The organism is Roseovarius sp. MMSF_3281 (assembly GCF_030733685.1).
GTDB lineage: Bacteria > Pseudomonadota > Alphaproteobacteria > Rhodobacterales > Rhodobacteraceae > Roseovarius.
This window is the reverse complement of the sequence record NZ_JASHIM010000017.1, coordinates 56,879-103,940: the sequence shown is the minus strand read 5'-3', so window position 1 is coordinate 103,940 and position 47,062 is coordinate 56,879. Positions and strand designations below refer to the sequence as shown.

53 protein-coding genes and 2 pseudogenes (1 of these 55 only partly in view) are annotated in these 47,062 nt (G+C 59.6%); 40 read left to right on the top strand and 15 right to left on the bottom strand.

Annotation, left to right across the window (positions count from 1 at the left end):
* The 7 genes from RBB32_RS15665 to RBB32_RS15640 form a co-directional block, all read left to right on the top strand.
* Positions 1-219: hypothetical protein (locus tag RBB32_RS15665; protein ID WP_306154067.1), on the top strand; the 219-nt coding region annotated here is incomplete at its 5' end.
* A 140-nt stretch (positions 220-359) separates the two neighbouring features.
* Complete coding sequence (locus RBB32_RS15660; protein ID WP_236737094.1) at positions 360-938, top strand: DsbE family thiol:disulfide interchange protein; 579 nt, start codon at positions 360-362, stop codon at positions 936-938.
* Positions 935-1,234 carry a TlpA disulfide reductase family protein gene (locus RBB32_RS21370; protein WP_371931071.1) on the top strand — a complete coding sequence of 100 codons (300 nt, stop codon included), beginning with the start codon at positions 935-937 and terminating at the stop codon, positions 1,232-1,234. Before RBB32_RS15660 ends, RBB32_RS21370 begins: the two co-directional genes overlap by 4 nt.
* A gap of 3 nt (positions 1,235-1,237) precedes the next feature.
* Entirely contained in the window at positions 1,238-1,456 is a 219-nt protein-coding gene (locus tag RBB32_RS21365) for a hypothetical protein (RefSeq protein ID WP_338060406.1), read from the top strand.
* Positions 1,457-1,571: 115 nt separating this feature from the next.
* Complete coding sequence (locus RBB32_RS15650) at positions 1,572-2,273, top strand: cytochrome c biogenesis CcdA family protein (protein ID WP_369796074.1); 702 nt, start codon at positions 1,572-1,574, stop codon at positions 2,271-2,273.
* A gap of 4 nt (positions 2,274-2,277) precedes the next feature.
* Positions 2,278-2,892 (top strand): class I SAM-dependent methyltransferase, encoded by a 615-nt coding sequence (locus RBB32_RS15645; protein WP_064260188.1) that lies wholly within the window; start codon positions 2,278-2,280, stop codon positions 2,890-2,892.
* A 112-nt stretch (positions 2,893-3,004) separates the two neighbouring features.
* Entirely contained in the window at positions 3,005-3,664 is a 660-nt protein-coding gene (locus RBB32_RS15640) for a cation diffusion facilitator family transporter (RefSeq protein ID WP_082379096.1), read from the top strand.
* On the opposite strand, the gene RBB32_RS15635 is transcribed toward RBB32_RS15640, so the two are convergent.
* The 3 genes from RBB32_RS15635 to RBB32_RS15625 are packed head-to-tail and all read right to left on the bottom strand — an operon-like array spanning position 3,648 to position 6,250.
* Complete coding sequence (locus RBB32_RS15635) at positions 3,648-4,895, bottom strand: cytochrome P450 (RefSeq protein ID WP_047998166.1); 1,248 nt, start codon at positions 4,893-4,895, stop codon at positions 3,648-3,650. The genes RBB32_RS15640 and RBB32_RS15635 overlap by 17 nt on opposite strands.
* Positions 4,896-4,898: 3 nt before the next feature.
* The gene (lspA, locus tag RBB32_RS15630; RefSeq protein ID WP_009807499.1) at positions 4,899-5,399 is read right to left on the bottom strand and encodes a signal peptidase II; all 501 of its coding nucleotides are present in this window, start codon (positions 5,397-5,399) and stop codon (positions 4,899-4,901) included.
* The gene (locus RBB32_RS15625; RefSeq protein WP_064260189.1) at positions 5,396-6,250 is read right to left on the bottom strand and encodes a cation transporter; all 855 of its coding nucleotides are present in this window, start codon (positions 6,248-6,250) and stop codon (positions 5,396-5,398) included. Before RBB32_RS15625 ends, lspA begins: the two co-directional genes overlap by 4 nt.
* A gap of 56 nt (positions 6,251-6,306) precedes the next feature.
* On the opposite strand from RBB32_RS15625, the gene RBB32_RS15620 reads away from it, so the two are divergent.
* Together RBB32_RS15620 and RBB32_RS15615 are read left to right on the top strand one after the other, a co-directional pair.
* Complete coding sequence (locus RBB32_RS15620; RefSeq protein WP_036708219.1) at positions 6,307-6,651, top strand: helix-turn-helix transcriptional regulator; 345 nt, start codon at positions 6,307-6,309, stop codon at positions 6,649-6,651.
* Positions 6,648-6,836, top strand: a complete 189-nt coding sequence (locus RBB32_RS15615; RefSeq protein ID WP_035746442.1) for a multicopper oxidase domain-containing protein — start codon at positions 6,648-6,650, stop codon at positions 6,834-6,836. Before RBB32_RS15620 ends, RBB32_RS15615 begins: the two co-directional genes overlap by 4 nt.
* A 230-nt stretch (positions 6,837-7,066) precedes the next feature.
* On the opposite strand, the gene RBB32_RS15610 is transcribed toward RBB32_RS15615, so the two are convergent.
* The 3 genes from RBB32_RS15610 to RBB32_RS15600 form a co-directional block, all read right to left on the bottom strand.
* Complete coding sequence (locus tag RBB32_RS15610; protein ID WP_064260190.1) at positions 7,067-8,005, bottom strand: ArdC family protein; 939 nt, start codon at positions 8,003-8,005, stop codon at positions 7,067-7,069.
* Between the two features lie 40 nt (positions 8,006-8,045).
* Complete coding sequence (locus RBB32_RS15605) at positions 8,046-8,516, bottom strand: hypothetical protein (RefSeq protein ID WP_306154066.1); 471 nt, start codon at positions 8,514-8,516, stop codon at positions 8,046-8,048.
* Between the two features lie 77 nt (positions 8,517-8,593).
* Entirely contained in the window at positions 8,594-8,719 is a 126-nt protein-coding gene (locus RBB32_RS15600; protein WP_268793849.1) for a hypothetical protein, read from the bottom strand.
* An 89-nt stretch (positions 8,720-8,808) separates the two neighbouring features.
* On the opposite strand from RBB32_RS15600, the gene RBB32_RS15595 reads away from it, so the two are divergent.
* Complete coding sequence (locus RBB32_RS15595; protein ID WP_027263649.1) at positions 8,809-10,011, top strand: Fic family protein; 1,203 nt, start codon at positions 8,809-8,811, stop codon at positions 10,009-10,011.
* Positions 10,012-10,142: 131 nt separating this feature from the next.
* On the opposite strand, the gene repC is transcribed toward RBB32_RS15595, so the two are convergent.
* The 3 genes from repC to repA all read right to left on the bottom strand — a co-directional run bounded on the left by repC (position 10,143) and on the right by repA (position 13,756).
* Complete coding sequence (repC, locus tag RBB32_RS15590; protein ID WP_064260193.1) at positions 10,143-11,378, bottom strand: plasmid replication protein RepC; 1,236 nt, start codon at positions 11,376-11,378, stop codon at positions 10,143-10,145.
* A gap of 177 nt (positions 11,379-11,555) precedes the next feature.
* A complete protein-coding gene (gene repB / locus RBB32_RS15585; protein WP_057796633.1) occupies positions 11,556-12,572 on the bottom strand; it encodes a plasmid partitioning protein RepB in 1,017 nt (338 codons plus the stop codon).
* Positions 12,569-13,756 (bottom strand): plasmid partitioning protein RepA, encoded by a 1,188-nt coding sequence (repA, locus tag RBB32_RS15580; protein WP_027263652.1) that lies wholly within the window; start codon positions 13,754-13,756, stop codon positions 12,569-12,571. Before repA ends, repB begins: the two co-directional genes overlap by 4 nt.
* A 313-nt stretch (positions 13,757-14,069) precedes the next feature.
* Between repA and RBB32_RS15575 the strand changes: the two genes are divergently transcribed.
* Together RBB32_RS15575 and RBB32_RS15570 are read left to right on the top strand one after the other, a co-directional pair.
* Positions 14,070-14,297 carry an AbrB/MazE/SpoVT family DNA-binding domain-containing protein gene (locus RBB32_RS15575; protein ID WP_009815510.1) on the top strand — a complete coding sequence of 76 codons (228 nt, stop codon included), beginning with the start codon at positions 14,070-14,072 and terminating at the stop codon, positions 14,295-14,297.
* Positions 14,287-14,682, top strand: a complete 396-nt coding sequence (locus RBB32_RS15570; protein WP_017467198.1) for a PIN domain-containing protein — start codon at positions 14,287-14,289, stop codon at positions 14,680-14,682. Before RBB32_RS15575 ends, RBB32_RS15570 begins: the two co-directional genes overlap by 11 nt.
* On the opposite strand, the gene RBB32_RS15565 is transcribed toward RBB32_RS15570, so the two are convergent.
* Positions 14,666-15,562, bottom strand: a complete 897-nt coding sequence (locus RBB32_RS15565) for a recombinase family protein (RefSeq protein WP_027263653.1) — start codon at positions 15,560-15,562, stop codon at positions 14,666-14,668. The genes RBB32_RS15570 and RBB32_RS15565 overlap by 17 nt on opposite strands.
* A gap of 120 nt (positions 15,563-15,682) precedes the next feature.
* Here RBB32_RS15565 and RBB32_RS15560 point away from each other — a divergent pair, with 120 nt between their 5' ends.
* Positions 15,683-15,928 (top strand): type II toxin-antitoxin system ParD family antitoxin, encoded by a 246-nt coding sequence (locus RBB32_RS15560; protein WP_306154064.1) that lies wholly within the window; start codon positions 15,683-15,685, stop codon positions 15,926-15,928.
* The gene (locus RBB32_RS15555; RefSeq protein ID WP_306154062.1) at positions 15,915-16,223 is read left to right on the top strand and encodes a type II toxin-antitoxin system RelE/ParE family toxin; all 309 of its coding nucleotides are present in this window, start codon (positions 15,915-15,917) and stop codon (positions 16,221-16,223) included. The genes RBB32_RS15560 and RBB32_RS15555 overlap by 14 nt, the downstream gene beginning before the upstream one ends.
* A 3-nt stretch (positions 16,224-16,226) precedes the next feature.
* Here RBB32_RS15555 and RBB32_RS15550 read toward each other — a convergent pair whose 3' ends face one another.
* Complete coding sequence (locus tag RBB32_RS15550) at positions 16,227-17,324, bottom strand: tyrosine-type recombinase/integrase (protein WP_371931074.1); 1,098 nt, start codon at positions 17,322-17,324, stop codon at positions 16,227-16,229.
* 126 nt (positions 17,325-17,450) lie between these two features.
* Here RBB32_RS15550 and RBB32_RS15545 point away from each other — a divergent pair, with 126 nt between their 5' ends.
* Positions 17,451-18,335 (top strand): DUF1403 family protein, encoded by an 885-nt coding sequence (locus RBB32_RS15545; RefSeq protein ID WP_306154060.1) that lies wholly within the window; start codon positions 17,451-17,453, stop codon positions 18,333-18,335.
* 81 nt (positions 18,336-18,416) lie between these two features.
* Positions 18,417-18,932 carry an SMC-Scp complex subunit ScpB gene (locus RBB32_RS15540; protein ID WP_306154059.1) on the top strand — a complete coding sequence of 172 codons (516 nt, stop codon included), beginning with the start codon at positions 18,417-18,419 and terminating at the stop codon, positions 18,930-18,932.
* A 450-nt stretch (positions 18,933-19,382) separates the two neighbouring features.
* On the opposite strand, the gene istB is transcribed toward RBB32_RS15540, so the two are convergent.
* Together istB and RBB32_RS15530 are read right to left on the bottom strand one after the other, a co-directional pair.
* A complete protein-coding gene (gene istB, locus RBB32_RS15535; RefSeq protein WP_306154057.1) occupies positions 19,383-20,114 on the bottom strand; it encodes an IS21-like element helper ATPase IstB in 732 nt (243 codons plus the stop codon).
* Positions 20,111-20,602 carry a hypothetical protein gene (locus RBB32_RS15530; RefSeq protein ID WP_306154055.1) on the bottom strand — a complete coding sequence of 164 codons (492 nt, stop codon included), beginning with the start codon at positions 20,600-20,602 and terminating at the stop codon, positions 20,111-20,113. Before RBB32_RS15530 ends, istB begins: the two co-directional genes overlap by 4 nt.
* 50 nt (positions 20,603-20,652) lie before the next feature.
* On the opposite strand from RBB32_RS15530, the pseudogene RBB32_RS15525 reads away from it, so the two are divergent.
* From RBB32_RS15525 to RBB32_RS15445, 17 genes and pseudogenes are all read left to right on the top strand, one after another.
* Positions 20,653-22,194: pseudogene (locus tag RBB32_RS15525) on the top strand (efflux RND transporter permease subunit); the annotation flags it as partial.
* A 202-nt stretch (positions 22,195-22,396) separates the two neighbouring features.
* Positions 22,397-22,819 (top strand): annotated as a pseudogene (locus RBB32_RS15520) (transposase); the annotation flags it as partial.
* A gap of 123 nt (positions 22,820-22,942) precedes the next feature.
* Positions 22,943-24,154: a CaiB/BaiF CoA-transferase family protein gene (locus tag RBB32_RS15515; RefSeq protein WP_142494384.1), complete on the top strand. Its 1,212-nt coding sequence runs from the start codon at positions 22,943-22,945 to the stop codon at positions 24,152-24,154.
* The gene (locus tag RBB32_RS15510; protein ID WP_306154053.1) at positions 24,151-25,317 is read left to right on the top strand and encodes an acyl-CoA dehydrogenase family protein; all 1,167 of its coding nucleotides are present in this window, start codon (positions 24,151-24,153) and stop codon (positions 25,315-25,317) included. Before RBB32_RS15515 ends, RBB32_RS15510 begins: the two co-directional genes overlap by 4 nt.
* Before the next feature lie 198 nt (positions 25,318-25,515).
* Positions 25,516-26,277 carry an SDR family oxidoreductase gene (locus RBB32_RS15505; RefSeq protein ID WP_306154051.1) on the top strand — a complete coding sequence of 254 codons (762 nt, stop codon included), beginning with the start codon at positions 25,516-25,518 and terminating at the stop codon, positions 26,275-26,277.
* Positions 26,278-26,314: 37 nt separating this feature from the next.
* Positions 26,315-27,121, top strand: a complete 807-nt coding sequence (locus tag RBB32_RS15500) for an ABC transporter ATP-binding protein (RefSeq protein WP_043753103.1) — start codon at positions 26,315-26,317, stop codon at positions 27,119-27,121.
* The gene (locus tag RBB32_RS15495; RefSeq protein WP_306154048.1) at positions 27,114-29,033 is read left to right on the top strand and encodes a long-chain fatty acid--CoA ligase; all 1,920 of its coding nucleotides are present in this window, start codon (positions 27,114-27,116) and stop codon (positions 29,031-29,033) included. The genes RBB32_RS15500 and RBB32_RS15495 overlap by 8 nt, the downstream gene beginning before the upstream one ends.
* Complete coding sequence (locus tag RBB32_RS15490) at positions 29,034-29,921, top strand: branched-chain amino acid ABC transporter permease (protein WP_306154047.1); 888 nt, start codon at positions 29,034-29,036, stop codon at positions 29,919-29,921.
* 3 nt (positions 29,922-29,924) lie between these two features.
* Positions 29,925-30,998, top strand: a complete 1,074-nt coding sequence (locus tag RBB32_RS15485) for a branched-chain amino acid ABC transporter permease (RefSeq protein WP_306154045.1) — start codon at positions 29,925-29,927, stop codon at positions 30,996-30,998.
* 10 nt (positions 30,999-31,008) lie between these two features.
* Positions 31,009-31,818 (top strand): ABC transporter ATP-binding protein, encoded by an 810-nt coding sequence (locus tag RBB32_RS15480; RefSeq protein ID WP_043753147.1) that lies wholly within the window; start codon positions 31,009-31,011, stop codon positions 31,816-31,818.
* Between the two features lie 33 nt (positions 31,819-31,851).
* Positions 31,852-33,090 carry an ABC transporter substrate-binding protein gene (locus RBB32_RS15475; RefSeq protein ID WP_346348376.1) on the top strand — a complete coding sequence of 413 codons (1,239 nt, stop codon included), beginning with the start codon at positions 31,852-31,854 and terminating at the stop codon, positions 33,088-33,090.
* Between the two features lie 94 nt (positions 33,091-33,184).
* Positions 33,185-34,435: an ABC transporter substrate-binding protein gene (locus tag RBB32_RS15470; RefSeq protein WP_306154043.1), complete on the top strand. Its 1,251-nt coding sequence runs from the start codon at positions 33,185-33,187 to the stop codon at positions 34,433-34,435.
* Between the two features lie 79 nt (positions 34,436-34,514).
* A complete protein-coding gene (locus tag RBB32_RS15465) occupies positions 34,515-35,291 on the top strand; it encodes an enoyl-CoA hydratase/isomerase family protein (RefSeq protein WP_306154042.1) in 777 nt (258 codons plus the stop codon).
* 11 nt (positions 35,292-35,302) lie between these two features.
* Positions 35,303-36,085, top strand: coding sequence for an enoyl-CoA hydratase/isomerase family protein (locus RBB32_RS15460; RefSeq protein WP_276155044.1), 783 nt, complete (start codon positions 35,303-35,305; stop codon positions 36,083-36,085).
* A 42-nt stretch (positions 36,086-36,127) separates the two neighbouring features.
* Positions 36,128-36,886 (top strand): electron transfer flavoprotein subunit beta/FixA family protein, encoded by a 759-nt coding sequence (locus RBB32_RS15455; protein WP_090029138.1) that lies wholly within the window; start codon positions 36,128-36,130, stop codon positions 36,884-36,886.
* Entirely contained in the window at positions 36,886-37,812 is a 927-nt protein-coding gene (locus RBB32_RS15450) for an electron transfer flavoprotein subunit alpha/FixB family protein (RefSeq protein WP_306154038.1), read from the top strand. The genes RBB32_RS15455 and RBB32_RS15450 overlap by 1 nt, the downstream gene beginning before the upstream one ends.
* 205 nt (positions 37,813-38,017) lie before the next feature.
* Positions 38,018-39,175: an acyl-CoA dehydrogenase family protein gene (locus RBB32_RS15445; protein WP_306154033.1), complete on the top strand. Its 1,158-nt coding sequence runs from the start codon at positions 38,018-38,020 to the stop codon at positions 39,173-39,175.
* Positions 39,176-39,196: 21 nt separating this feature from the next.
* Here RBB32_RS15445 and RBB32_RS15440 read toward each other — a convergent pair whose 3' ends face one another.
* The gene (locus RBB32_RS15440; protein WP_306154031.1) at positions 39,197-40,363 is read right to left on the bottom strand and encodes a CaiB/BaiF CoA-transferase family protein; all 1,167 of its coding nucleotides are present in this window, start codon (positions 40,361-40,363) and stop codon (positions 39,197-39,199) included.
* A 33-nt stretch (positions 40,364-40,396) separates the two neighbouring features.
* Entirely contained in the window at positions 40,397-41,542 is a 1,146-nt protein-coding gene (locus RBB32_RS15435) for a CaiB/BaiF CoA-transferase family protein (protein WP_290575519.1), read from the bottom strand.
* 104 nt (positions 41,543-41,646) lie between these two features.
* On the opposite strand from RBB32_RS15435, the gene RBB32_RS15430 reads away from it, so the two are divergent.
* The 7 genes from RBB32_RS15430 to RBB32_RS15400 form a co-directional block, all read left to right on the top strand.
* Positions 41,647-42,024, top strand: a complete 378-nt coding sequence (locus tag RBB32_RS15430) for a Zn-ribbon domain-containing OB-fold protein (protein ID WP_057796766.1) — start codon at positions 41,647-41,649, stop codon at positions 42,022-42,024.
* Between the two features lie 3 nt (positions 42,025-42,027).
* On the top strand, positions 42,028-43,179 hold the full coding sequence (locus RBB32_RS15425; RefSeq protein ID WP_306154027.1) for a thiolase: 1,152 nt from the start codon (positions 42,028-42,030) through the stop codon (positions 43,177-43,179).
* Positions 43,180-43,202: 23 nt separating this feature from the next.
* Positions 43,203-44,060, top strand: a complete 858-nt coding sequence (locus RBB32_RS15420) for a MaoC/PaaZ C-terminal domain-containing protein (protein WP_185959052.1) — start codon at positions 43,203-43,205, stop codon at positions 44,058-44,060.
* 10 nt (positions 44,061-44,070) lie between these two features.
* Entirely contained in the window at positions 44,071-45,207 is a 1,137-nt protein-coding gene (locus tag RBB32_RS15415; protein WP_306154024.1) for a CaiB/BaiF CoA-transferase family protein, read from the top strand.
* A 63-nt stretch (positions 45,208-45,270) separates the two neighbouring features.
* On the top strand, positions 45,271-45,990 hold the full coding sequence (locus RBB32_RS15410; RefSeq protein WP_306154022.1) for a transglutaminase family protein: 720 nt from the start codon (positions 45,271-45,273) through the stop codon (positions 45,988-45,990).
* On the top strand, positions 45,987-46,436 hold the full coding sequence (locus RBB32_RS15405) for a MaoC family dehydratase (RefSeq protein ID WP_138424283.1): 450 nt from the start codon (positions 45,987-45,989) through the stop codon (positions 46,434-46,436). The genes RBB32_RS15410 and RBB32_RS15405 overlap by 4 nt, the downstream gene beginning before the upstream one ends.
* Positions 46,423-47,062: the 5' portion of an acyl-CoA dehydrogenase family protein gene (locus tag RBB32_RS15400; protein WP_306154019.1), read on the top strand. 485 nt of this gene lie beyond the right edge of the window; the window shows 640 of its 1,125 coding nt (coding positions 1-640); it begins with the start codon at positions 46,423-46,425; the stop codon falls past the right edge of the window. The genes RBB32_RS15405 and RBB32_RS15400 overlap by 14 nt, the downstream gene beginning before the upstream one ends.

The following is a 47,062-nucleotide window of genomic DNA, read 5'->3' as shown; positions in this document are numbered from 1 at the left end:
GCAACGGCACTTCAGATCATGCTGACAAACAAGCGAAACGTGCTCGATTCGCCGAAAGCCCCATTACGGCATCTTTTCCTTTTCCGCTTGGCGGAGGAACCCGGTCCAAACCTGCCCGAACCAAACAGTTCCAATAGTCCGCTCTGCGGGACGAAGGGGCCGTTCAGAGGTCTGAATTCAACGGCCTCTTCAGATACCGACCTTTCGCTGATTTCTTAAGAATCTAGACAGTAAGTATGGCTCGGGTCTGCGAAGCCGCGGCCAAGCCTCCCCCATCGTTCGGCATTGTGATCGGCGACGGTTTGCTTCATATCAGCGGTTGCTGATACCTTATTCCTTCCAAGCATTGATGGCAGGCTATGAGTTCGAAGGATAACCAAGAACAGCGGCGCCGGAGCGGACGGCCGCTCATGATTTTGCCTATTCTTCTGTTTGGGTTGCTGGGCGTAGTCTTCTACTGGGGCCTCTGGAACAACGACGACCGGTTGCCCTCGACGCTGATCGGAAGACCAATCCCGGAATTCGCGCTCCCGCCCATCGAAGGGCGGCAGGACGGCCTAGCCTCGGCGAACCTGCTAGACCAGGTTTCTCTCGTCAACGTCTGGGCGTCGTGGTGCGTCCCCTGCCGCACGGAGAACCCGCTTCTCGTCGATCTTGCCGAAGCGGGCACCGTTCCGATCTACGGTATCAACTACAAGGACAATGCCGAGGAGGCGCTGGGTTTCCTCGAAGAGCTCGGCGATCCCTTCACCCGCATCGGCGCGGACCGATCAGGCCGCGTTGCGATAGACTGGGGCGTCTATGGAGTGCCGGAAACATACATAATCGACGCCGAGGGGCGCATTGCATACAAGCATGTCGGCCCCTTTGATCAGGCCTCGCTTGAGGAGGACATTCTGCCGGTCGTGCGCCGGTTGCAGGCTGAGAGCGACCCGTGAGGCGACGTGACGTCTTTGCCGGAGTCTTGGCGCTTGCGGCAAGCCCTGCCTCCGCCCGACCACCGATCCCTAATCACGGGACTCCGCGTGATCTCCTGTCGCCGCCTTTCGTGGATGGAGATGGACGGAATCTGACGCTGGCGGACTTCGAGGGACGTGTCGTGCTTCTGAACATTTGGGCGACCTGGTGCCCGCCTTGTCGCGAGGAGATGCCGACGCTCGACGCGCTGCAAGCGCGCCTCGGCGGATCGGATTTTCATGTTCTGCCGCTGTCGATCGATCGGGCCGGTCTCTAACCTGTGCGCCGCTTCTACCGAGAGACCGGCATTCGCAACCTCGATCTCTATATCGCGGAGGATACGCGCGCGATGCTGGCCTTGGCCGTGGTGGGCCTGCCGACAACGATTCTGATCGACCGCATTGGGCGCGAGCGCGGGCGCCTCGCAGGCCCGGCCGAATGGAACAGCCCCGAAGCCGTTGCGCAGATAAGCGCTCTTATTGACGAACGTAAGCGATAGGACATGGAAAAGCACGACGACCGCGCCAGCCGTTCCGCTCCGTGCGCACACGTGGTGGCGGTCTACCGATCAGTTTGGAGATGTGGATTTGATTGAACTTTCCGCTCTTGGACTAATGGCGGCATTGCTGGCCGGTGCCGTTTCCTTTCTGTCGCCCTGCGTGCTGCCGCTCGTGCCCGGCTACGTATCCTACGTTGCCGGACGTACGGTCACCGGCAGTGCAGCGCCTTCGAAGGGGCGGGCCGTCTGGCTCAGCTTCTGTTTCGTCCTTGGCTTCTCCACGATATTTATCGCGCTTGGGGCCTCTGCCACCGCGCTCGGTCAGGCGCTGCTGCAGTGGCGCTACGAACTCAACCTCGTCGGCGGCGCGATCGTGATCCTGTTCGGTCTGTTCATGATCGGGGCAGCGCGCCTGTCGGCCATGGAGCGCGACCTGCGTTTTCATCTCGACCTGCCGGGCGGGCAACCGGTCGCCTCCTACGTGCTCGGACTCGCCTTCGGTTTCGGCTGGACACCGTGCATCGGGCCGATCCTCGGCGCCATCCTAACCGCCAGCGCGACAAGCGCGACGATTGGCGAGGGCGTCGCATTGCTTGCCTTCTACTCGGCCGGCCTTGGGATCCCGTTTCTGGTCGTCGCGGGGTTCACCGACAGTATTGCCGGCAGGCTGCGCGGCATCGGTCGTTGGGGTCGCCGCCTGCATCAGGCTGCGGGCGGCGTCATGATCCTGATGGGTTTGGCGATGATGACCGGGCGGTTGAGCGCACTGGCCTACTGGCTGCTGGACACCTTCCCTGTCCTTGCGCGGATCGGGTGAACAGATGCGACTGTACGAGAAACATATCCTCCCTCGGCTGACGCATCTGGCGATGGGCCAGGATCAACTTCTTCCCTACCGGCGCCGCGCCGCCTCCGGGCTGCATGGACGTGTGCTGGAGATCGGGATCGGCTCGGGCCTGAACCTTGCGCTCTACCCCGAGGCCGTGCGTCAGATCATCGGTGTTGACCCGTCGCCCGAACTCCTCTCTCGGGCCGCGCAAACCTCCCATGGCCTGATGCCCGCGGCCGAGATGATCGAGGGCGTGGCCGAAGCATTGCCGCTGGAGGATCGCAGCGTCGACTGCGTCGTCGCCACCTGGGCGCTCTGCAGCGTGTCGGAGCCGGAGAAGGCGCTCGCCGAGATCCGGCGCGTTCTCAAGCCGGACGGCATCTTCCGCTTCGTCGAGCATGGTTTGGCGCCGGAAGCCCGTGTCCGGCGCTGGCAGCGCTGGCTCACGCCTGCCTGGAAGCGTTGCGCCGGGAACTGTCACCTTGACCGCCCGACGAACGCCCTTGTCGAGAAGAGCGGGTTTCGGATCGAGCGGCTCTACACCGGCTACGCGACAGGTCCGAGGCCATTCGTATTCATGTATGAGGGGCAAGCTCGCCTCTACTAAGGAAGCTTGGAAAAAGAACAACATCGGCTTTCGATTCGTGGCGCAACACTAATGGCAAGGCAATCAATTCCCGCCTCGAACTTTTGCTGCAGGCTCCGCATTATGAGGTATTATGAGTAGTCAGAAAGATAACCGGCAGGCCAATCTGACGCGCGGCATCCGCGTCGAGATCGCCAGCCTCGTCTACAACATCATCGAGGTCGTCGTATCCGTCACCGTGGGACTTCTGACCGGCAGCGCGGCACTGGTAAGCTGGGGTCTCGACAGCACGGTCGAAGCCACCTCAGCCGCGACGCTGATCTGGCGCTTGAAGGGGGAGAAGGACGGTGCCGGCAAGCGCACGGTCCTGCACCGCAAGAAGGTCGCGCTCTACGTGGTTGCCTGTGCCTTCTGGATCGTCGTCGCGGCGATCCTCTACGAGGCGGTCTCCGCCTTCATTTCGCAGAAGGCGCCGGGCTTCAACTGGTGGGGTATCGCGATTCTGGGTGCTTCGCTCGTGGTCAACCCGTTCCTCGCCTGGGGCAAGTATCGCTATGGCAAACGGCTCGATGCGCCCGCCCTGAAGTACGATGCCAAGGACACCATGATCTGCCAGTATCAGACAATCGTGGTGTTGGCCGGGATCGGTCTGACGCAATGGATGGGCTGGTGGTGGGCCGACCCGGTCGCGGCGCTTCTGATCGTGCCCTACGTTGCGTGGGAAGCGTTTGAGGCCACCAAGGATGCGCGGTCGGTCGAGCCGGAGGAGGCCGACGCTACTGCCGACGCCTGACGTTGCGCATGATGAACCGGGATTTAGGCATGGGCGGCAGTTCTTCGGTTTCCAGATCCAGATCCTGATCTGGCACTTCGTAGTCGATGGCGTTCACGAAGAAACTGCAAAACGCCTTCATCTGGCTGATCGCGATCCACTCGCCCGGACAACGGTGGTTCCTGTGGTGATCACCACCGCCCTGCGGAATGAAGTCGTAGGGGGTGACCTCCCGATCGTGAAACCGCTCGGGCCGGAACTCTTGCGGCGCGTCCCACGAGCGAGCGTCGGTATTTGTGCCGTAGAGGTCGAGCAGAACCCTGTACCCTTTGGAAAAGCGATATCCGCGCCACTCGAAATCACTCTTCACCCGTGCCGCGACCGCGGGAAAGAACGGATACAGACGGCGGACCTCTTGCACGAAAGGTTCGAGCTGTCCCTCGTCGTCCTTCAGCTTTTGCCGCCACTCGGGATGCCGATGCAGGGCATGCGCCGCCTGGGCGATGAACGCAGAGACGGCGACGATCGGGCGTACTACGTTCAGAAGCTCCACGGCGGCAACCTTGGAGGTCAGCAGCTCCCCATTCAGATCGCGCCACGTCGCGACGACATGGGCGGCGCTTTCCTGTCCTGTCTGAAGGCTTCCGTCGCGCAGCCGTTCAATAATCCCGGCTGTCCAACGCTCTGCGCGATGCCGCGCCAGACGCGCACCCCAGTGCTTCCAGCCGACCGCCCCGGCGTCTTGGAAGAGCGCCGTCATCTGCGCCGTCCGCGTCTCGACCTCCGCTTCGGGAAGCGGCACGCCCGACCAGGCGCAGGCAGCTCTGGTGAGGATTTCGCGCACTTCGTCGTAGAGAACGACCTTCTCCGCCGCTTGCCAGTCCCGTGCGTAGCGGTCCAACAGGTCCCGCGTCGTGTTTTCGAGAGCTTCGATCCGCTCCGACGCCATGAGTGACATAAACATCCGCTTCCGATGACGGTGGGCCTCGCCATCGAGCCCCTGGATGCCCTTTTCGCCGAGCAGGGTTCTCTGGATACGCTTCGGCATCGAGCCTGCGCGCACGAGCCCATCCTCGGAATAGAAGACCTCCGCAGCTGCGGCACCAGTCATGCAGATCGTCTTTTGAAAGAGGATGCGGGTCTCGAACAGGTCGCCCTCAAGATCGCGGCATGTGTCCGGAATGAACTCATATGGGTTGCGCAGCAGGGCAAGCGTGCTGTCGATGCCCTTTGCGGATGGAATGCTGGACATCGATTATTTCCCCGTAACGTTTTCTTCTCGGTGGTTACGTTCGGGCTTGTTCTGCGCCGAGCGGAAGCTGTCCCAGAACAGCAGGGCCGCACCGCAGAAAATCGCCACATCCGCAAGATTGAAGGACGGCCAGTGGTATGTTCCGTAATGGAAATCCAGAAAATCCGGGACGGCCTGATAACGCAGCCGGTCGAGGACATTGCCGAGCGCGCCGCCGATGATCAGACCGAGAGCGGCAGCCGTCAGCCTGTCCGGCGCGCGCCACAACCAGATCAGCAGCCATGCCACGATCACGCCAGCAAGCGCGATGAGACCCCACCAAGGCACGATCCCGCCCAGCATACCGAAGCTGACTCCATCGTTCAGAACCCGAACGAGATTGAGAAAGGGTAGAACCTCGACGCCGCGCTCAAGCGCCGGTGTGTTCAGCGCAAGCGCCTTGGTACCCTGATCGAGGCCGAACGCCGCGATCGCGCAGAGCCCGCCCAGAACGCGGCTGTTCATGCCGCTGCCTTCAGATCGGCCCGCGCATCGCGGATGATTGCCCAAGACGAGTGCAGGAACAGTCCGGCGATGCCGAAGGCGACGATGAGGTCCGGCCAGGCGCTGCCCAGCCACGCCACGAGACCGGCGGCAACGACAACCGCCGCATTGCCGATGGCGTCGTTGCGCGAGAATAGCCAGACGGCCCGCATGTTCGCGTCGCCCTTGCGGAACCGCAGCAGCGGCAGAACGGAGATGACGTTGACGACAAGGGCGATCATGCCAAGCAGGCCCATTAGACCTGCATCCGGCGTCGTCCGTTCGAAGACTCGCACGATGGTCGTGCCGAGGACGCCAAGGCCGAGCAGGCCGAGGAAGATGCCTTGGATCAAGGCCGACCGTGCCCGCCAGGCGAGGCTCCAGCCGATGGCCAGCAGGCCAAGGAAGGTGATCGCGCCGTCGCCGATGAAATCGAGCGCATCGGCCTTCACGGCCTGTGACCCGGCGATGAACCCGCCGATCATTTCAACGACACCGTAACCCACGTTCAGGATCACGACGATCCAGAGCGCGCGTCGGTAGGCCGGGTCCTGATGGGCGGGATTCGGCGGAATGTCTCCATCGCCTTCGATCCGGTCGAAGCCGTAGCCGGTCACCGCAACGGCCTTTTCGATGTCCGGCAGGCGCGCTTCGGGGGCGCTCAGTGTCATGATGTGCGTCGCCGCCGACACCTTCACATCGTCAGCCGCGACTCCGGCCGACTGCGCCGCCCGCTCGATCTGCGCGGCATCCTTCGCGCAGTCCATACCGGAAACCCGGTAACGGACGGGCGGAACATCTGCCGTCGGTCCGGCACTTTCGGTGTTGGCCATGGTCGCGCTATTCCTGCTAGAATGAATTGAAGAACAACGTATCAGCGAGGAGTAATATGGCCCAAATCGTCGATGACCGCAAGAGCGCGACCATCGAGCGACGGGCGAAGCTGTTCCGCGGCTTCGCGGACCCGAGCCGCCTGGCCATCCTCGGTGCACTTTGCAACGAGCCATTGGCCGTTCACGAGATCGTCGAGCGGACCGAACTATCGCAACCCAACGTCTCCAACCATCTGAGGTGCCTGCTGGACTGCGGGCTTGTCGCCAGCGACCGCGAAGGGCGCTTCATCCGTTACCGTATCAGCAACCCGCGCATCACGGTCCTTCTGAACGATGTGGACGCACTTCTCGACGTGGTCGCAAAGGGTGTTGAGGCGTGTGACAATTATCGTGAGGCGTGAGTCAGAACGGACGGCCGGTCGACTCGGCGCAGATCGGTTGGAAAGATGTTGTCCGTGTGCAGGGTCCGACCGGAATCCTGCTGAGGTTCGACAAGCTGGCTTCGGAAGAGACACCATTCATGTATCACTGCCACATCCTCGAACACGAGGATGCGGGCATGATGGGGCAGTTTACGGTCACATAACAGGACCCCACCCGCTCGACACCGGGCGTCGTCAAGAGCTTACGTCTTCTTGCGGCGTTCTATCAGGTGCCGGTGTCGCCTTGTTGAAACGCATTACGGAGTATGTCTAGACCCGAACGGAGAACACCTCGCTAAGCTGCGGGTCCGCCGAAGCGGCCGTCCAGTCGCTCGGCAGCATTCGTCAAAAAGGGCTCGAAGCTGCCATTTTCTGCGTTGCGGAAGAGCATAGGTCATGCTGCCTCAGCGCCCTCCCCTGCCCTGCACGCCTCCGATCTGGCGATCAGATAGTCGCAGGCCCGCTGCGCGTCCGCGGCGTGCCGGAAGATTGCGCCCTTGTCCGACCGAAGAACGCGCAACCAGTTGTGGAGGTAGGCGGCATTCATCTCGAGCGTATGCGCGGTAAAGCCCAGCGTCTGACCCAGGAACACCGAGGTCAATTCCGCGACGATCTCCTCGCGAGCATAGGACGTGTTGCCAAACTTCGAGAACCCGAAATCGCGGTTCAGCCGATGGGGGGCTTTTGTGGCATGGGCCAGCTCATGGGCCCAGACCCCGTAGAAATTGCGCGGGTCCTGAAACCGCGTGATGGACGGCATGTAGACCTTGTCCACGGGGGGCAAATAGTACGCCTCCGTGCCCGTGAAGACGGTTGTGATGTCGATGGCATCGAAAAACGCTTGCATGTGCGGGATGGGCTCGGACGGCGGATGCTCGGGCACGGGCTCCGGGTCAGGGTAGAAACTGTCGGGCAAGCCCTCGATCTGGCAGGCATTGAACACGCGGTAGGATTTCTGGAAGCGGAAGATGCGGGCTTCCTCGGAGTGATCATCCCCGCTGCTACGGTCGTCCTCGCCATCGGCGTCTTTCCGGCTTTGGCCGTAGTAGACAACGACAGAGGACTTCTCGCCTTTGCGCACCTTCGCGTCCAAGGCATTGGCCTGAGGCAGCGTCATCCAGAAGGGCGAGCTGTGGCCCGCCATCACGGTGCGCATCGTCAGCAGGAAGTTGTTGACCCCCTGGTAGGGCTCACCCCCCACGCGCAGGGGGCGAGAGCTGCCGCCTGCGGTCCAGGGCTTTCGCCAGGGCAGGACGCCGCGCTCAATGATACGGATGATTTCGTTTGTGATGACCTCGGAGGCATCGAATTTGGGCGTGCGGGATCGGGCCATGGCTGGCCTCCTTTCGAGTTTTAATGAGAGGGAATGGTGATCAGGCTGACTGACGGGGCCGCGGATCGTTGAGGATCCTCGCGCCGAGCTCTTCAACCATGTCGATGTAGTCGGTCAGCGAGACGGACCTGCCAGGACCGCAAGGGTCAGGGTCGACCGATCCGTCCCGCGCCACGCACGGCAAGTTCGCGAAGGCGATGACATCGGTGACGAGTCGGATATCGATGAACGGCGTGCCACGTGCGACCGCAAGAGTGGCCAAGGGAAAGCGCTCGATCGGCGCGAAGGTCGACACGGTGGTCCAACCGAGATGGAGGAATGTCCCACCCTCCCCGCAGATCACATGCGCGTTTGGCAATGACGCCGCCTGCTTCAGATAGCCGAGATCACGCAGGACGGTCTGGCGTTCGAGCCGCTGTGCCAGCGCCCTCTGGCCAGTTCGGCGCAGCTCTCTATGCCGCCACCAGGAGGCGGCGGTTGCGCGGAGCACGCGCAAGACACCTGATTGCATAGGAATGCCCTTCATCCGGAACGGCAGACCGGAACCCGGCCCGGACCCATCTGAGGGACCCCAAAGGCCCTCATCCGTCAGTCACAAAACCCGAAGAACACTTTCTCTTTTTCCGGCCCCTTTGGGCACACAACAAAACCGAAAAGCCCGGCCCTTCTGCCGAAGCCATTGATTTCATGCAGCAATTCCAGATCGGCAGGCAAGATCGGCAACGCATATCGGCAAAACCTTGCTTGAAAGTACGAAATGTGTTTATTTTTCAAATACTTTGCAAACATGGAAGATCGGCAAAATGCTGGAAACACCCGCCAGGATCGAACCCTGCTTCTTCGAGGAGCATATTCCTACAGAACTGGCAGACCTTTCGGTCGACATCCAGAGGGAAGCCACCGGGCTGGGACAAGGGTTGCATCCTGACAGCGCAGCTGAGCTTGCCGATCTCGTCCGTGTGATGAACTGCTATTACTCCAACCTGATCGAAGGACACAACACGCGCCCCCGCGATATCGAAAGGGCGCTGGCTGGTGCCGAGCTTGAGGAAGAAACCCGTCCCCTCGCCCTTGAGGCCCGGGCGCACGTCATCGTTCAACGGGCCATCGACGAGATGCATCGCAAGGGCACCCTGCCCCGCCCCACATCCGTCGAATTCCTGACTTGGGTCCATAAGAGCTTCTACGACGAGATGCCGAATGAGTTTCGGGTCATCGAACATCCCGACGGCACACAAGAGCCCATCGTTCCGGGACGCATGCGCCAGGATGATGATCGGGAAGTTGCGGTCGGGCGCCACCTACCTCCTTCATCGTCGCGCGTCGCGGCATTCATGGACCACTTCGACAAACGATTTCAGATTGCGGCGCGGTCTTCGAGCGGACGGATCATTGCGATCGCCTCTGCGCATCACCGGCTCAACTACATCCACCCTTTCCCGGATGGTAACGGCCGTGTCAGCAGACTGATGTCTCATGCCATGGCCCTCACAGCGGGGATTGGTGGCCAAGGGCTCTGGTCCGTATCACGTGGGCTGGCCCGCGGGCTAACCGATCGGGGCGAGTACAAACGGATGATGGATCTGGCCGACAGTCCACGCCGCGGAGACCGCGACGGACGGGGGAACCTGTCAGAAGCGGCACTGAAGACGTTTAGTGAATGGTTCCTAAAGGTGACGCTCGACCAGATCAGCTTCTCAGCAAGATTGTTCGATCTCGGCGGATTGGACCAACGGTATCGTCGTCTTGTTGCAGATACCATCGATGACAAGCGAGCGCCGGAACTAATCTCGGCGGTTCTTCGTCATGGGGCACTGGAACGAGGCGATGCGCAGATTGTGCTCAAGACGTCCGAGCGTACTGCTCGCAACACGCTGAGTAAACTGACCGCCGCCGGATACATGACGTCCGTCTCGCCGAAGACGCCGGTTCGGTTGGCGTTTCCGTTGGATTATCGAGAGCGGCTCTTTCCAAACCTCTTTGGAGACGGTGACATGCCCGTGTGACTGGCAACCGAAGCACCCTGTTTCTGGCCAAGTCCGCGAGCGCTGCCTCTGACCGTGTTGGAAAGAAGTTCACAGCTGTGAACTATCCCGAGCTATCCTACTTGTCAGCCGAGTTCACAGCTGTGAACTCATCATGCAGCATCCCGCCGCATCAAGGCCATGATCATCGGACCGCAGGAGAACTCCCCAATTGCTGCCTTTGAAGATAGGGTTCTCAAGTAGCCTCCAGGTGATCGGATATCCGCAAACCGTTCAAGCATTGCAACGATCACAACAGACGCTTCTTCGGGACCCATATAGCGTTTCGCCTCGTCCCACGCGGACGGGGAAATACCCATCATGGGCCTGACCACATCAGCTACACGGACCAGATCGTGCCAGTGGCGAACAGGCTGCTCGGAATAAGCTTTGAATTCCTGACAGGAGGCGAGGACGAGACCAAGCGGTATATTCGGCATCAGTTGATCGTCAGTAATTGCCGTTGGGTTCGCCTCATCTTCAGAACACAGAGGGCTATCGGCAACTTCTGGAATATCGCGCGCAACGCCTCCGCCCCGCGCTTTTTCTAAGCGAGGTTCAAGATCATAAGAGTCTTTATTTGAATTCTGATAGTGCTGCTCAGAAACAGCATCATTGGTGCTCATATTTTCTGTTTCACAGCCATCCAGAAGGTTTCTGGCGTGATCTAAGGCTGACCCCAAAGAGTCTTCGATGCGCCTAAGGTCTTCCATTTCGAGTTTTCTGCGAAGATCTCGGGCCATTAGGGCCGCAAGATCAGAGAATTGGTCCCAGACGCCCTGATCCGGACGAAGTGAGCGCCCGTACTCGGCCAGCCCTGCGAGGTCACGCCGCATGAGGCTCACAGTGGCACGTAGGCGCTTGTACCGCTCTTCTGCGGCCCGGACGGTCTCAGCGGCCTCACAAACCTCCTGGAAGCGTCGAACGAGCGGAGAGAGGTCGAACCCAAACGCAACCTTTTCGTCGCCGTAGCGGCGGGCATAGCGCTTCCCATTGGGGCTATCGCGCCGGACAACAAAGCCAGTCTGCACAAGGTTGGAGAGGTGGCGCCGCATCGTCGAGCAGGGCATGCCGTTCAGGCGCTCGCAAATCGCCTTGTTGGACGGATGTACAATCAATTCGCTGTCATTGCCTCCGAGAATTGTCGCTTGGTGAAAGCTGACCAGCGCCTGAAGCACCGTCAAATCCCGATCGGACAAGCCGAACGCGACTCGAGCGGCAGCGAGCTCCCTCAGGACCTCCCACTTGTTGGCGCCGACTGGGGGCAGGTCTTCCTGGGTCGCTGCCTGATGTTTCAGGATGGCAGCATCTATCGTTCGCCGGAACGGCGTTACGGGCGTGTAGTCCATTTTGTCATTCACGAAGACAAAAATATCCCGGTCCGCGAATCACTTTGGACTTGCGGAAAATAGCTCCGGACACTACCTTGAAGGTGCTAGAAACAAGTTAGGGTCTCGTGGAGTGGTCGCTTTGCGGGACCTTTTCTTTTGCCTTTTCGTGCCTCCTTCTTTGATTTCTGCTCTTCCTCAGTCTTCCGACCGCTGCTTCCAGCGTTCGTGAAGGTCTTCAATCATGTCATGCACTTGCGTCTCGACCCAATCGGCGAAGTCTCCATCCGCCAACTCGATCGATAGGCCCTTGGCAGTGCGTTTGACCGTGCCGCCGCGTTTGCCGCCGATCTTCAGCGGGACGCTGGAAGGTGGGGCAGGGGAGGGCGACTTGGCCGGTTTAATCGCCTTGGTCACAGCCTTTTCTACGGCCAGGAACGTTTGGATGGACGGGTCATTGGTAGAGGCAATGTCATCCACCACCATGGAGGTCTCGGCATTTTCACGTGCCTCTTTCGCGATCCCGATAAGGTCCTCGCGGTCCAGACCATTCTCGTCGATGGCCCGACCAAGGGATTCCCATCGGGGTCGGCCAATGCCATGGGCGGCGCCAATGGCGCGTACCAGATCCGGCCCGACCATGTCCGCGATCGCGATCGCCATAGATATGGACGACTTCGTGACGGTAAGAATTTCTGCAACCTGAGATTGATTTCCGAAGCCGGACGACACAAGGTCCTTTGCGAACAGGGCCTTTTCAATAAAAGACAAATCGCGCCGACCCATGTTCTCCGAAATCTGAGCACGCAGAGCGCTGTCGTCATCCAGGTTGGTGACTAACGCGCGAACCTTGGTAACCTTATCGGACTGACGGATCGCCTCCAGCCTGCGTCGCCCATAGACCAAAAGGTAGCGATCATCTTCACCCGGCGCACGTCGCACGAGGATCGGAACAGTCTGACCGTTCGCCTCAATCGCATCGCGCAAATCCATTACATCGGCCGGGTCAAGCCGGTCCGCCATACGCCCGTCTTCGATGCTCGCCGGGTCCAGTTCCCAAACATGATGGGAATCGACCGCGTCGCGGGCGGACCGAAGGGCGCGATTCGAGGTCATCATCGGTGTCACAGCACCTGTCTGAGGGGCAGGGGAGGGGGCCCCAGCTGCCGCGAGACTGTCCAGCATTGACATGCGCTTCTTCTTGCCACTGGTCATGTGCGCCCCCAGGTTTTCTGGATTAGGTCGGCGATCTCGTCATTTAGCGTATTCAGGCTCTCAATCGCGCGATCATAGGTGGAACGCGTGAACGCGCTGCGTTCCACTTCATAAAGTGTCTGCTTGGTCAGGCCCGCATCTGAGATGGCTGTAGACTTCAACATGGGCGAATTCAGCACGGCTTCGCCGTACATTGTTCGCAGGAAAGCCACGATGCGGTTCTGCGGCGCATCCTGCGGCTCGTAGCGGGTCAAAACATAGCGCATCCAGTCATGAGACATGTCAGCGCCGCTCTCGGCAATCACGTCCATGAGGTCGGCTGTCATGCGGAGGAATTGCGACATGGACATCACATCGAGCATCTCTGGATGGATGGTCACCAGAACGCCCGTGGCCGCGGACAGGGCGGACATGGTCAGAAAGCCAAGCTGCGGCGGGCAATCTATGACGACCACGTCGTAGTCCTCATCGACCTGGGCCAGCGCCTCCTTCACGCGGAAGAAGAAAAGTCCGGCATTGCCCTGCGCCAGCGCGCGCGGGGTGTCGTGCTCGAACTCCATCAATTCGAGGTTGCCGGGGATCAAGTCCAAATTGGGGATATAGGTCTTGCGGATGACCGACCGGATCGGCTCCGGGTCCTCATAGCGGATCGCATCGTAGAGAGTGCCGCCATCTTCGAGGTCCAATTCCGGCTGAACGCCGTGCAGCGCGGTGAAGGAAGCTTGTGGGTCAAGATCAATGCCCAGCACACGATATCCGCGCAGGGCAAGCCGTTGGGCGAGATGGGCAGAGGTTGTTGTTTTTCCGGACCCGCCCTTGAAATTCATCACGCCGATGACCTGAAGATGATCACCCTCTCGTCGTCCGGGAACGTAATCGCCCGGCTTGCGAGCGGTTTTTTCAAGGAGCACACGCAGCGCTTGGATATCCTGCGCCGAGTAAAGACGACGGTTGCCGGCGGTCAGCTCGGGAGAAGGCCCTTTGCCATCCAAGTTGAGTTTGCGAAGATAGGAATCGTTTACGCCGAGCAGCGCCGCAGCCTCACCAGAGGTGAATTTGCGCATGGTCTTCTCGGCATCGGGTGGAAACAGGCTCTCACGTTGCGAATGCAACTGGTTCGCCAGCCATTCCGAATGCTGGCGGATCACCGCGTTGAGATCCTCATGCACAAAGGTATTATCCATCTGCCCTCTCGCTTCCGAGACATCGCGTCTTTGGCGTGTTCACGGAAATTGACGTTTTTTGCCTCGTTTCCGTGACTATTGGCGCAAGAGTCGGATTCGCGCAAGGTTTTTCCACATCTAGTGGGCGGGTCGTCACCGAACACAAGGCTGTTAGGCTTCCTGCTGCATGGTGTAACGCACCGCATCTCACGAAAAGGGACAGGGGAGAACTCTTGTCGGAGGGCTCCAGCATGGCTTTGAGCGCACCAGAGCTTGCCTTTTGGCAGTTCTGGATATACATTATTGGATGTTTATCCATGCATGAGAGGACAAGATGCAAGTTGCCAAATGGGGAAACTCCCTTGCCGTCCGGCTACCCGCGGATCTTGTGAGAGAACTCGGCTTAAAGGAAGGCGATCAGGTCGACCTGGTAAAGGACGATGGAACCATTCTTGTGAGACGCCAACCTCGCGCCGATGAAGTTCTACAAGGGCTAAGGCGGTTTCGCGGAAAACTGCCCAAGGACGCGCGTCTAAGCCGCGACGCCGCGCATGAGCGCTGAATTCGCAGACACGAATGTTGTGCTCTACCTGCTCGACGATGGTCCAAAGGCTGAGAGGGCGGAGGAAATTCTGGGGCAGGGACCCCGGATCAGCGTTCAGGTCCTGAACGAAGCGATGGTAAATTGCCGACGGAAAGCTGGTCTCAGTTGGGAAGATACCGGAGCGTTTCTTGAGGGTATTAAGTCCTTATGCCCTGTCGAGGACCTCACGATTCAAACCCATCAAGTGGGTCGCGCGTTGGCAGCGAAGTACCAGTTATCGGTCTATGACTCGATGATCGTGTCTGCCGCGCTGATCGCTGGGTGCACGACGTTATGGACTGAGGACATGCACGACGGATTGCTGGTCGAAGATCGGCTGCGCGTCGTCAATCCATTTGCCTGACCAGCAACCCAAGTCGCTCCGCCCGTTCCAACAGCATCCTGACGGAGGACGGTTGCCAGCTTGTACGTCCCCGTGGAGTCCGCTCACGCATGGATTCCAATCGGTCGCAGATCGCCTGTAGCGTGATATCGGGGTCCGAACCTTTGATGGCCGCCACGATGGCAGGCAGGCGATCGTCGGTTTCGCGGCGTCCGGCGCGGCCAAGCACTTCATCGGGCAGAAACCCGTCGCGCACATATGCCTTTACGGCGCGAAGCAAGCGGCTTTGCGTCCAGCGTCGATCATGGGGCAGGGGGCCATTGATAATCTGCAAGACGTCTTCCCAAGCCATATCGGGGCGCAAGCGGCGCACATGGGGTACCCAATCCTGCGCGGTCTCGTTCAGGCGCTCCATGTAGCCGTCCTGTCGCGCCAGCCGCACCTTGCGCAGCGCGACGGGATCCTTGGCGCTTAGCCCAGGATTGCCACCAACGCGACCCTTGGCGCGCGCAGAGGCAAGCCCGGCCTTTGTGCGTTCGCGGATCAGAGCGCGTTCGAACTCGGCTGCGGCGCCCAGAACCTGCAGCGTAAACTTGCCCTGCGGTGAGGACGTGTCGATCGGGTCTTGCAGGGAGCGGAAGAAGGCACCCTTCGCCTCCAGACTCTCGATCACCTCGAGAAGATGCGACAAGGACCGCGCAAGCCGGTCGATCCGCACGACGACCAGCGTGTCGCCGATCTGAACGCGTTCGAGAACGCGCGCAAGCACTGGCCGCGCGCGGTTGCCGCCTGAGGCGTGTTCTTCGAAGATTTCGACGCATCCCGCGATTTGCAGGGCCTCAGACTGGGGCAGGGGTGTCTGATCCTCTGTCGATACGCGCGCATAGCCAATCAGGGGCATGAAATCCGGCCGTTTGCAATTTAAGATATCTCCAATAAACGACCGTTTGGCAGTGCGTGTATGAGCTGCCCTTGTATTTTGGCAATCTTTGCCATACATTTTCTTGAGAGGGAGATGACCATGGCTACGATGAATATTTCAATACCGGCTCCGATGAAGAGTTGGGTGGAAGAACAGTCAAAAACTGGACGCTATGCCAATTCCAGCGACTATGTTCGCGACCTGATCCGGCGTGACCGCGCCCGTCGTGAGGCCGTTGCGGAAATTCAGGCTGCTGTCGACGCAGGCCTCGCCAGCGGGCCGGCAGCCCCGCTTGATCGCAGCACGTTCAAGTCCCGGATGCGCGCTGAATATGCCGGAAAATAGCCGTTGGATCATTCGATCCGCCGCTGAAACCGACTTGTCCGACATCTGGCACTACGGCGCAGCGAACTGGGGCATCGAACAGGCAGATCGCTATGCTGATGGTCTGTTTTCGTTATTCGACCTGCTTTCCGACTTTCCAGAAATGGCCCGGGAACGCGACGAGTTCTCACCCCCGGTTCGCATTCATCCCAGTGGCGTGCACCTGGTGATCTACCGAATGGAAGGGCAGGGGATCGAGATCATTCGCATATTGCATGCCCACCAGAACCTCACGGCCTATCTGCTTGACGACTGATCGTCACAATCCCGCGGCTTTGGTCAGGTTCACCCTGAACCTGTCTCGACGGCGCTGGTAGCGACGGGTCATCTCGGCAGATGCGTGACCTAGCTGCTTCTGGACGTAGCGCTCATCAACTTCGGCTGAACTGGCGAGGCCGGCGCGCAACGAGTGACCGGAGAACAGCGCCAGGCGGTCCTTCTCAGGCAGGTCGGATCGGATGCCGGCATCCAGGACCGTGCGTTTGATCAGGCGGGCCACATGTTTGTCGTTCAGTCGCGTTTCGGAAGCGCGTTTGCCATCCCGTGAGGTGCCGACGAAGACCGGACCGAAGTCGATTTTCGCGAAGTGCAGCCATTGCTCGAGGGCATGTACGGGGCAGGTCTGTTCTTTCGATCCCCGGCCGATCTCGACCTCGCGCCAGCCGGTTTTGGCGTTCAATGTCAATATCACACCATCCTCAAGGATCTCGATCCAACCACCACTGTCGGGAGTATCATCCTTGCCGACATCGAGGCTGACGATCTCGGAGCGCCTGAGACCGCCAGCGTAGCCCAAGAGCAAGATCGCCCTGTCCCTGAGCCCGCGTAGATCGAAGGGGAGGGTGGCCACCATGGCGAGGATATCCTCCGGCAGGATCGCTTCCTTCTGCACCGGCTGGCGCGCGTGCTTTCGCTTGATCCCGGCCAGCACGGTGGCGATGTGCCGGTTCTTGCGATCGAGGGTGAAACCCCGCTGCGCGTAGTTCCAGGCGAGGCCCGACAGGCGGCGGTCTATGGTGCTAACCGACAGGGCAGGGGAGGGGCCCGACCCTGATGCCAGATCGGCAAGGTAGAGCCCGATCATCTCCGGCGGCGGGGGCAAGGGCTCGGTGCCTTTCATCCGGCACCAGCGCGCGAAATGCGCCCAGTCCTTGGCATAGGCCTTCAACGTGTTGTCCGAGGCTGCGGCGCGGGCGTAGTCGCGGGCGGTTTCGACAAGGCGGTCGAGCGCGCCGGATCCAGCCACAGAGGAAGGAAGCGTGAGAGCCTCACTGGACCCAGCGTCGCGCTCGTTGTCCTCGTTGATCGAAGGCCCGTTTGCCGCCTCTGAGCTCGATTTCTCGGTGTTTTCTGACATGTCGCGGAGCATATCTTTATATGTCCGATAATGCAAACTTATTGGATATAGCTGTGAAATGCAAAGTGCGGCGGTTTATGCGGAAATATCTGGCAAAAAGCGCCGTGGCGAGGTAGCGTCGGAGGCATGACATTTGCCCGACCGGATCACATCAGCGACCTTGATACGTTACCCCGGATGCCCGCCTGGGTCACCTCCGGACGTTCGGAAACCCCTGAAGATGTGGCGTTTTTGTCGGGCGCGGCATTGAACCACCTGCATCTTGTGTTGGCACGCGAGGAGGTGCCCAAAGCCTTGTTGCGGGCGCGGCTGACCCTGCGCGCGGCCGAGGCCTGTGTCGCGTTTTCGGGGCGTCCCGAGAGGGCAGGGGAGCTGCGTGATGCAGTGCACCTTCTGCGCCCCGGCGATCTGCCCGGCCCGGCGGGCGAGGTCTACCTGGCCTGGCGGCGCGCGATGGAGCGGCCGGTGTCGATCAAGGCCCTGGGCCGAGCCTTGCCGACCCTCGGGCCGGGCCAGATCGCCGCGTGGCTGGACGCGGGGCAGGGGGCACCGGTCAGGCGTGCCGGACTGGTTTTGGAAGCAGTGCTGCGCGAGGCGCCGCGGGCCGACGTTCCGGGGCTGATCCTTGCGGATGCGGCCCTTTCCCAAGCCCTCGGTTGGGATCATCTCGTGCCGCTGCTGGCCCCGGGCCTGAAACGCGCCGACCTGCGCAAGCGTGGGGAAGACTTGCGGCTGGCCTGTCATCGCGCGCTCACCTCGTCGACGGTCGAGGCCGTGCGCCTTGCTGCCGATCTCGCGCGTCGGGCGGCGCATCTGAAAGCGGTCGCTCCGAAACTGCGGGCCAAGGGGGCCGGCGACGCGGTCGAGATGTTCCTGACCCGCGATGCTGTCGCGCCCTCGGCCTTGCCCTTGCCGGATCGCGCCGCGCGGCGGCTCTGTGACCGGCTGGTCGATCTGGGCGCGGTGCGCGAGCTGACCGGGCGCGACGCCTTCCGGCTGTATGGGGTGTAGGGATGGCGAGTGGATCGGTCAAAACCGGATCTGAATCGCGAGCTCTCTGATCTGCCGCCGGCATTGCGCTGGAGGGAATGGATGCGCCGGATCGAGGCGGTGCTGTTCGCTTCGGCGTCGCCGGTGCCGCGCGAAGATCTGGCGCGGGTCGTGGGGCAGGGGGCGCAGGTCGACCTGTTGGTCGAGGACCTTGCTGCCGATCTGGACGGGCGGGCGTTTGAGATCGCACAGGTCGCTGGCGGGTGGATATTCCGGACGCGACCCGCCTACGCGCCCGCGATCCGCGCCGCGGCGGATGTCGGGGATCAACTGATGGACCTGAGCGAGTTTGACATCGCCGTTCTGGCCGCCATCGCCTATCACCAACCGATCACGCGCGACGGGCTCAAGGATATCTTTGGCAAGGAAATCAGCCGTGACCTAATCGGGCGGCTGCATGCGCGGGGCCTCATCGGCACTGGGCCGCGATCCCCTCGACGCGGGGCGCCCTATACCTTCGTGACCACCGAACAGTTCCTTGTCGCCTTCGGCTTGGAGTCCCTGCGCGATCTTCCCGATCGGGAGCAGCTGGAGGATGCGGGTGCACTAAGTTCATAGCCAAAAGTACGTAGCGTCGGACCATGCAGCCGTAACCAATTTCGTAAACGTTCCCCCCGGGGGCGATCGCGTTTTCGCTGCCGAGCAACCTTTCAACTATCCCCGCTAAGATCATCTAAATCGTCGAAGCTGGCCATTATGTCTGCATTTCGGATGCGCTCAAGAGTATCGTCAAAGCTCTCGTTGGGACTGCCTGGCTGAATATGATGTCGGATAGAGTCATAATGTCGGCGGGCGGCAACTCGAGATACTGATCGAGTCAAATGAAGCCGCACCGCCAAACTGTCTGGGCTGTCGCAGCCTTCGCGCACGGCGCTGCCCAGTGTCAATGAGCGTTTAAAACTGACCCGGTTTCAGCGTTTAAAATTGACCCACCCTATGTGGCGCAAAGCCCCCAGGCGGGCCGCCCTCACATAGCGAGTCCGTCTGGGGGCTTTGCGAGCGCGACGTTTATGTTTTTCTGCGTCGCTTGCTCTGTGCAAATCGGTATGACGTGTTGCCTGTTTCGATGATGGCACAATGATGTGTGACACGATCCAGAAGCGCGGTTGTCATCTTGGCATCGCCGAAGACTGAGACCCATTCTCCGAACTCCAGGTTCGTCGTGATGATGACGCTGGTCTTCTCATAAAGTTTGCTGATCAGATGGAACAGCAATGCGCCGCCGGACTTGGGGAACGGAATGTAGCCCAGTTCGTCGATGATGACACAATCCAGCGCTGAGAGTTGCCGGATGATCTTCCCGGCATTGCCCTCGGCCTGTTCCTTGATCAGGGCGTTGATCAGATCGACGGCATTGAAGAAGCGCGCCTTCTTGCCGTTGTTGATCAAGGTGGTGCCCAAAGCGATGGCGATATGGGTTTTGCCTGTTCCGGTTCCACCCACCAGGATGAGATTGTGCGCCTCCTCAGTGAACTGGCCTGAGCAGAACGGTTCGATCTGGCTCTGGGTAACCGCGGCCGCACCGTAATCGAAGGTGGCGAAGTCCTTGTGATGGGGGAACTTCGCAATCCTCATTTGATACTGGATGGAGCGCACCCGCCGCTCTACAGTCTCAGCGTCGATCAGTTGCTTTATCGCTGTGGTCAGACTTGGTGGCTTGCGCGCGGACAGCAAATCATGGGCGCAAGCTGCCATTCCGTGCAGCCTCAGGGCGGTCAGTTGGTCGATGAGGACGTTCATGCGGCAGCCTCCTCAGCCGAGCACAGTGCCTCATAGCGCTTGCAATCGGCCTCGGGCCGCAACGTCAGCTGCGGATAGGTATAGGCGTCGCTGAGCGGCGTGATGGCCGGCTCCACCAACTGGTTAATCAGGTTGATGATGGCGGGCAGGCGCAGGGTGTTTTGTTGCACCGCCAGTTCGCAAGCCGTCTCGACCACCTCGATCCCGTGATCCTGGGCCAGCAGAAGCAGATCGACGAACTCCCGATCCCCGCCTTTGCCGGCCATGTAATGCTCCCTGATCCGATGCATGGCCTCAGGCAGTTGCCAGTCCACAAATGGAGCACCGTCGCGCAGGGCGCCGGGCTTGCGATCCAGCAACGGCACGTAATGCCAAGGTTCAAAATAGCTGACATTGCGGGTGAAGCGACGCTTGTGCTCGGCGATGACATCCTGGCCCGACACCAGCACGATCCGGCCGGCATAGGCGCGCAGCGACACAGGCGCCAAGAGACACCTCCAAGGACCCCTATCGCGGCTTAGTCTATTCGGCTTATCGCGGTTTCCTCTGGATGGCGCTGCGCGCCCGCGTGCTCGTCGTCCTGACGGTCGTCGGAATCACGGTCTGGTCGGTCATGGCCTTCGGCCAAGTCAAGCAGGCTTTCTTTCCGGCGTCGAACACCCCGATATTCTACGTCGAATTCCAGATGCCGCAGGGCACGGACATTCGAGTCACGAATGAAGAAATGGCCCGGCTCGAGGCGATCATCTTAGGCGAGGAGATAGTGACGGACGTGACAACGCTTGTCGGGCGAGGGGCCAGCCGCTTCATGCTGACCTACAACCCTGAGCAGGCCGATGCGAGCTACGGTCAGCTGATCGTGCGTGCGACCGATGCCACACTCATCCCCGATGTTGCGGCGCGTCTCAATCGCGAACTGCCGGCGCAATTCCCCAATGCTCTTATCCGCGTCGAGGAGATCGTCTTCGGTCCGCCTGCCGGGGCCGATGTCGCCGTTCGCTTTTCGGGACCCGATCCGGTAGTCCTCCGGCAGCTATCGGATAACGCGCTTGCGATCTTCGACGAGGCCGGCACGATCACAAACCCGCGCACAGACTGGCGGCAGCGCGAAATTCTCGTCGAACCCATCGTCGACGAGGCTCGCATGCGGTTGGCCGGTGCGACTCGCGGATCGATTTCCGACACCGTGCAATACGGGACCTCGGGCCTGCGGGTCGGCACCCTGCGCGAAGGCGATGCCGAAATCCCTATGTATCTGCGGCTTCCCGAGGTCGAGCGCGACGGGCTGGATCGTTTGCGCGATCTCTCCGTCTGGTCGCCGGGTGCAAATGATTACGTGCCGATGACCAACCTCGTCTCCAGCTTCGAGCCCCGCCTCGTCGAGGCGCTTATCCACCGCCGCGACCGTGAGCGTACGATAACGGTCCTCGGTGGTGCAGGTGGCGATCTGACAGCAGATGAGGCATTTCGCAGTGTCCGCACTGATATCGAAGCTATTCGGCTTCCCGAAGGCTACACGATGGAATGGGGCGGCGAGTTCGAAAGCGCGGGAGAGGCGCAGGCAAGCCTCGGCAAACAGCTTTCCTTGGGCTTTCTGGTAATGCTGACAATTTCGATCCTGATGTTCAACAAAGTGCGCCAGCCACTGATCCTGTGGCTCGTGGTTCCGATGTCGGTCACGGGGATGGTTCTCGGTCTGCTGTTCACTGGGCTACCGTTCACGTTCACGGCGCTTCTCGGCTTCTTGTCCCTTTCCGGGATGCTGATGAAGAATGCCATTGTGCTGGTGGAAGAAATCGATCAGCAACGCGCCGAAGGTGTCGAGGACTATCAGGCGGTAATCGATGGCTCGGTCAGCCGTTTGAGGCCCGTCGTGCTGGCTGCGGGCACAACGATTTTCGGTATGACTCCGCTCATATCAGACGCCTTCTTCGCATCGATGGCTGTCACAATCATGGGTGGCCTCGCGTTCGCCTCGATCCTGACACTGGTCGCGGTGCCGGTATTGTATGCGCTGTTCTTCTTGATCAAGCCGCCTAAACAAGAAAACGCTCCTTCAGGTTCCCCAGCGACAGCCTGAACGCAGATGCAGTTATAAGCGTTTCTCTGAGCGCCCTCGACCCGTCTTAAGGACGGTGTAGGCATGTTCCGTCGCCTCAAGCGCGCCTTCGAGAAAACCGCCGAATGTCGGAGCCACTTCGGTGCCGCCAAAGACGAGCGCTTCGTCCCGCAGGCCTGAAAGAACGCACGGCTGGCCATAATTCGTGAGGGCACGAAATACAGCGGAACTGCGGCTGGCAGCAGGCCAGGCGCACTCCCGCTCCATGGTCTAGGCCTTCAAGGCATGGACCGAGGCCCAACTGCTACGCATTCCCGGCAAGGGCGATCTCGCGAAGGCCTTCCGCTATGGTCTCAGCTGCTGGCCGTCATTCGAGCTCTTCCTTGGAGATGGCCGCGTCGGCATCGACGACAACACCGCCGAGCGCGTCATGCGCCCGATCAGCATCGGGCGAAAAAACTGGCTTTTTGCAGGCTCCGACAGCGGTGGCGAAACGCTGTCCCGGGCGATGTCCCTTGTCGAGACAGCCAAGATGAACGGCCTCGATCGGCAAGCCTGGCTGGCCGAAATCCTCGACCGCATCCACAATCACATGACCAACCCGCTCAACGAACCGCTTCCATGGAACTGGACGCCAATGAACTGATCCATGGTAACAACCGGGCGGTTACGTTTTCGGGGAGGTGATTACCTTTGAATCTTGAGATCCGACTTCGCCTTTGCTAGAAATCGAACAATCATTAGAAAATTAGCAAAGTCGAAAGTGCAGATGTCTGGACCCCTTGATCAACTGAAGATTATAGAACTTGGTCACGTAATTGCCGGACCACTTGCGGCAGCTTTACTCTCGGATTTTGGTGCAGATGTCATCAAGATCGAAGCCCCCAACCGGACGGATATGATGCGCGACCTTGGACCCAAGGCAGAGGATGGGGTGGGCGTCTGGTGGAAGACTTTGGGCCGTAACAAGAAAACACTAGGTCTGGACTGGAAGTCCGACGAGGGCCGGGACATCCTGCGAAAGTTGGTCGAAGATGCCGACGTGCTGATCGAGAATTTCCGACCGGGTGTGCTGGAACGTGCCGGTGTTGGGCCAGACGTCTTGCACGATTGGAACCCGGACTTGGTTGTCTTGCGGGTTTCAGGTTACGGACAGGACGGTCCGATGCGCGACCTGCCAGCGTTTGGGCGTGCTGCGGAGGCCATGAGTGGATTAGCGCATCTGACCGGTTTTCCCGACGGGCCGCCGATGCACCCCGGCTTTCCGGCGGCTGACAGCACGACAGGGCTAATGGGCGCTTTGGGAATCATGATCGCGCTATTTGCTCGCGAAAAGGGGATAGCACGCGGTCAGGTCGTCGATATTGCAGTATTCGAGGCCCTGCTTCGGTTGATGGATTATCCTGTTCCCGCATTGACTGGCGCGAACCTCTCGCCGCGACGCAATGGGCTGCGCCAGCCGATGGACTTTGCTCCGGGGGGGATGTTCCGAACGTCCGATGGGGTGTGGCTGAGCGTTTCGGCAGGGAGCGCGGAAACCGCGCAGCGCCTGTTGCGGGCGGTCGGAGGCGATGCCCTCGCCGATGACCCGCGGTTCGCGACATTGGGCGAGATGTCGCGGCACATGACGGTGGTCTTTGACGCGATCAATGATTTCGTCACGCAGCACACGGCTAAGGAAGTGGAAGCGGTATTCGCCCGCCATGATGCGGTTGCCTCGCGTGTGTTGAGCGTCGAAGAGATCATGACGAACGAGCAGATACGCCATCGTGGGGACATCGTGTCGGTCGACGGCGAACAGACCCAGGTCATTGGTCCGGTCCCTCATCTCAGCGCGACGCCCGGTCAGCTTCGTTGGCTGGGACGACCGCCTAGCGCAGACAGCCAAAGCATTCTGCGTGATCTTGGTTTTAACGATGAGCGGATCGCTGCCCTATGTGAGGCTGGGCTCGTAAGATTGGAGGGAGGGCGCGCGCTATGACATTTCGATTGACCGCCGACCAACAAGAGATTCGCGACCAGATTCTGCGGATTTGCGCAGGGTTCGACGACGACTATTGGCTGGATCGGGATCGCAACGGTGGTTTTCCCCATGATCTGCACAGGGCAATGGCCGATGGCGGCTGGCTAGGTATCGCCATGCCAGAAGCTGTCGGCGGCGCGGGTCTGGGGATCACCGAGGCGACCATAATGATGCAGGCAATTGCCGAGTCGGGGGCCGGCGCAAGCGGAGCCTCGGCCATCCACATGAACATTTTCGGGCTCAACCCGGTGGTGAAGTTTGGGACCGATGAGCAGCGCGCGCGTATGCTTGGCCCTCTAATAGCAGGCGATGAAAAGGCCTGTTTCGCCGTAACCGAACCGACGACCGGGTTAGACACCACAAAGCTGAAGACCATGGCGGTGCGGCAGGGGGACAGATATGTCGTGCACGGACAAAAAGTCTGGATTTCTACCGCGCAGGTGGCGGACAAGATGTTGCTTCTGGCCAGAACAACGCGGCTAGAGGATGTGAGCAGCCCGACCGAAGGGCTGAGCCTGTTCTATACAGATCTCGACCGAAATTTCGTCGATGTGCGAGAGATCGAAAAGATGGGTCGAAAGGCTGTCGATTCGAACGAAGTTTTCATCGATGGGTTGCCGATTCCGGCTGAGGACCTTATCGGGAAGGAGGGCAAAGGCTTTAGGCAAATTCTGCACGGGTTGAATCCCGAACGCATCCTGGTGGCCGGAGAATGCATAGGTATTGCGCGCAACGCACTGGCGCGAGCGGCGCATTATGCAAACGAACGTGTGATTTTTGACCGCCCGATCGGCCAAAATCAGGGTGTTCAGCATCCACTCGCCAAAGCCTGGGCGCGGGTGGAATCTGCCAATCTCATGGTGATGCACGCCGCCGCCCTTTACGATGCGGGAGAGCCCTGCGGCGTCGAGGCGAACGCCGCCAAACTTTTGGCCGCCGACGCTGCGGTTGAGGCGACCGAAGCCGCGCAAATTACATTTGGCGGATTCGGATACGCCAAGGAATATCACGTGGAGCGACTGGTACGGGAAGCTCTGCTGTTCCGCATCGTACCGGTGACACCGCAGATGCTTTTGTCGTTCATAGCAGAAAAAGCCCTTGGACTTCCAAAGTCTTACTGATCGGAGATAACGGGCGGGGCTGGTGGGAAAAGGTGTCTTGACCAATTTTCTAACACACGTTAGATTACTGGCAGATACCCCTAGTGGGGAATGGGAGGAGGCGTCATGAATAAGACGCAGTTTGGGTCTTCGAGGGAGGACCTATCAAAACGTGCAACCGTTTACGCAAGCGGTTTATTCACCGGCAAAGTCGTTGTGGTGACCGGGGCCGGAGGCGGATTGGGGCTGGCAATTGCGACCTTGTTCGCAAGGCTCGGGGCCAATCTGGCGATCAATGGACGCAACGAAGAGAAACTGGCTTTGGCCAAGGAGTTCCTTGAAAGTTTCGGGGGCGAAGTTTTCGCTGTGCCTATGACCATCCGGGAGCCTGAGCAGGTCGAGGATTTTGTCGCCAAGACGAACCAGGAGTTCAGGGCGATTGACGTATTGGTGAACAATGCTGGGGGTCAGTTTCCGCAAGCAGCGTTGGAGTTTAGTCCAAAGGGCTGGAATGCGGTCATAGACACCAACCTGAACGGCACGTGGTGGATGATGCAATCCACGGCGCGCCACTGGGTTGCCAACAAGCAATCGGGCTCCATCGTCAACATCGTGGCCGATATCTGGCGCGGCATGCCCGGCATCGCGCATACCTGTGCGGCCCGGGCAGGGGTAGTTTACCTGTCCAAGTCGGTTGCGGTGGAGTGGGCCCCGCACGGTATCCGAGTGAACTGCGTGGCGCCGGGTTGCTGCGAAAGCAACGGTTTCGGGAACTACCCTCCGGAGGGTTCTGCGACCTTTCAGGACTCCAACCCGATGCGGCACGCCGGGGACGAATGGGATGTCGCTGAAGGGGTTGTCTATATGGCGGCGAATTCAGGGAAATTCGTAACCGGAGAAGTTCTGAACACCGACGGTGGGCAGCAATTGTGGGGGGATCCATGGCCAACGGGGCGGCCGGACTACTTCCGGATTACCTGATGTTGGCCGTGAACCTTAGGGGGACAATGATATCTAGATGACGACAAGGATTAAAACAGCAATCGGAGCCGATGATGGGGCGATACTGGAGTGCAGCGGGGTCGAACGACGGTTCGGCGGCATCGTCGCTGTCACCGGTGTTGACCTCGTTATTCGACAAGGGGAAATCTTTGGACTTGTCGGCCCGAACGGCAGCGGCAAGACAACACTGACGAACGCAATTACCGGGTTCTACCCACCGAATGTGGGGACTGTCCGGTTGGCAGGAAAGGAAATCACGGGTACGGCACCTCACAAGGTTGCCAAGCTCGGCGTCGCCCGGACGTTCCAGAATCTTGCCTTGTTCAACGGGATGAGCGTTCTGGACAACATCCTGCTGGGGCGGCACATCCACATGAAACCGGGCGTTCTGCGCACCGCGCTTTACTGGTGGGCAGCACAGCGTGAAGAAATCGAAAACCGCAAGATCGTCGAAGAGGTGATCGAGTTTCTACAACTCGAGAGCATCCGGCATGAGTTGGTCGATGGCCTTCCGATCGGGTTGAAAAAACGGGTTGAGCTGGCGCGGGCATTGGTGGCCGAGCCACAGATGCTGATTCTCGATGAACCGATGGCCGGCATGAACCAGGAAGAGAAAGGGTATATGTCCCGTTTCATTCTGGATGCCCGTGCCGAACGCGGCGTCAGCGTTCTGCTGATCGAACACCATATGGATGTCATCACCGGCATTTGTGATCGGATGCTGGCCCTGAATTATGGTGAAATGATCGCCAGTGGCATCCCCAAGGAGGTTGTGAAGGACCCGCGGGTCATCGAGGCATATATCGGAGGGTCGCATGACTGATTTGACGAAGAAACAGTCTTCGGGCGGCGACACGATCGGCGCAATTCTGGCGCGGAACGCCTCGAAACACGGTTCGGAAATCGCGCTTCGCGAAAAAGAGCGTGGGATCTGGAAGGAAACCACATGGGCGGAATACGCCGAAGAGGTGCTGGCCTGCGCGGCCGGGCTTGAGAAAATCGGCGTAACACCGGGCAAGGCGGTGCTTATCCTGGGCGACAACCGGGCGCGGCTGTATGGCGGAATGCTGGCTATTTCGTTGCTGGGTGCCTATGCAATGCCTGCCTATCCCGGCGCGACGCTCGAAGAACTCCGGCACTTTCTTGGCGAAGTCGAAATCGTCGCGGCCATCGCTGAAGATCAGGAACAGGTTGACAAGATCCTGGAGCTGAAGGACGCGGGCGCCGAGGGGGTCGACCACATCATTTATGACGAAGCGCGGGGCCTTGGTTTCTATGAGGTCGAAGGGCTGATGTCCTGGGATCACCTGATTGAAGTCGGTCAGCACGATCTGAATGAAGCCCCCGGCCTGCGCGAAGAGCTTTACGGTCGTGCGAAACCCGAAGATCCGGCCATCTTCATGCATTCGTCAGGGACCACGGGCAAGCCGAAAGGTATCGTTCTAAGTCAGAAAAATGTTCTTGCTGCCGCTAAGAACGGGCATGCAGCGGGCGCATTCGACGAAAACGAGGAAATCCTGGCCTATCTGCCGATGGCCTGGGTGGGCGATTTTGCCATTACCGTCGCGGCGGCCCTGCTTTGGCGGTTCACCGTGAACGTGCCGGAACGTCAGGAAACGGTTGTGCGCGACATGCGCGAAATCGCTCCGACATTCTATCTGGCGGCGCCAAGAAGCTGGGACCAGATGCTGACGACGATCCAGGTCGGTATCGAGAATTCGACCCCGGTCAAGAAATGGTTGTACCATTTCTTCATGGATCGGGCCATCGCAGCTGAAATGAACAAGCTGAATGGCAAAAGCGGCGGTGTACTTGAGCCATTGGGCCGGCTTCTGGGCGAGGTGATGGTTTTCGGTCCGATCAAGGACCAGTTCGGGATGAGCCGCCTAAAGAATGCGTTCACCGGCGGTGAAGCGATCGGGGAAGACACCTTTGTATTCTACCGCGCCCTGGGGATCAAGTTGCGTCAGCTCTACGGCCAGACCGAGAACAGCGCGATCAACGCGATTCAGGCTCCGGGCGAGGTCCGTCTTCATACGGTTGGCAAACCCGCGCCTGGCGTCGAGGTCAGCATTGCCGAAGACGGTGAGATCCTGGTGCGCTCGGACAGCGTGTTCGAAGGGTATTTCAACAAACCCGAAGCGACCGCCGAAGCGCTTGAGGGCGGGTGGCTGCATACCGGCGATGCCGGCTATCTGGAAGACGACGGACACCTGGTTGTTCTGGGCCGTGTCTCCGAGGTCATGCACACCGCCGACGGTGAACGTTACGTTCCAAACTACATCGAGAACCGGTTGAAATTCAGCCCGTATATCAAGGATGCGGCCGTGATTGGCGCCGGGCTGAAGGAACTGACGGCGATGGTCTGCGTGGATTTCGAGGCCGTGGGGCACTGGGCCGAAGTGAACGGCGTACCTTACGTGTCATATGCCGATCTTTCTCAGCGTGAAGAGGTCGCGACGTTGCTTCGCGAGGCCTTCCAACGGGTCAACAAGGCCGTCACCGAACCATTGCGCCTGCAACGCTTTGTCAGTCTGCCGAAAGAATTCGACCCGGACGATGGTGAAATCACACGGACACGAAAACTGCGGCGCAAGGTCGTTCAGGAACGCTATGCTGACGTGATCGCGGCGCTCTACGACGGTTCAAAAGAGGTCCACGTAAGCGCGCAGGTGACTTACGAGACCGGGGAAGTAGGGAAGGTCGAAAGAAGCCTTCCTATCAGGGAGGTATAAATGGACTGGGTCTTTCTATCAGAGCTTGCGATCAACGGAGCCTTGACGGGTTTGCTGTATTCGCTATTCGCCATCGGCCTCGTGCTGATTTACAAGGCGTCTTCGGTGCCCAATCTGGCGCAGGGCGGGTTGACCATGGTCGGGGCCTATGTGGTCCTGGCTCTGGCGCGCGATGTGGGTTTGCCCTTGTGGCTGGCCATCCCTCTGGCTGCGGTTGTCATGTTCGCCCTTGGGTTCGGTATCGAGCGTGTTGCCCTGCGCCGTCTCGCAGGTCGGCCGGTTGTCATGATCTTGATGCTGACACTCGGCCTCGACATTTTCCTGCGGGGTACGACACTTGCCATCTGGGGCGGAACGTCGCGTTCGATGGAACTGGGCGTCAGCTATGATCCGCTGTTCCTGGGCGACATCTTCATCAGCCGCATCCATCTGGTCGGTGCCGGTGTCGCGCTTGCCTTGTTTGTCGGCTTCATGCTGTTCTTCCAAACCCGGACCGGGATCAAGCTGCGGGCGATCGCGGATGATTACATGGCTTCGTGGTCGGTCGGCATCTCGGTTGAACGCGGAGTTGGGTTGTCCTGGGCATTGGCATCCGTTGTTGCCATCGCCGCTGGCGTTATCTGGGGCGAGATTCAGGGTGTCGATCAGGCGCTGTCGCTGTTGCTTCTCAAAGGTCTGACGGTTGCCGTTCTCGGTGGTCTCGACAGTATCCTTGGCGCCGTGATCGCAGGCATCATCCTGGGCGTCGTCGAAAACGTTGGCGCTGATTTCCTCGATCCGCTTGTCGGAGGCGGAAGCCGTGAGCTTATCGTCGCTGCCGTGCTCATTCTTACCGTCATGATCCGTCCGCACGGGCTGTTCGGTCGTCACGACATCGAAAGGGTGTAAGGCATGTTTTACAGACTTTCTGGCGTCCATCACGCCAACTACGTTTCGGATAGCCGAATCTTCAAGGTGCCTGCTGACCGGAATCTGACAGCATTCATCTTCTTGATTGGCCTTGCCGCGCCATTCATCATCCCGTCGCTTTATCTGAACAGCTACATGCTTCCTTGGCTGATCTGGACGGCCGCCGCGCTTGGATTGAATCTGGTGACAGGTTGGGCAGGCCAACTTCACTTGGGTTATGCTGCAGTCATGGCCGTCGGAGCGTATTCGTCGATCCATGCCGCGCGTTTCGGGGTGACGTGGGAATTCGCCCTTATCATCGGCGGATTGACGTCATCCGTGATCGGCAGCCTGTTCGCTTTTGCCGCTTTGCGGGTCAAGGGCCTCTATCTCGCTCTCACTACTCTCGCTATGCAATTCGTGATGGACTGGGTTCTGACCCACTCTCCGGCGATCTCGGGGGGCTCACACGCGTCGCTCCAGTCACCGACATTGGCGCTGCTCGGGCAAGAGATTACCACTGATACTGGCTTCTACTATGTCGCCTTCGGCTGGTGTGTGTTGGTGACGATCTTCATGCTTAATCTCAAGCGGACTGGACTCGGTCGCGCCTTGGTCGCTGTCCGGGAAAAAGACTTTGCGGCCGCGATCCTGGGTGTGAACAGTTTCTACTACAAAATCCTCGCATTCGCGACTTCTTCGTTCATCGCAGGCGTCAGCGGTGCGTTGCTTGTTGCCACCTTTTTCTTTCTCGCCGCACCCGAGCAATTCTCGGTTGCCGTTTCGATCCAGGTTCTTGCGATGGTGATTGTTGGCGGCCTTGGCAGCATTATCGGTTCCTATTTCGGTGTTGCCCTGATCCTTCTTGTTCCGGGTATCGTGAACGGTCTCGTCGTCACGCTGAGTGACGGGCTTGGCATGCAGATCGATGTTGAAACACTCGCTCACATCCCGAACGCAGTCTATGGCGCACTGATCGTCATTATCCTTCTGATCGAACCACTCGGTTTGGGAAAACTCTACGGCAACATCAGAGACTATCTGATGGTCTGGCCCTTCGATCAGTTCAAGAAATAGGGGAATGCCGATGCAAGAAAAAGTTGAAGCCCAGAACATTCTGTCCATGAACAGTGTCGAGGTGCTGTACGACAATGTAATGCTGGCGATCAAAGGTGTTTCGGTTCAGGTTCCAAAGGGCGAGATGATCGCACTTTTGGGTTCTAACGGAGCGGGAAAAAGCACCACGTTGAAAGCGATCAGCGGTCTTTTGAAAGCCGAGCGCGGACGCATCAGCCGAGGTGAGATAACGTTCCAGGGAACGGACATTACCGAAGCGCTCGCGCAAAAACGCGTCGAGATGGGCATCTGTCATGTCATCGAAGGGCGGCGGGTCTTCGAACACCTGACCCCCGACGAGAACCTGACCGCCGCCGCGCCACGCGGAATGTCCCGATCAACGCTGAATGCGGAAAAGGAAAAGATCTACGGATATTTTCCGCGGCTTGCCGAACGCAAGAATTCGCAAGCAGGCTATTTGTCGGGTGGTGAGCAACAGATGCTTGCCATTGGGCGGGCCCTCGTGACCCAGCCGAAGCTGTTGATGCTTGATGAACCAAGTCTTGGGCTTGCTCCGTTCCTGGTCGAGGAAATCTTCGGCATCTTGCAAAAGATCAATAAGGATGAGGGCCTGTCCGTCCTGCTGGTGGAACAGAACGCCTTGGCGGCTCTGGAAATCGTTTCGCAAGGGTACCTTATCGAAAACGGCCGCGTTGTTATGCACGGCACCGCCGAGGCGCTCAAATCTAACTCCGACATTCAGGAGTTCTATCTAGGCGGCGGAGAGACCGATTTTCACAACGTCAAGCACTACAGCCGACGCAAACGTTGGCTGAGCTAACGTACTATTCGGAAACTGTTCAGGGAGGAACAAATGAAGAAACTTACCAAAGCGCTGGCTGTATTTTCAATGGTTGGCGGGGCGCTGTTCGGCACCCAGGCGCTGGCCGAGCCATTCAAGATCGGCATCTGCTACGATCTCAGCAAAGCCTATACCTTTGTCACGCCGCAGGTTTCGCAGGCCGCGATGGACCTTGCCAAGCTCATCAACATGAAGGGCGGCATCGGTGGGGAACCGGTCGAAGTCATCGTGCGTGACCACGGGAACGAACCGCAGCGCGGAATCGAGTGCTACTCGAAACTCAGCCGCGAGGGCGTCTTTGTTTTCGATACCCTGTCCACTCCGGTGTCTCTGGCTATCCTGCCGCGGGCCATGGAAGACGGGCGTATCCTGATGCAGTCTCTTGTCGGGCGCGGCGATGCCGTTGATGGCACCGTCTTCGATTGGGTCTATCCGATCGGGCCGACCTATTGGGGACAGGCCGCCAACGATGTCGCCTACATCAAGCAATTGCATGACGGCGATCTGTCAGATGTGAAGGTCGGGTTTGTTTACTTCGATTATCCCTTCGGGCAGGAGCCGATCGAGATCCTGGAAACCCTGTCCGAGAAAGAGGGTTTCGAGCTTGAACTGTACCCCGTGCCACTGCCTGGCAGCGACCAGGCCGGCGTGTGGTCCAAGGTGCGCCGCGACAAGCCCGATCATGTGATCGTCTGGATGCTGGGCGGTGCCCATGTGGTTGCCTCGAAAGAGATGAAGCGCAATCGCATTCCGATGGACAAATACATCTCGGTCAACTGGCTGAACGAAGTCGATATCGCCAACATCGGTAAAGAGGCCGCCAAAGGTATCAAGCGCGGGACCAATGTCGTGGGCGGTCAGGATATTGCCCTGTATCAGGAAATCATGGCCGAGCTTTATGACAAGGGCGAGGGATCCGGCCCGATCGAGAAGACGCAGGACGTTTTCTACAACACCGGGCTGGCCATGTATTCGATCATGTTCGAAGCCGCGCGCAAGGCGGCGGAAGCCGAGGGGCTGCCGATCACTCCGACATCCTACAAGGCCGGACTGGAGTCGCTTGAGGGCTATGACGCGAACGGGCTGATGGCCCCCATTACGGTGACGGCCGAAGATCATGGCGGCGGGGGCAAGACCCGTATCGAAATGTGGGACGGAGAGACTTGGGTGCCGCAAACCGACTGGATCTCTGAATACGCCGACGTCGTGTGGGACGTGGTTAAAGAAAGTTCCTCAAAATACGGGCAGTGAAAGACTGACACAGGAAGGGTTCCGCCATGCGGGGCGGCAGTGGCCCATGAAACGGTATAACCGCTCTAAATCAAACCAACGGGAGAGAGAAACGATGAAGATCAAACAGCACATAAAGGCGGTGGCCCTGACTGCCGCGCTGGCAGCAAGCGCGACTGTGGCCGCAGCGCAGGACAAGGAGCCGATCCGCTTCGGACTCTGCTTCGACCTCAGTAAATCCTACACGTTCATTTCGCCGCAAGTGGCCCAGGCGGCACAGGACCTCGCGAGGTACACCAACGAGAACGGTGGGATCGAAGGGCATCCGGTGGAAATCATCGTGCGCGATCACGGCAACGAACCGCAGCGCGGCGTGGAATGCTACGAGCAGCTCAAGCGCGAAGGTGTGTTCCTATTCAATTTTCTGTCCACGCCGGTCACGAACGCGGTTCTGCCGCGTGCGATGAAGGACGGGAACGTGTTGATGCAGTCTTTCGTTGGCCGCGGTGACGCGGTGGACGGCGAAGTATTCGAATGGGTTTTCCCGGTCGGTCCGACGTACTGGCAGCAGGCGGCAAATGACGTTGCCTTCATCAAGGATCAGATGGACGGTGACTTGAGCAAAGCGAAGATCGGGTTCATCTATCTGGATTATCCCTTCGGTCAGGAACCGATCGGGATCCTGAAAACGCTTTCCGAGAAGGAAGGGTTCGAACTGGAGCTTTATCCCGTGCCGCTTCCGGGATCGGATCAAGCCGGCGCATGGAGCAAAATCCGCCGTGACAAGCCAGATTATGTGATCAGCTGGCTACTGGCGGGCGGACATGTGGTTGCCTCGAAAGAAATGCGTCGCAACCGTTTCCCGATTGACCGCTATCTTGCGGTGAACTGGCTGAACGAAGTCGATATCGCCAACATCGGAGTGGAAGAGGCGAAAGGCATCCTGCGCGGGACCAACGTGGCCGGTGGCCAGGAAGTTCCGATCGTCAAGACGATGCTGGACACCTATTATGCCAATGGCAAGGGCAGCGGACCCGAGAGCCTCGTGCGCGACGTGTACTACAATACGGGCATGGCGATCTACTCGGCCGGTTTCGAAGCTGCGCGTATTGCGATTACCGAAAACGGTTGGCCGATCACACCGGAAAAGATGAAGAATGCCTATGAATCGATCGAGAACTTCGATGGAAACGGCATCATGGCCCCGGTTACAGTGACCGACAAAGACCACGGAGGTGGTGGCAAGACCCGGGTCGAACAGTGGAATGGCGAAACCTGGGTTCCGCTGACCGACTGGAGCGCCGACTATCTCGACGTTGTTTGGGATGTCATCAAGCACAACTCCGCGACGTTCAAAGTCGAATAAGACTGGGCTTCCCCGCGGCAGACACGTCGCGGGGAAGCTTTCCGCAGTTAGATTGTCCCGAGAAAGCGAAGCAGGTATCATGAGCCCCATTGACGTGAAGATCGAAGACGGAATTGCAACCGTCTGTATTGACCGGCCCGAACGCAAAAACGCACTTTCCGTGGCGGCTACGAACGGGCTGACCGATGCTTGGGAAAAGATCGAGGCGGATGACAGCGTTCGTGTGGCCATTCTGACTTCGGCCGATTGTGGCGTGTTCAGCGCCGGACTGGATCTGAAGGAAGCCACACAAATCGCACGCGACGAGGGCGTCGATATTCTGACCAAGATGCGCGACCCGTTTCACGAGACAATGCGCGCCTGCAAGAAACCGATCATCGCGGCGATGACGGGGTCGCTGATGGCGGGCGGAATGATGCTGACCTTGAATTGCGATCTGCGGGTCGGTCTCAAGGGGACCAAGGTCGGTATCACCGAAGTAAAGATCGGTCGTGGATCGCCCTGGGCATCGCCGGCACTGTCCATGCTACCGCAGCCCATCCTTATGGAAATCGTTCTGACCGGCGACTTGATGCCGATCGAGCGCCTGCACGAATACGGGTTCACCAACTATCTCGAGGACACGCCCGATGCCGTCCGCGCAAGGGCATTTGACCTTGCCAAGCGCATTGCCAGCGCGGCCCCGCTTTCGGTGATTGCGGCCAAAGGCGGCGTTCGCGCGACCATGGACTTGGGCTGTGCGGGTGGCCTGAAAGAGGGCAAGCGCCTTCACGAGGTGGTTTACGCCAGCAACGACGCGATTGAAGGCCCAAAGGCCTTTGCTGAAAAGCGCGCACCCGTCTGGACCGGAACCTGATGGAGGCTTGAATGACTGAGCTTATTCGCCTGGACAGGGATGGCCCTGTCGGAATCCTGCGGTTTCTTCAGCCGACAAAACGCAACCCTTACAGCATCGGGTTCGTCGATGAACTGGTGGCGCTCCTGCGCGAAGCCGAACGTGACGATGCGATCCGTGTCGTTGTTATGACCGGTGGCGATCATTTCAGCAGCGGCGGCGATCTTGTCGGGTTTCAGTCTGAGATCGCGAAAGGCGCAAAGGCGACATCGGAAATGGTGGAGCTGGTTCACGATGGCGGACGCGCGGCCTATCTGTTTCGCAAACCTCTGATTTCCGCGATATGCGGCGTGGCTTTTGGCGCGGGTTTAAGCCTGGCCTTGTCGGCGGACATTGTCGTTGCTGCCGAAGATGCCCGGCTGTGCGAAGTTTTTGCGCGCGTCGGCGGCTGTCCCGACACGGGATCTAGCTGGCTGCTTCAACAGCGTGCCGGTGCGGGGGTGGCGCGGATGCTGGTGCTCACGGGTCGTGAAATCGACGGGCGCACCGCTAGGGACCTGCGCGTTGTCGAAGAATGCGTGCCGGCCAACCAGGTCGAGGTACGGGCGTTGGAAATTGCCCGCGAGATTGCAACGCACCCGATGTTTGGCGTTCAGACCGCCAAGCGTGTGATGCGCGCCGCAGCCGAGTGCAGCTATCTCGAGGCGCTGGATATCGAGCGCGATGCCCAAAGCGTTTTGCTGTGCGCGCATGACTTTCCCGAGGCGATGAAAGCGTTTTCGGAAAAAAGAACCCCAGAATTCAAAGACCGTTAACTCGGTTGAAACCTTATCGCAAAACTCAAGGAGACCACGCCAATGAAGGTACTCGTGCCTGTGAAACGCGTGATCGACTACAACGTGAAGGTTCGTGTCAAAGCGGACGGAAGCGGTGTCGATCTGGCCAACGTTAAGATGTCGATGAACCCTTTCGACGAAATCGCCGTCGAAGAGGCGATCCGCCTGAAAGAGGCCGGCAAGGCCGAAGAGGTCGTCGCGGTATCCATCGGCGTCAAACAGGCGCAGGAAACCCTGCGCACCGCACTGGCCATGGGCGCCGACCGCGCCATCCTGGTCGTCGCAGCGGATGACGTGCACCAGGATATCGAGCCGCTGGCCGTGGCCAAGATCCTTGCCAAGGTCGTGGAAGAGGAACAGCCCGGTCTGGTTCTCTGCGGCAAGCAGGCGATCGACAACGACATGAACGCCACCGGCCAGATGCTGTCGGCGATCCTCGGTTGGAGCCAGGCGACCTTTGCCTCGGAAGTGGGCATCGATGGCGACAGCGCCGTCGTCACCCGCGAGGTCGATGGCGGCCTGCAGACCATCAAGGTCAAGATGCCGACCGTCGTTTCCGTCGACCTGCGCCTGAACGAACCGCGCTATGCGTCGCTGCCCAACATCATGAAGGCCAAGAAAAAGCCGCTGGATGAAAAGACCGCCGCCGATTACGGCGTCGACGTCACCCCGCGCCTGACCGTGGTCAAGACGTCCGAGCCGGCCGAACGCGCCGCCGGTGAAATGGTTGGCTCGGTCGACGAGCTGGTTGCGAAACTCAAGGAAAAGGGGGCGGTGTGATGGCTGTTCTTCTTCTTGCCGAAGTCAACAATGGTGAACTGTCGATGGACGCGACCGCAAAGGCGGTCACCGCGTCTAAGGCCCTGGGCGACGTGACGGTTCTGTGCGCCGGCGCATCCGCCGCCGATGCCGCGAAAGAAGCCGCGACAATCGACGGCGTGGCCAAGGTGCTGGTCGCCGAAGACCCCGCGCTGGGTCATCGCCTGGCGGAATCGACCGCCGACCTGATCGTGTCGCTGGCAGGCGATTACGATCACATCGTGGCGCCCGCCACCACCGACGCCAAGAACGTGCTGCCCCGCGTGGCCGCGCTGCTGGACGTGATGATGCTGACCGACGTCTCGGGCGTGGTCGATGCCGACACGTTCGAGCGCCCGATCTACGCAGGTAACGCGATCCAGACGGTGAAATCGGGCGACGCGAAAAAGGTCGTGTCCTTCCGCACCGCCAGCTTTGACGCGGCCGGCACCGGTGGCTCCGCCACTGTGGAAACCGTGGGCGGGGCCTCCGCTTCGGGCCTGTCGGAATGGGTCGAAGACAAGGTCGCCGAAAGCGACCGTCCCGAACTGACCTCGGCCGGTATCGTGGTTTCGGGCGGCCGTGGCGTCGGCTCGGAAGACGATTTCGCGCTGATCGAGAAACTGGCCGACAAGCTGGGCGCCGCCGTTGGCGCATCCCGCGCCGCCGTCGACTCGGGCTTTGCACCGAACGACTGGCAGGTCGGCCAGACCGGCAAGGTGGTCGCGCCTGACCTGTATATCGCCGTCGGCATCTCGGGTGCGATCCAGCACCTTGCGGGCATGAAGGACAGCAAGATCATCGTCGCGATCAACAAGGACGAAGAGGCCCCGATCTTCCAGGTGGCCGATTACGGCCTGGTCGCCGACCTGTTCGAAGCCTTGCCTGAACTGACCGACAAGCTGTAAGTCCATTGCAAAAATTACAAAAAGGCCCGCCTGTTTTGTCGGGCCTTTTTGTACGAGCCGAATGGGCGGCGCGTTGATTGGAAAAATCCGGATGCGCACGGTCCGAAGCCGTGTGACGCTCCGTCAGAACGGCTCGGGTTCATTGTCGAGAAAAAAACACTTGTTAGATTTCCTCAATGCAAGCATGACTCGATAGGAATAAAACATGTCTCTGATCAAGAACTCCCCGAGTTGGGCAGTGGATGAACACAAGATGTTCGCCGATAGTACACGCAGGCTTTTCGATGCAGAGATGGCTCCGAAGATTGAAAAATGGGCGGAGCAGGGAATTGTTGACCGCGACTTCTGGAAAACAGTCGGTCAGCAGGGTGTCATGGGTGGCTCGATTGCCGAAGAATATGGTGGGTTCGGTGGCGGCATCGGGTTCGACGCGATTACCGTCTACGAGCAGGGGCGCACCGGCGATACGGGTTGGGGCTATGGGATTCAGTCCATCGTAATCCATTATCTCAACGCATATGGCAGTGAGGAACAGAAGAAAAAGTGGTTGCCGAAACTGGTCAGCGGCGGCAGCGTTGCGGCGATTGCCATGACCGAGCCTGGAACGGGCTCTGACCTCCAGAACGTACAAACCTATGCGGAAAAGGATGGCAACCACTACAAGATCAACGGTTCGAAGATCTTTATCACAAACGGGCTCACGGCGGATCTCGTTGTTATCGTGGCAAAGACCGATCGCAACGCCGGCGCCAAGGGCGTTTCGTTGATCGTTCTGGAAACCGAGGGCGCCGAGGGCTTTCGCCGGGGACGGAACCTGAAGAAACTGGGTATGAAAGGTTCGGATACTGCTGAGCTGTTCTTCGAGGATGTGCGCGTGCCCACGGCGAACCTGCTTGGTCCGGAAGAGGGGCAGGGGTTCTACCAGCTGATGAAGCAGCTGCCTTGGGAGCGGCTGATGATCGGCATTACCGCGCTCGGTTTTATTGATTTTGCGATCGATGAAACGGTGAAATATGTTCAGGACCGCAAGGCATTTGGAAGCCGGATCATGGACTTCCAGAATACACGCTTCAAACTGGCGGAATGCAAAACCAAGGCCGAATTGCTACGTTCCTTCGTAAATGACGGGCTCGCGCGTCTTGAAGCGGGCGAACTTGATGCGGCCACGGCTTCGATGGCGAAATGGTGGGGCAGCCAGACGCAGAACGAGGTCATGCATGAATGCCTGCAACTGCACGGCGGTTACGGTTTCATGATGGAATACCCCATCGCGCGACTTTATGCCGACAGCAGGGTCCAGATGATCTATGGCGGCACCAACGAGATCATGAAGGAACTGATCGCACGCTCGATGGATGTTTGATCCGTCCGGTGCCGGGTGGGGCTACTCCCTGCCCGGCCCCAGAATTTCGTCGCTGTGTTCCCCAAGTCGCGGGGCCGGGCGATGATCATGTCGCGCAGGGGTCGCCGAAAAGCGAACCGGCGGGCGTGTCGTCCAGATCGCACCTTCGGTCGGGTGATCAATCCGTTGAAAGAACCCGGTTGCGGCAAGATGGGGATCGTTCGGCAAATCTGACAGGTTGCGCACTGGCATGGCGGGTATGTCGGCCTGCTCCATGAGGTCAAGCCACTCATCTGTGGTCCGGGTCAGCGCAATCTGCGCCACCATATCGTATACTGCGCCGATGTTGCGGCTACGGGCGTCCATGTCCGTGACCCAGACATGGTCGATCATGTCATTGCGCCCAACCGTCTTGAAAAACCGCGCCCATTGTACGTTGGTGTAAGGCAGAATTGTGATGTAGCCATCAGCGGTCTGAACTGGACGCCGGTGCGGAACCAGCATGCGGGCATAGCCGAAATCCTGCGGAAGCTCTTCAAAGGTGGCACCATCCATATGTTCGGCCAACAGGAAGGCGGCCAGCGTCTCAAACATCGGAACCTCGACATGCTGGGCCTCTCCAGTACGTTCGCGGTGGAATAGGGCACCCATCACGGCATAGGCAGCGGTGACCCCGCCAAGCTTGTCGGCGAGAATTGTCGGGGCATAGGCGGGCGGTGCCTCGGGGTCGCGAAGGGTCGCCAGGCTGGCCAATCCCGACACCGACTGGACGGAATCGTCGAATGCAGGCTTGGCGGCATAGGGCCCGTCCTGCCCGAAACCGGTGGCGGATACCGTGATCAGGTTCGGGTTTTCCTGGCGTAGGGTTTCGGGATCCAAAGACAATCTGGCCAGCGCCGCAGGCCGGATGCTCGAAATCATCACATCGGCATCGATGAGCAACTTGCGCAACTGATCGCGACCGGTTTGCGTTTTGAGGTCGAGTACGACACTGCGCTTGTTACGGTTGGCCCCCAGAAAAGCGGCACCCATCAGCTTGTTGCGCGATGGCTGGACCTGGCGAAGAAGATCGCCCTCGGGGCCTTCGACCTTGATCACATCGGCCCCCAGATCGCCCAGCATCTGCGTCGCCAAAGGTCCGAAAACCACAGAAGTCAGATCGACGATCTTCACGCCTTGAAGGATCCCCGGTTTGTTCTCAGCGGCCATTTGGTTGTCCACCCTTTTAGTTGCCCACCGTTTTTATGAACGACGGCCGAACTCAGCGCGAAGGGCTTTGCCTTGCGCATCGAAGGCCGGGCAGGCACCCAGTGCCGTTTCACCGAGGCTGCGACGGATCGGGGGTGACGGGACGTTGATTTCACCGGACGGCGTGGCAATCACGGACCGGTCGAGCTGGGGGTGATCGGACAGGGTCGCCACATCGTTCACCGCGCCAGACGCAATGCCCGCAGCGTCAAGCCGCTTCAGCATCTCGGCGCGGTCATGCGAGGCGAACACGGCCTTGATGAGAACTTCGAGCGCGGGTTTGTTTTCAATTCGCGACGTGTTGTCATGGAACCGGGGGTCGGTTGCCAAAGCCGCATCGCCCAGTATGTGTTCACAGAACCGTTGCCATTCGCCGCTGTGCTGAACGGTAATGACGACAAGCTGACCGTCCTTGCATTCATAGGCCCCGTACGGGCAGATGACCGTGTGGTTCAGTCCGACACGAGGTGTCGGCTTGCCAAGGTAATCGTGATACAGCAGCGGAACCGACATCCAGTCGGCCATCACATCAAACATTGCCACGGAAACGCCGCTGCCCTTGCCGGTGCGATCACGCCCGACAAGTGCTTCGCAGATTCCAGCATGGGCTGTCATACCGGTGGCGATATCGCAGACCGACACGCCCACCCGTCCTGGTCCGTCGGGTGTACCGGTCACTGATGCCAGACCGCTCTCGCATTGCACCAGAAGGTCATAGGCCTTGGCGTCACGCATCGGGCCGTCTTCGCCATATCCGGTGATGTCGCAGGTCACGAGACGCGGGAAGCTCTCTCGCAGAGTCGCGGAATCGAGCCCGAGCTTGGCCAGCGCGCCCGGCAGCAGGTTTTGAATAAACACATCTGCGTTTTCCAGCATCCTGAGCAGGATTTCACGGTCTTCGTCGGCTTTAATGTCCAAGGCGACCGATTCTTTGCCTCGGTTCAGCCATGTGAAATAGGCGCTTTCACCGTTGGCGGCGGTATCGTAGGCGCGGGCGAAATCGCCTGCGCCCTTGCGTTCGATCTTGATCACGCGCGCGCCGGCGTCGGCCAGCCGCGAGGAGCAAAAAGGCGCGGCGACTGCCTGTTCCAACGCAACGACGAGTTTGCCGGAAAGGGGGGCTAAGTCTGAACCTGACATGAGTTTCTCTCAATTGATCCTGAAAGGTTGACTAAATCTAACAATTGTTAGAAAGGTTATCAATACGCTTAAACAAAGACTGGGTCGCTTGAAGGAGAACGCCTATGCAGGATGCCAAAGGACCAGACCAGCTTTTCCAACGCGCGCTGGCAGAGGGAGAGATCCTGCTGCCCAAGTGCGACGACTGCGGGGCCTATCACTTTTTCCCGCGAGTCCTGTGTCCACATTGTCATGGCACCGCGATTTCGTGGAAGCAGGCCGGCGGCAAGGGACGGGTCCACACCACAACAGTCGTGCGCCGAAAGCCCGAACGGGGCGGCGACTACAACGTATGCGTCGTCGAGCTGGACGAGGGTGTCCGGATGATGAGCCGGGTCGAGGGCATTGCCCCGGGTGAGGTCGTCATCGACATGCCTGTAACCGCATTCGTGGGCGAGGCCGAGGGTGTTCCGGCCGTGCTTTTCAAACCGTCGGAGGGATAGGCCATGACCACTGAACTTCGGGGGAAATCCGCCATCGTGGGAACCGGTCATGCCGGTTTCGGAGAAGCCCATGGCCTGACGGCCTATGATGTCATGGCGCAATCTGCGCTTGCGGCGCTTGGCGATGCCGGGCTGAAACTGTCCGACGTCGACGGGCTGTTTTGCACCATGATGGAAGACAGCATGCCGGCGCTTATGGCGGCGGAGTATCTGGGCATCCAGCCCCGTTTCATTGATGGCACGATGTCGGGCGGTTCGTCCTTCGTAAACTACCTGACGTCCGCGACCATGGCGCTGGACGCCGGTCTGTGTGATGTCGCGCTGATTGTTTATGGCTCCAACCAGCGCACCGCGTCGGGCAGACTGGTGACCGCTTCACGTCCGCCGGCCTACGAGGCGCCGTATAATCCGCGCTATCCGATCTCGGCCTATGCGATGGCGGCGGCGCGGCACATGCATGAATATGGTACCACCCGCGAACAGCTGGCCGACGTGGCCGTTGCCGCGCGGGCCTGGGCGCAGCGCAACCCCGAAGCGTTCGAGCGCGGCCCGCTGACCCGCGAGGACGTGTTGGGTTCGCGCATGGTGGGCGATCCATTGACCGTGCGCGACTGTTGTCTTGTCACCGACGGTGGCGGCGCGATCGTAATGGTCCGCGCGGACCGCGCCCGGGATTTCCCGAAGGCACCTGTCTATGTGCTGGGCAGTGCTGCGGCAAGCTCGCACCGGCAGATTTCCCAGATGAAGGATTTCACCGTGACCGCGGCCCGCGACTCGGGCGCGCGCGCCTTTGCGGCGGCCGGAGTGACCCCTGCGGATATCCAGGCGGTCGAGCTCTATGATGCCTTCACCATCAACACGATTTTGTTTCTCGAAGATCTTGGGTTCTGCGCGAAGGGCGAGGGAGGGGCCTTTGTCGAGGGCGGACGCATCGCGCCTGGCGGCGTGTTGCCGGTGAACACGAATGGCGGCGGCCTGTCCTGCGTGCACCCCGGGATGTACGGCATCTTCACAGTGATCGAGGCTGCCCGTCAGATCCGTGGCGACGCGCCGGGCATTCAGTTGAAGGATATTGATCTGGCGCTGGCGCATGGCAATGGCGGTGTGCTGTCCAGCCAGGTCACGGCAATACTGGGGTCACGAAACACGCTCTGACGGCGATCAAGGGAGGAAAGATCATGCCACTGGATTTCGAAGCACTTTCGAATTGGGATTTCGAAGAGATCAAGCAGACTCTGACCGAGCGGGATACCATCCTTTACGCACTCGGGCTGGGGTTCGGCGAAGATCCGACAGACAAGAAAGAACTGGCCTTTGTCTATGAGGACGGTCTGAAGGCGGTTCCCTCTATGGCCGTTACCCTGGGGTATCCGGGCTTCTGGCTGCGCAATCCGAAAACCGGCGTGAACTGGCAGAAAGTGCTGCACGGAGAACAGTGGCTCGACATCTACAAGCCGCTGCCGACACATGGCCGAATTGTCGGCCGCAGCAAGATCGACTTTATCGCCGACAAGGGCGAGGGCAAGGGAGCCGTCATTTACCAAAGCCGCGATATTATCGACGCGGACAGCGGCGAAAAACTGGCGCGCGTGGCGATGTCGGCTTTCTGTCGCGGTGATGGGGGGTTCGGCGGTGAAAACCAGGCGGGTCCGGCACCCGCAGTGCTGCCTGATCGGGCGCCTGATCATGTATGTGATATCAATACCCTGCCGCGCCAAGCCCTTATTTATCGTCTCAGCGGTGATTTCAATCCGCTTCATGCTGACCCGGATGTTGCCCGTTCTGTCGGGTTCGACCGCCCGATCCTGCATGGTCTGGCGACCTATGGGCTGGCGGCCCGGGCGATTCTCAAGACGTTGCTGGACTATGATTCTGCCCGGCTTGTCGGTCTGGATGTTCGGTTCTCGGCGCCGGTCTATCCCGGCGAAACCGTGCGGTTCGAAATCTGGGAAGAGGACGGCGAGGCCCGGTTTCGAGCATCTATTCCGGCACGCGACGTGGTTGTTCTGAACAACGGCGCGGCGCGCTTCGCCTGAGGCAGTGAAGATGGCTCAACCGCTCAAGGATATCCTGGTGCTGGATTTCAGCACACTTCTTCCCGGTCCGATGGCGACGCTCATGTTGTCCGAGGTCGGCGCCGAAGTGATCAAGTTCGAGCGTCCCGGAGTCGGCGAGGACGCGCGCCAAACCGAGCCCAAGATCGACGGAGAGAGCATCGGATTTGCCGTGTTGAACCACGGCAAGCGATCGGTGGCCATCGACCTCAAGTCAAGGGGCGCAGTGGAACGTCTGCGCCCTTTGATCGAGAGGGCCGATGTTCTGGTCGAGCAGTTCCGTCCCGGCGTGATGGACCGGTTGGGGCTTGGTTATGAAGCGGTGCGCAAGATCAATCCCGGTCTCATCTATTGTTCGATCACCGGCTATGGCCAGACCGGACCAAAGGCCAGCGCCGCCGGCCACGACCTCAACTACGTCGGTGATGCGGGTATCCTGTCGCTCAGTCGTGGACCGGATGACCAGCCAACGGCCCCGTTCGGGCTGGTCGCCGATATCGGAGGCGGAACCTATCCTGCGGTGATGAATATCCTGCTGGCCCTGATTGCGCGGCAGGCAAGCGGGCAGGGAACGCATCTGGATATCGCAATGGCCGAGGGGGCGTTCGCCTTTGCCTATTGGGCCCATGCCGAAGGTGTGATTGCCGGGCAGAACATCGAAAGCGGTGGCAGCCGTCTGACGGGTGGCCTGGCCCGATATCGGCTTTATTCGGCTGCGGACGGGCGTCAGATCGCCGTCGGCGCGTTGGAAGAAAAGTTCTGGCAGTCGTTCTGCGATGTTATTGGTTTGCCGGTGGCCCTTCGCGATGACTGGTCCGATCCCAATGCCTGCGCCGCAGAGGTTGCACGTCGTCTGAGGGAACACCCCTCGACCCATTGGGAGCCTTTGCTGGCAGCGGCAGATTGCTGCTGTTCGGTCGTGAAAACGCCCGCCGAGGCGGCGCGCGACCCGCATTTCAAAGCGCGTGACGTGTTCGGGCGGACAGTAAAAATCTCCGGCCGGGACGCGCCTGCTTTGCCGCTGCCAATTGCGCCGGAGTTCCGTTCTTCGGGAAATTCGGTCGGAGTCGCAGCCACTCTGGGCGAAGACAATACGCGTTATGGCGTGGATCAACCAAAGACAGAGTAAATCCCGTTGACGGGCAGGTTTTGAATCGGTAATCTAACATTTGTTAGAAAAAGGGAGGGGCCAATGGACAAGTCTGACGATGACCTGCCGACTGAAGCTGAGCGTTATGTCATGCCATCGCGCTTTGTGGAAAGCGATAGCTTGGAAGTGCAGGGTTTCGTGACATCGGCTTTGCGTGATCTTCCTGTGGACGCAACCAATCGAGACAAGGCGATCCGCCTGTTCGAAGCGGTGCGCGACGATATTCGCTATGATCCCTATTGTTTTGCGCTGGATGAGGACTCTTACCGTGCCAGCCGTATCGCTGGGGCGGAAGCGGCGTTTTGCGTTCCCAAGGCAATTCTTCTGGCGGCTTGTTTGCGTGCTGTGGGTATCCCCGCCGCTCTGGGGTTCGCGGATGTGCGCAACCACCTGAATACACCCAAGTTGCAGGAGTTGATGGGGACCGATCTCTTTATCTACCACGGCTATGTTCAGTTGTGGTTGGGGAATGAGGCCTACAAGGTGACACCTGCATTCAACATGGAACTGTGTGAAAGATTTGGGGTCAAACCCCTGGTCTTCGACGGCTATAACGACGCGCTCTTTCATGAGTTCGACGAACAGAATCACCGGCACATGGAATATGTGAACGACCGTGGTATCTATTTCGACGCGCCGATGGGTGAGTTCCTGTTGGCGTTCAAGGAAACCTATCCGAAGCTGGAAGAATTCAACCGCATCCGGATATCCAAGGATGCGAGCGGATATGATGACGGTTTCGCAAAGGAGGGTGCCTCTTGAGGTATCTGGAAGACTTCTCGCCGGGCCAAGTCTATCGCTTTCGCAGCGCTCCGATGAGCGCGGATTCAATAAAGTCGTTTGCCAAGGAATGGGATCCGCAGCGGCTGCACACCGACGAAGACTATGCAACCGCCATACATGGCAGCCTGATCGCCTCGGGCTTTCAGACGATGCTGGAAGTGTTCAGGCCGGTCATGTCTGAAATGATGGTCGATGTCGCCAATATCGGTGGCATGGGCTTTGACAATCTGCGCTGGCTGCGGCCGGTGCGCCCGAACGAACCCCTTGATGTCGAACTGACGGTCAACGCGGTCACGCCGTCAAAAAGCAAGCCCGACAGAGGTGTTTTGCACTATACGCTCAGCGCCAAAAACCCTGCGGGCGAGGTCGTTTTTTCGACCGACACCCCCGTGATGATCCAGCGAAAACAAAATGACACAGACTGATATCCTTTCCAGCGAACAAGAAGACCTTCGCCTGTTGCGCGAGAGCGCGCGCACGTTGTTTGAACGGGCGGGCGGAAGTGACAGAGCCCGAAAACTTCGTGATGCCGGGGGCGGTTTCGATGCGGAGATGGTCCGGGAACTCGCCGAGGCCGGTGTTTTCGGCGTGGCGGTGCCCGAAGATCAGGGCGGGCTTGGCATGGGCCTAGCTGCCGGGGGTGTCATCGCCGAGGAAGTCGGCCGTGTGATTGCACCGGAACCGGTCGTGTCGACGATCGGTCTAAGCCTCGGTCTTCTGCGCCGCCTTTGTCCGGATCATCCGAAGATGGCGCAACTTATCGGCGGCGAAATTTCACTGGCGGTTGCCTGGCAGGAACGTGGCCTGGGCGGGGCGCCTGCCGATGCGGCCTGCCGATACACGGACGGGCGGCTGACCGGAAGCAAGGCTTGGGTCGTCGGCGCGACCGGATCTCTAGGGTTCCTGGTCGTGGCTGAAGGAGATGACGGCCCGGTTCTGGTTCTGACCGAGGCAGACGCGGACGGGCTTGTCATTGACAAACGAGCGCAGGCCGACGGCAGCTCTCTGGGCGAGCTTTCGTTTTCGGGAACCCCGGCCGCGGAATTGGCCA

Excerpts from the sequence above, each read along its gene's own strand:
- RBB32_RS15660 (WP_236737094.1), top strand. The coding sequence starts at position 360 with ATGAGTTCGAAGGATAACCAAGAACAGCGGCGCCGGAGCGGACGGCCG.
- RBB32_RS15650 (WP_369796074.1), top strand. The coding sequence starts at position 1,572 with ATGGCGGCATTGCTGGCCGGTGCCGTTTCCTTTCTGTCGCCCTGCGTG.
- RBB32_RS15645 (WP_064260188.1), top strand. The coding sequence starts at position 2,278 with ATGCGACTGTACGAGAAACATATCCTCCCTCGGCTGACGCATCTGGCG.
- RBB32_RS15640 (WP_082379096.1), top strand. The coding sequence starts at position 3,005 with ATGAGTAGTCAGAAAGATAACCGGCAGGCCAATCTGACGCGCGGCATC.
- RBB32_RS15635 (WP_047998166.1), bottom strand. The coding sequence starts at position 4,895 with ATGTCCAGCATTCCATCCGCAAAGGGCATCGACAGCACGCTTGCCCTG.
- lspA (WP_009807499.1), bottom strand. The coding sequence starts at position 5,399 with ATGAACAGCCGCGTTCTGGGCGGGCTCTGCGCGATCGCGGCGTTCGGC.
- RBB32_RS15625 (WP_064260189.1), bottom strand. The coding sequence starts at position 6,250 with ATGGCCAACACCGAAAGTGCCGGACCGACGGCAGATGTTCCGCCCGTC.
- RBB32_RS15620 (WP_036708219.1), top strand. The coding sequence starts at position 6,307 with ATGGCCCAAATCGTCGATGACCGCAAGAGCGCGACCATCGAGCGACGG.
- RBB32_RS15610 (WP_064260190.1), bottom strand. The coding sequence starts at position 8,005 with ATGGCCCGATCCCGCACGCCCAAATTCGATGCCTCCGAGGTCATCACA.
- RBB32_RS15605 (WP_306154066.1), bottom strand. The coding sequence starts at position 8,516 with ATGCAATCAGGTGTCTTGCGCGTGCTCCGCGCAACCGCCGCCTCCTGG.
- RBB32_RS15595 (WP_027263649.1), top strand. The coding sequence starts at position 8,809 with ATGCTGGAAACACCCGCCAGGATCGAACCCTGCTTCTTCGAGGAGCAT.
- repC (WP_064260193.1), bottom strand. The coding sequence starts at position 11,378 with ATGGACTACACGCCCGTAACGCCGTTCCGGCGAACGATAGATGCTGCC.
- repB (WP_057796633.1), bottom strand. The coding sequence starts at position 12,572 with ATGACCAGTGGCAAGAAGAAGCGCATGTCAATGCTGGACAGTCTCGCG.
- repA (WP_027263652.1), bottom strand. The coding sequence starts at position 13,756 with ATGGATAATACCTTTGTGCATGAGGATCTCAACGCGGTGATCCGCCAG.
- RBB32_RS15575 (WP_009815510.1), top strand. The coding sequence starts at position 14,070 with ATGCAAGTTGCCAAATGGGGAAACTCCCTTGCCGTCCGGCTACCCGCG.
- RBB32_RS15570 (WP_017467198.1), top strand. The coding sequence starts at position 14,287 with ATGAGCGCTGAATTCGCAGACACGAATGTTGTGCTCTACCTGCTCGAC.
- RBB32_RS15565 (WP_027263653.1), bottom strand. The coding sequence starts at position 15,562 with ATGCCCCTGATTGGCTATGCGCGCGTATCGACAGAGGATCAGACACCC.
- RBB32_RS15560 (WP_306154064.1), top strand. The coding sequence starts at position 15,683 with ATGGCTACGATGAATATTTCAATACCGGCTCCGATGAAGAGTTGGGTG.
- RBB32_RS15555 (WP_306154062.1), top strand. The coding sequence starts at position 15,915 with ATGCCGGAAAATAGCCGTTGGATCATTCGATCCGCCGCTGAAACCGAC.
- RBB32_RS15550 (WP_371931074.1), bottom strand. The coding sequence starts at position 17,324 with ATGTCAGAAAACACCGAGAAATCGAGCTCAGAGGCGGCAAACGGGCCT.
- RBB32_RS15545 (WP_306154060.1), top strand. The coding sequence starts at position 17,451 with ATGACATTTGCCCGACCGGATCACATCAGCGACCTTGATACGTTACCC.
- RBB32_RS15540 (WP_306154059.1), top strand. The coding sequence starts at position 18,417 with ATGCGCCGGATCGAGGCGGTGCTGTTCGCTTCGGCGTCGCCGGTGCCG.
- istB (WP_306154057.1), bottom strand. The coding sequence starts at position 20,114 with ATGAACGTCCTCATCGACCAACTGACCGCCCTGAGGCTGCACGGAATG.
- RBB32_RS15515 (WP_142494384.1), top strand. The coding sequence starts at position 22,943 with ATGTCTGGACCCCTTGATCAACTGAAGATTATAGAACTTGGTCACGTA.
- RBB32_RS15510 (WP_306154053.1), top strand. The coding sequence starts at position 24,151 with ATGACATTTCGATTGACCGCCGACCAACAAGAGATTCGCGACCAGATT.
- RBB32_RS15500 (WP_043753103.1), top strand. The coding sequence starts at position 26,315 with ATGACGACAAGGATTAAAACAGCAATCGGAGCCGATGATGGGGCGATA.
- RBB32_RS15495 (WP_306154048.1), top strand. The coding sequence starts at position 27,114 with ATGACTGATTTGACGAAGAAACAGTCTTCGGGCGGCGACACGATCGGC.
- RBB32_RS15490 (WP_306154047.1), top strand. The coding sequence starts at position 29,034 with ATGGACTGGGTCTTTCTATCAGAGCTTGCGATCAACGGAGCCTTGACG.
- RBB32_RS15485 (WP_306154045.1), top strand. The coding sequence starts at position 29,925 with ATGTTTTACAGACTTTCTGGCGTCCATCACGCCAACTACGTTTCGGAT.
- RBB32_RS15480 (WP_043753147.1), top strand. The coding sequence starts at position 31,009 with ATGCAAGAAAAAGTTGAAGCCCAGAACATTCTGTCCATGAACAGTGTC.
- RBB32_RS15475 (WP_346348376.1), top strand. The coding sequence starts at position 31,852 with ATGAAGAAACTTACCAAAGCGCTGGCTGTATTTTCAATGGTTGGCGGG.
- RBB32_RS15470 (WP_306154043.1), top strand. The coding sequence starts at position 33,185 with ATGAAGATCAAACAGCACATAAAGGCGGTGGCCCTGACTGCCGCGCTG.
- RBB32_RS15465 (WP_306154042.1), top strand. The coding sequence starts at position 34,515 with ATGAGCCCCATTGACGTGAAGATCGAAGACGGAATTGCAACCGTCTGT.
- RBB32_RS15460 (WP_276155044.1), top strand. The coding sequence starts at position 35,303 with ATGACTGAGCTTATTCGCCTGGACAGGGATGGCCCTGTCGGAATCCTG.
- RBB32_RS15455 (WP_090029138.1), top strand. The coding sequence starts at position 36,128 with ATGAAGGTACTCGTGCCTGTGAAACGCGTGATCGACTACAACGTGAAG.
- RBB32_RS15450 (WP_306154038.1), top strand. The coding sequence starts at position 36,886 with ATGGCTGTTCTTCTTCTTGCCGAAGTCAACAATGGTGAACTGTCGATG.
- RBB32_RS15445 (WP_306154033.1), top strand. The coding sequence starts at position 38,018 with ATGTCTCTGATCAAGAACTCCCCGAGTTGGGCAGTGGATGAACACAAG.
- RBB32_RS15440 (WP_306154031.1), bottom strand. The coding sequence starts at position 40,363 with ATGGCCGCTGAGAACAAACCGGGGATCCTTCAAGGCGTGAAGATCGTC.
- RBB32_RS15435 (WP_290575519.1), bottom strand. The coding sequence starts at position 41,542 with ATGTCAGGTTCAGACTTAGCCCCCCTTTCCGGCAAACTCGTCGTTGCG.
- RBB32_RS15430 (WP_057796766.1), top strand. The coding sequence starts at position 41,647 with ATGCAGGATGCCAAAGGACCAGACCAGCTTTTCCAACGCGCGCTGGCA.
- RBB32_RS15425 (WP_306154027.1), top strand. The coding sequence starts at position 42,028 with ATGACCACTGAACTTCGGGGGAAATCCGCCATCGTGGGAACCGGTCAT.
- RBB32_RS15420 (WP_185959052.1), top strand. The coding sequence starts at position 43,203 with ATGCCACTGGATTTCGAAGCACTTTCGAATTGGGATTTCGAAGAGATC.
- RBB32_RS15415 (WP_306154024.1), top strand. The coding sequence starts at position 44,071 with ATGGCTCAACCGCTCAAGGATATCCTGGTGCTGGATTTCAGCACACTT.
- RBB32_RS15410 (WP_306154022.1), top strand. The coding sequence starts at position 45,271 with ATGGACAAGTCTGACGATGACCTGCCGACTGAAGCTGAGCGTTATGTC.